Source organism: Variovorax sp. YR752 (genome assembly GCF_943372545.1).
On the sequence record NZ_CALRZC010000041.1, the window covers coordinates 1 to 47309 of the forward strand.

Sequence of the window (47309 nt, forward strand, 5' to 3'; positions counted from 1 at the left end):
ATGCGGTACTCGCCTTCGGCGACCTGCTTGCCCGAGGAGCTGTTGCTGGAGTTCTGGATCGAACCGGAGATGCTGGCCACGCTTTGCGAGCCCGCCGACGATGCCGACGATGCGGACGAGGCCGGGTCAGCCCAGGCGGGCAGGCTCGCGCCGGCGGTGACGAGCGCGGCGAGCGCGATGCGGTGCAGCGGGTGGGCCATCAAGTTGCTCCTGCTTGGACGAGATGCCTGCGATCCTAACGTGTCGATGTTGCTGATGCGTTGCGGCTTGTGTCGTCGCGGCGGTCGCGCCCGCGGCGCAGCCAGCGGTACAGCGTTCTCTCGCTGACGCCGAGGTCCGCCGCCGCGGCGGCGCGGCGGCCGGCGTGGCGCGCGAGCACCTCGTCGAGGTCCAGCGGCGGCGCGCCGGCGCTGCTGGCAGCAGTGGCTGTCGCCGCGACTGCCGCGCTCGCCGACGGCGCCTCGCGCAGCGATTCGAGCAGGGCCACGGAGATCTGCCCGCAGGCTTCCGCGGCCGCGCGCATCACCAGCTGGCGCAGTTCGCGCACGTTGCCCGGGTAGTGCTGACGGGCCAGCCAGTCGAGCGCTCCCGGCCCGAACTGCACGCCTTCGCGCGACTGCTCGCCGAATTCGGCGACGAAGTGCCGGGCCAGCGCCGGGATGTCGTCGCGGCGCTCGCGCAGCGGCGGCAGCCGCACCCGGATGCCGGCGATGCGGTAGTACAGGTCGGCGCGGAAGCGCCCGGCCTCCACCTCGGCCAGCAGGTCGCGCTGCGTCGCGCAGACCACGCGCACGTCGACACGCTTGGGGGTGCCTTCGCCGAGCCGGCGCAGCTCGCCCGACTCGATCACGCGCAGCAGCTTGGCCTGCAACGGCAGTGCGAGTTCGCCGACCTCGTCCAGGAACACCGTGCCGCCGTGGGCCTGCTCGAACAGGCCGGCGCGGCTGCCCATCGCGCCGGTATAGGCGCCGCGCGCGTGGCCGAACAGCTCGTCCTCGGCCAGCGTCGATGTCAGGGTGGTGCAGTCGACGGTGACGTAGGGCGCCGCTGCGCGCGCCGACTGCTCGTGCAGATGGCGTGCGGCCAGCTCCTTGCCGACGCCGGTCTCGCCCAGCAGCAGCACCGGCAGCGTGAAGCGCGAGGCGCGCGACAGCTGGGCCAGCGCCGCGGCAAAGGCCGGGCTGGAGCCGCGCAGTGCGCTCGGCGTGATGCGCGCGGCGCTGGTGGCCCCCAGGGGCTGGATGGATTCGCCGAGCAGGCGGCGTCCGTGCAGGACCACCGGGTAGCCCTGGATGCGCACCACGTCCTGCCGCGAACCGCAGCCGTAGTGCACGTGCACGACCTCGGTCGCCGTGCCGCTGTCCATCACCGATCGATGCGGGCACGCCTCGCCGTGTTCATGGCAGGGCGTCGCCCGGTGGTGCGACACCTCGTGGCAGGTGAAGCCGATCAGCTGCGCGGGGCGCAACCCGTACAGGCTGGCGTAACGCTGGTTGACCGCCACGATGCGGTACGACTCGTCGATGAGCACGAACGGATCCGGACGGGCCTCGATCAGGGTCTGGACGATCGGGTCGGTCATCGCCGGCGGGTGGCGCACGGGGGAATCCATGGCCTGACGGTGTCATGACAAGTACCCGATGTCATGCGCGTTTTCCATGACCGGCGCGGTGGCGGCCGCCACCTGCGAGCGCGGCGCCCGGCGAACCCCGGTGGTACAACCGACCGGCGTCGGCGGCTGTCATCGGACAGCGGCCACCCCCACGAACAAGCCAAGGAGACATCGCCATGAAGCGCAAGACACTGTCGATCGCATTGCTCGCTGCCGCGGCGTTCGCGCTGCCCGTGCAGGCCGACGAAACCTGCAACTCGCCCTACGTCACCAGCCTGATCAAGGGCCAGGAGGACTTCGTCCACGTCTGGACGCTGGGCGTCAAGGGCATGGGCGACGGCAACGACAAGCTCGTCACGATCGACGCCAACCCGAAGAGCAAGCGCTACGGCAAGGTGATCCACAAGATCTCGGTGCCTGGGCGCGGCGAGGCGCACCACATGGGCTTCACCGACGACCGCCGCTACCTCTGGGCCGGCCGCCTGGACGACAACAAGATCTTCGTCTTCGACATGGCCCGGCCCGAGACGCCGAAGCTGGTGAAGACCATCTCCAACATCGCCGCGAAGACCGGCTTCGTCGGCCCGCACACCTTCTACGCGATGCCCGGGCGCATGCTGGTGCAGGCGCTGTCGAACACGAAGGACCATGGCGGCGCGACCGGCCTGGTGATGTTCAACAACAAGGGCGAGATCATCGAGGCGACGCCGATTCCGACGACCGAGATCGGCGGCGTCAAGGGCGACGGCTACGGCTACGACATCGGCATCAACCCGGCCAAGAACGTCATGCTGACCTCCAGCTTCACCGGCTGGAACAACTACATGATGGACCTGGGCAAGCTGGTCAAGGACGGCGAGGCGATGAAGCGCTTCGGCAGCACCATGGTCGCCTGGGACGTGAAGGCGATGAAGCCGCAGCAGATCTTCAGCGTGCCGGGGGCGCCGCTGGAGATCCGCTGGTCGCTCAAGGAAGGCGACAACTGGGCCATCACCGCGACGGCGCTGACCTCGAAGCTGTGGCTGGTCAAGCAGGATGCGCAGGGGCAGTGGCAGGCCAAGGACGTGGCCACCATCGGCGACCCGGCGAAGATCCCGCTGCCGGTGGACATCAGCATCACCGCGGACGGCAAGGGCCTGTGGGTCAACACCTTCATGGACGGCATGACCCGCTACTTCGACCTCAGCAACCCCGAGGCGCCGAAGGAGGTCTACAGCAAGCACACCGGCAAGCAGGTCAACATGGTCTCGCAGAGCTGGGACGGCAAGCGCATCTACATCACCTCCTCGCTGCTGGCCAACTGGGACAAGAAGGGCGATGACAACGAGCAGGTGCTGCGTGTCTTCGACTGGGACGGCAAGGATCTGGTGCAGCGCTTCGAGGTCGATTTCAACAAGCTGAAGCTGGGCCGCGCGCACCACATGAAGTTCACCGCGCGGCCGGCCGGGCGCTCGCTGGCCTCGACGGTGACGAGGGTGGCGCAGCAGTGATCGAGCGCGGCGCGGCACGCCTGTGGCGCCTGCGCGCGCCGCTGGCGCTTCTTGCGCTGCATGCCGGCGCCCGCGCGGCCAGCGACGCCGCCACCGGGCCGGCGCCGCGCGGGCGTGTCGATGTCTCGAAGTTGCCAGCGCCGGGCCGCTACCGACTCGCGCGCATCATGAGAGCCCCCGACGGCACGGTGCTCGAGAGCGACGGCCGCGCCCACCGCCTGCACCGCTTGCTCGCCGGGCGGCTGACCGTGGTGTCCTTCATGTACACCTACTGCCGCGACCCCGAGGGCTGCCCGAAGGCCTGGGCGGCGATGGAGGCGCTGCACGCGGTGCTGCTGGCCCAGCCGGAGCTGGCCGCGGTGTCGCAACTGGTCAGCCTGAGCTTCGACCCGAGCAACGACACGCCGCAGCAGATGCGCCACTACGGCGGCGAGCGCGTGGCCGATGCGCGCGTGCGCTGGCGCTTCCTCACCACCGCCTCCGTGCCGGCGCTGCTGCCGCTGCTCGACGGTTTCGGCCAGGACGTGACGGTGGAGACCGACGCGCGCGGCCGCCCGACACGCACGCTCAACCACATGCTCAAGCTCTTTCTCGTCGACGAGGCGCTGCAGGTGCGCGAGGTCTACAGCGTGGCCACGCTGTCGCACGAGGCGATGGTCAACGACCTGCGCACGCTCGCGATGGAGCGGGCCGCGGCGCGGCCGTGAGGCGAGCCCTCCTCGCGCTCGTGCTGGCCGCGTCGGCGGTGCCGGTGTTCGCGGCCGATGCAACGCTTGGCCTGCCGCCGCTGCCCTCGCCGCCGGCCGCGCAGGTGGCGCTCGGCCGGGAGCTCTTCTTCGACCGCCGGCTGTCGGCCAACGGCACGCTGTCCTGCGCGATGTGCCACGTGCCCGAGCAGGCGTTCACCGTCAACGAGACACGCACCTCGGTGGGCATGAACGGCGTGAGCCTGCGGCGCAATGCGCCGACGCTGCTCAACGTCGCCACGGTCGAGCGCCTGTTCCACGACGGCCGCGCCGCCAGCCTCGAGGAACAGGCGCTGCAACCGCTGGTGCACCCCGACGAGATGGCCAACACCAGCGCCGCGGCGGTGGTCGCCCGCGTGAACGCACTGCCCGACTACCGCGTGCCGCTGCGCCAAGCCTTCGGCAGCGCGCGTGCAACGCCGCAGCGGCTGGCGGGCGCGCTGGCGGCCTACCAGCGCACCCTGCTGGCGGCAGGTTCGCCGTTCGACCGCTGGCACTACGGCGGCGAGGCCCAGGCCATGGACGCGCTGGCGCAGCGCGGCTACGCGGTCTTCCGCGAGCGCGGTTGTGCCGATTGCCACACGGTCGGCGCGCGGCACGCGCTGTTCAGCGACGGCGGCTTCCACAACACCGGCACCCGGGCGCGCAGCGAGAGCCTCGGCGAGCAGCCCGTCGACGTGGTGCTCGCACCCGGCGTCACCACGCAGGTCACGCCCGAGACGCTGCGCATCATCGGCGTGGCCGATGCGCCCGATCGCGGCCGCCACGAAGTGACGGGCCGGGCGAGCGACCTGCGCGCCTTCCGCACGCCCTCGCTGCGCAACATCGCGCTGACCGCGCCCTACATGCACGACGGCTCGCTGGCCACGCTCGACGAGGTGCTCGACCACTACGTGCGCGGCGGCTGGCCGGCCGACCCGGCGCAGGATCCGCGCATCCGGCCGATCGTGCTCGACGCCGGGCAACGGCGTGCCCTGATGGCCTTTCTCGGCGCTCTGACGTCCCCGTCGGCGTTGCCTCCGTCACGGATGGACACCGGGCGCTGAACGCGGCCTGCGGGCGCATCGCATAGCATGCCGCCCGTGCCGACGACTGCGACCCACTGCCGCTCCCCTGCCCACGGCGTCGGGCTGATGGCCGTGCTGCTCGTGTCGCTGCTGGCCGGCTGCGGCAGCCGCGCGCCGCTGTCCGGCCGCGACGGCCCCGAGGCCAACCCGCCGTCGCGCCTGGCCGAGGTGCCCGACGCCGAGCCGCGCATCGAGCCGATCCGCAGTGGCGGGCCGAACCGGCCCTACGAGGTGCTCGGCCGGAACTACGTGCCGATCACGCAGGACCGTGCGTTCAGGGAACGCGGCCTGGCCTCCTGGTACGGCAAGAAGTTCCATGGCCGGCGCACCGCCAACGGCGAGGTCTACGACATGTACGCGATGACGGCGGCGCACCCGACGCTGCCGCTGCCGAGCTACGCGCGCATCCGCAACCCGGCCAACGGCCGCGAGATCATCGTGCGGGTCAACGACCGCGGCCCCTTCCACAAGGGCCGCATCGTCGACCTCAGCTACACCGCCGCGCTCAAGCTCGACCTGCTGCGCGGCGTGGCGCCGGTGGAACTGGAGCGCATCACCTTCGCGGAGATCCGCAGCGGCGCGTGGCGGCGCGATCGCCCGGTGCCGGACCTGCCCGACCCGGCGCCGGCGCCAGCGATCGCCGCCGTGCCGCTGGAGGCACCGCCCCTGCCCGCGGCCGCCGCAGCGCCGGAGCCCGAGGGCCCGGCGCTGCGCCCGCTGGCCAGCGCGCCGCGCGGCTTCTGGATCCAGCTCGGCGCGTTCCGCCAGCGCGATGGCGCGGAGAGCTTCCAGCGCCGCGTGGCCGACGAACTCGACTGGCTGTCGCCGCTGCTCGCGGTGTTCGTCGACACGCCGCTGTTCCGCCTGCAAGCTGGCCCTTACGCCAGCCGTGAGGAAGCCAGCGAAGGCGCCGAGCGCATCCGCGAGGCGCTGCAGCTCGTGCCGGTGATCGTCGAGCGGCGCTGAACGCTACTTCCTGCCGTTGAAGTGCTCGTCGTAGCGGTGCACGAAGTCCTTGTTGGCCACCGGCAGGTGGCAGGCGCGGCAGGTGGCCAGATCGTCGGGGCCCTTGGTGCGCCCGTCGGCGAGGTAGCTCGCATAGACCCAGTTGCCGTTGCGCAGCGGCTCGGGGGCGGCCTGGCCCCAGCCCGCACCCTTGCCCATCACGAACACACGCAGCAGGTCGGCCTTGATCAGCTTGCCGTCGCTGCCGGTGGCCAGCTTGCCGTCGGTGGTCTCGAGCGCCGCGTAGTTCTCCATCACGAACACGGTGCCGTTGCCGAAGCCGCCGGCCGAGGTGGCCGAGGCGGCAGCCGGGTTCATGTAGATCTCGCGCACCTGCTTGGCGTCGGGCCGCTGGATGGCGGAGAGAAACTTGGGCCAGCTCTTGTAGTCGGCGGGAACGGCAATCTCGCCGTCGTTCAGCGGCCTGGGCGAGGTGGCGCAGCCGGCGGCGAGTGCGGCCAGGCCGGCGATTGCGAGCGGTGCGATCAAGCTGCGGACCATCGGGTACTCCTTTCGAGGGGCGCGTCGCCTCGACGCGTGTCAACGAGAGCGTGCAGTCTCGACGCTGTGCGGAGGCGCGACAACCCCTCGCAACGAAGCGGCAAGTTATGCTGCGCGTAAACCATGACACGAGCTGCAACGCCGCCCCCGCCGCGCCAGGTGCTGCTCTTCTCGGGGCACCTCGTCGACACGCCGGAGCGCGCCAGGCCGCGCTTTCCGGCCGACAAGGTCGGTGCCGCGGCACGCCGCATCGCCGCCGAGCTCGACGTTCTCGATGCCGGGCCGGCCGACCTGGCGATCACGCAGGGCGCGGCCGGCGGCGACCTGCTCTTCGCCGAGGCCTGCCTGGCCCGCGGCGTGCCGGTGCAACTGCTGCTGCCGCTGCCCGAGCCGGAGTTCATCGCGCAGTCCATGCTGCCCTGCGTGGACGGCGCCGCGTGGCGTGAACGCTACCGTGCGGTGAAGACACGCCTGACCCTGCCGCCGCTGCAGGCCGACGCGGTACTTGGCCCGCTGCCTGCCGGCGCCGACCCCTTCGAGCGCGCCAACCGCTGGTTGCTCGACAGCGCGCTGGCGCACGGCGCGAAGCGGCTGCGCTTCATCACTCTGTGGGACGGCGCCGGCGGCGACGGCCCCGGCGGCACGCAGCACATGGTCGACGAGGTGCGCCGCCGTCATGGCGAGCTGCGCTGGATCGACACCCGCGCGCTCTGACCCTCTGAACCACTCGCGCGCTGGGGGTTGACCCCGCGCGCGCTTCGGTGCTGTCATCGGCTCCCCGCAAGGAGCGACCATGGCCACCAGCAAGTCGAAGAACAACGCGCCGAGCACGATCACGCTGCGCGCGGTGGAAGAGGGCAGTGCCCAGTCGCTGCACACCTCCGACGATGACGTCATCGTGTCCTCCGCGCGGCGCGTTCGTGTCGGCGGCGCGGCGCGTGATGCCGCCGGCGCCGCGGCGCTGGTCGACGTCGCACCGGACGACGCGGTCTGCGTCGAGTACGAGAACGGCATCAAGCTGTGGATGCGCGCCGACGACCTGCTGCGCGAACGCGGCCGCCAGGCGGCCACGCGCAGCGGCGAGCCGGCCGCCTGGGAGATCGACACCGCGCCGCGGCTGTCGACGCTGCGCGACGACGCCGGCGTGTCGGCCGACCGTGGTGTGGTCGGTCTGGGCATCAAGGTGCTGGAGTTCTTCGGCGTCAAGGTGGCCGCCACCTCGGCGCGAGTCATCGGCGACAAGTTCGAGCTGCGCCAGCTGAAGCTGCCCGAGGGCACGACGCCGGGGCTGTTCCGCGCCTCGCTCGGCGCGGCGCCCGCGCTGGTGCGCATTGCCGACGGCGCCGGCCCGAAGACGGTCGCCGCCGGCAAGCCGGTGCTGGTGTTCCTGCACGGCACCATGTCCAGCGTCAACGGCAGCTTCGCGGCGCTGTGGTCCGGCGCGAACGACGAGGGCGGGCAGGCGGCTGCGGCGCTGCGCGGCGCGATGCAGCGCCGCTACGGTGACCAGGTCTATGCCTTCGAGCACCGCACGCTGACCCAGAGCCCGATCGCCAACGCGCTCGAGCTGGCCAGGCAGCTGCCGGTCGGCGCGCAGCTGCATCTCGTCTCGCACTCGCGCGGCGGCCTGGTCGGCGAGCTGATGTGTCTGGGCGGGCGCAACAAGGCCGACGATCCGCTGCGCGGTGAACTGCTCGGCCAGCTGTTCGCCGCCGACCGCACGGTGGCCGAGCAGCTCGGCCTCGGCGAGCTCGACGGCAAGGAGGCGCAGGAGCGCGACGGCGCCTACGCGAAGGACCGCGAGGCGCTGGCCGCGCTGGTGAAGATCCTCGACGAGCGGCGCATCCAGGTGCAGCGCTTCGTGCGCGTGGCCTGCCCGGCGCGCGGCACCACGCTGGCCTCGGGCCGGCTCGACCGCTGGCTGTCGGTGATCAACTTCCTCACCGGCGACGGGCTGATCGGCGGCACCGCCGACTTCCTGCTCTCGGTGATCAAGCAGCGCACCGACCCGCGCACGCTGCCCGGCATCGAGGCGATGATGCCCGGCTCGGCGCTGACGCGGCTGCTGCACCTGCCGCAGCTGACCACCACCGCGGACCTCAGCGTGATCTGCGGCGACGTGCAGGGCAAGGGCCTGTTCGGGCAGCTGAAGATGCTCGCGCTCGACTGGTTCTACGCCAGCGACCACGACCTCGTCGTCAACACCGGCTCGATGCTCGGCGGCATCGCGCGCGCCGGCGGCGCGGCGCGCTTCCGGCGCGACGAGGGCGACCAGGTCAACCACTTCCGCTACTTCACGAACAAGAAGTCGATCGACTGGCTGGCCGACGCACTGGGCCGCGAGGACGGCAGCGACGCCGGCTTCCTCTCGCTGGCCGAGGCGCCGCACGAGGAGCCGCGCTGGCGTTCGGCGGTACGCGCGAGCCGCTCGGTGAGCACGCCGCGGCCGATCGCGGTGATGGTGCCCGGCACCATGGGCAGCGCCATGTCGGCGCGCGACCGCGGCATCTGGCTCGAGTACTTCGCGCTGATGAAGGGTGGCCTGGGCGACATCGCCATCGACCAGCCCGACGTGCGCCCGACCGACCTGCTCGACGACTTCTACGGCCCGCTGATCGAGCACCTGACGCGCACCCACCGCGTCGAGATCTTCCCCTACGACTGGCGGCGCTCGGTGCGCGAGGCCGCGCAGCAGCTCGCGCTGCGCCTCGAGGGCCTGCTGCCCGAGGCCGAGCGCACGCGCCAGCCGATTCACATCGTCGCGCACTCGATGGGCGGCCTGGTGTCGCGCGCGATGATCGCCGACGGCGGCGCCGGCGCGCAGGCCTGGCGCCGCATGAGCGCGCTGCCCGGCAGCAAGCTGCTGATGCTGGGCACGCCCAACCTCGGCTCGCACGAGGCGGTGCGCTGGCTGACCGGCACCAACCCGACGCAGGCCAAGCTGACGCTGCTGGACTTCACCCGCGGCAGCAACGGCATCGTCGACATCGTGCGCCGCTATCCCGGCCTGGCCGAGCTGCTGCCCTTCGACGAAGAGCGCAGCCCCTGGGGCCAGGTGGCGACCTGGAAGCAGCTCAAGAGTGAACTCGGCGCCGGCTTCCCGCTGATCGAGGACAGCGTGCTGCGCCAGGCCAGCGCGACCTGGAAGCTGCTGCGTGCGGCGCCGGTGGAGAAGGGCCGCATGATCTACGTCGCCGGCTGCCAGCCGGCCACCGTGATCGATCACGAGGTGGTGCAGGAGGAGTTCGGCTCGCCGCGCCGCGAGCTGCGCTTCATCGCCACCCGCGAGGGTGACGGCACCGTCAGCTGGGCCTCCGGCCGCCTGCCCGAGGTGCCGGTCTACTACGCACCCGACACCGGCCACGACCAGCTGTGCAGCAACACCGACGACCGGCGCATCTTCCGCGGCTACGTCGACCTGCTGACCACCGGCAAGACCGACCAGCTGCCGACCACGCCGCCGGGCCGCTCGCGCGCCGCCGGTGCCGCGCCCGACCGTTTCGTCCTGCCGCCGCTGCCGGTGGCCGACGACCTGCCCGACGCCGCCACGGTGCGCAGCCTCGGCTTCGGCGGCGGGCGGCCGCGCAAGCGCGGCGTCGCGGCGGCGCGTTCGGCGCAGCTGCGCGTCAGCATCCGCCACGGCGACCTGCGCTACGCGCGCCATCCGGTGCTGGTCGGCCACTACGCGGGCGACACCATCGTCAGCGCCGAGGACGCGCTGGACCGGCAGATGAAGGGCGAGCAGCCGCAAGGCCCGCTGTCGCGGCGCCGCGACCTCGGCCTCTACCCCGGGCCGCACGGCACGCACGCGGTGTTCTTCAACGATGACCCGCAGCGCAAGCCGATGGGTGCGCTGGTGGTTGGCCTCGGCCAGGTCGGCGACCTCTCGCCCAGCCGGCTGGAAACCGGCGCGCGCGATGCGCTGCTCGAGTACGCGCTGCGCCTGCAGACCCGTGCGGCGACCGAGCGCGGCTCGGCCATCTCCACCGGGCGGCTGAGTGCCGCGGTGAGCTGCCTGCTGGTCGGCACCGGCGCCGGCAGCCTGCAGGTGCGCGACTCGATGGAAGCGCTGCTGCGCGGCGCGCTGGCCGCCAACCGCAAGCTCGAGGACGCCAAGCTCGACCAGCAGGTGCTGATCGACCATGTCGAGTTCATCGAGCTGTACGAAGACCTGGCGATCAGCGCCGCCAAGGAACTGGCCATGCTGGTCGAGGGCGCCGAGCTCGGCTCGCGGCTGCTGTGGAAGGAGTCGACGGTGCTCGAGGGCGAGGGCCGCCGCCAGCGCAGCCGCTTCGACGCCGACCAGTCGTGGTGGCAGCGCATCGAGGTCACCGAGGACCGCAAGGCCGACCGGCTGCGCTTCGTCACCACCGCCGACCGTGCACGCGCCGAGGAGGAACTGGCCGACGGCCAGCTGCGCATGGCCGACCGCTTCATCGCACAGGCCTGCGGCAGCGCGGCGGCGAGCAGCGAGGTGTCGAAGACGCTGTTCGAGATGCTGCTGCCGCACCGGCTCAAGCAGAGCTCGCCGGACCAGCGCGACATCGTCATCCTGCTCGACGAGGCCTCGGCACGCTTCCCCTGGGAGCTGCTGGAGGACCGCTGGAGCCACCTCGGCCGCCCGCCGGCGGTGGTCGGCGGCATCGTGCGCCAGCTCAAGACCAGCGAGTACCGCATCGACCCGCTGCACGCCTTCGAGAACACTGCCTTCGTGGTCGGCAACCCCGACCTGGCCGGCTGGAATGCCTTCTCCGACCTGCCCGGCGCGCGCCGCGAGGCCGAGCGTGTGCGCGAGCTGTTCGCGCGCGCCGGCTACGTGGCCGGCGAGGCGATCGATGCGCAGGCCTCGGAGATCGTCGACGGCCTGCATTCGCGTGCCTGGCGCGTGCTGCACCTGGCGGGCCACGGCGAGCACGAGTTCGACGTGACCGAAACCAGCGAGGCCGATGCGCGCACCGCCGCCACCGCACCGGTCGAGCTGCCCGACGGCCGCCTCGCGCTGCCGCAGCCGCGACGCAAGACCGTTTCCGGCATGGTGATCGGCCGCGACACCTTCCTGACGCCGGGCGACGTCAAGCAGATGCGCCATGTGCCGGAGCTGGTGTTCATCAACTGCTGCCACCTCGGCAAGACCGGCGGCGGCAGCGCGCAGTACAACAAGCTGGCCGCCAACCTCGGCGTCGAGTTCATCCGCATGGGCGTGCGCGCCGTGGTCTGCGCCGGCTGGGCGGTCGACGATGCCGCCGCGCTGACCTTCGCCGAGGCGTTCTACACGCGCATGCTGGCCGGCGCGACCTTCGGCGACGCGGTGCACCGCGCGCGGCTGGCAACCTGGAGCGGCCACCCCGGCGTCAACACCTGGGGTGCCTACCAGTGCTACGGCGACCCGGGCTACCGGCTGGTGCGCGACGACATCGGCGTCGACCGGCCGGCGCCGCCGGCCTTCTTCGCGCCGTCGGAGCTGGTCACCGAACTGCGCAACCTCACCGAGGGCACGCGCATGAGCAGCCAGCGGCCCGACCGCGACGAGGACGCCGCCGCACGCCGGCTGCGCGCCGACATCGAGTCGCTGACCGCGCGCATCCCCGAGGCCGCGCGCAGCGGCGGGCGCGAGGACTGGCTGCAGCGCGCCGACGTCTGCGCCGCGATCGGCTTCGCCTTCGGCGAGGGCCGGCTGTTCGACGAGGCGGTCGACTGGCTGGACCGCGCGCTGCGCGCCGGCAGCGGCGACTGCCCGGTGCGGGCGGCCGAGCAGCACGCCAACTACCAGGTGCGCCTGGCCAGCGCCGAATGGTCGCGTGTGCATGCGCAGGCCGGCGCCGCCGCAGATGCGCTGGCGCTGCAGGCGCGGCGGGCCGGTATCGCCGAGCGCATCGAGGCGGCGCTGTACCAGCTCGACGTCATCAACACCCGAGCGCCGACCTACGAGCGCCTGGTGCTGCTCGGCGGTGCGTGCAAGCGCCTGGCCTGGGTGCAGACGGGCCGGCCGCGCGTCGAGGCGCTGCTCAACATGGCGCAGTACTACCGCCAGGCCTACGACCTGGACGACGACGACGACGTCTACGCCTTCAACAACTGGGCGGTGGCCTGCCTGCTGCTGCGCCGGCTCGACCCCGAGCGTGCGGCAGGCAACTGGCTCGGTGCGCTGGCCGCGCTGTGCGAGCGGCAGATCGCCGCCACCCGCCGCGATGCGGAAGAGTCGCCGCAGCTGTGGCTGGCCACCGGCCAGGGTGACCTGCAGCTGGTGCGCCTGCTGCTCGCGGCCGACGATGCCAAGGCCGGGCACGAGACCATCGGCCGCGGCGCCGCCGAGCTGTACAGCGCCGCCTTCGCACGCGGTGCCAGCCCGCGCGAGATCGCCTCGATCCAGGAGCATCTCGACTTCCTGATCGCGCTGACCGCCGACGAGGCCGCTCCCTGGCCGGCGGCGGTGCGCGATGCGCTCGCTGCGGTGCGGCGTTCGATGTAGCCCAGCGACGCGGAGACCGACCATGACAGGCCGAGACCTTTCCACCACGCCGCTGAACGATCTGCGTATCGCCGAGCTCGATCCGCAGGACCGCATCGCCAGGCACTTCCGGCTCTACGAGTTGACCGTCAGCGAAACGGCCGACCGCCAGCGCATCGACAACCGCATCCCCGACGACCGGGTGCTGCGCAGTGCGGTGCACCTGGCGCGCGCGGTGCTCGACCCGGTGCGCGAGGCCTTTGGCAGCTTCTCGCCGAACAGCGTGTTCCGCTCGCAGGCGCTGGAGCGTTCGCTCAAGGCCAAGCCGTCGAGCTGGATCTCGACCAGCCAGCATGCCGAGGGCCGCGCCTGCGACATCGAGATCGTCGCCAAGCCGACGCTGGAGCTGGCCGCCTGGGCGAGCAGCACGCTGGCCGAGTTCGACCAGATCATCTGCGAGTGCTACGACCCGCGCAAAGGGCCGAACTCCGGCTGGGTGCACATCTCGCTGCTGCCGCCCGGTGCCGGGCGCAACCGGCGCCAGGTGCTCAGCTACGTGCTCGATCCGGGCAGCGGCCGGCTGGTCTACGTCAACGGGCTGCAGGCCAGCCAGGCCTGAGCCCTGGCGGGTTCAGCGCGTTGCGAAGCAATAGAACAGGCCGTTGCCGCCGGTGGCCTTGAGCGCATCGGCGCTGCAGCCGCGCGAGGGGTGCGAGGCGTTCCACGAACGCGATGGCTCGTCGTCGCGCAGGCCGATGCGGTCGTGGTGTCCGACCCAGGCCGAACCCTCTGCGCTCTTCGTCCAGTTGCCGCAGGTGGTGTCGCCGTCGCCGGCGATGGCACGGCCGTCCGGCGTCGAGCCGGTCAGGATGTCGTGCGTGTTCGGCGTGTCGCCGCGGCCGTTGATGAGCGCGCCCTTCTCGGTCAGCGCGCTCTGCTTGGTCAGCTTGTTGTTGCCGTGCAGCTCGGTCACGTCGCTGGCGATCAGCTCGCCCTTGACGTTGCGCCACGGGCCGGCGCCGATGCGCTCGCGCGCGTTCACGCCGGCGGCCCCGGTGGTGCTGAGGTAGGCGCGCCAGCCGCGGTCACCCACGCCGGCCGCGCTGGCCAGCTTCTCGCAATGCGCGTCGGCACCGGCCAGACCGCCGAGGTTCGCGCCCTGGCCCGGGCCGGCGCTGGTGACGAAGAAGGTGGTCGGCGGAGTGCGCGGCGGCAACGCGCAGCCAGCGAGCACAGCAGCGGCAAGGACGGACAGGCCAAGGCGTCGGGTCATGGGGGCTCCTCGTGGTGGTGGCCCGCCCCGGGCGACACGCCGGCGCGGTATACGGGATACGCGCGGCGGGCGCGCTTTCTTCCCGCGCGGCGAGCTTCTCAGCGCCCGCCCGTCACGTCGACGATCGCGCCGGTGGTGTAGCTGGCGGCGTCGGAGAGCAGCCAGACGATCGCCTGCGCCACTTCGTCGGTGCTGCCGGCGCGCTGCATCGGCACCATCGGCGCCATCTGCCGCGCGCGGTCGGGGATGCCGCCGCTGGCGTGGATGTCGGTCTCGATGATGCCGGGGCGCACCGCGTTGACGCGGATGCCTTCGGTCGCCACCTCCTTGGCCAGGCCGATCGTGAAGGTGTCGATCGCCCCCTTGGCGGCCGCGTAGTCGACGTACTGGCCGGGCGAGCCGATGCGCGCCGCCGCCGAGCTGAGGTTGACGATCGCGCCGCCGTGGCCGCCGTGTTTCGTCGACAGCCGCAGCACGGCTTCGCGCGCGCAGAAGAAGCTGCCGAACACGTTGATCGCGAACATGCGCTGCAGCCGCGCCGCGTCCATCTGGTCGACACGTGCCGGCTGGTCGACCACGCCGGCGTTGTTGACCAGGCCCGACAGGCGCGGCAGTTCGGCGTCGATGCGCGCGAACATCGCCGCCACCTGCGCGGCATCGGCCACGTCGGCCTGGATCGCGATGGCGTGGCCGCCACCGGCGCGGATCGGCGCCACCAGCGCCTCGGCGGCGGCTGCGTCGCGCGTGTAGTTCACCACCACGGCATGGCCGAGCGCGGCGAGCTGCCGCACCGCGGCGGCGCCGATGCCGCGGCTGCCGCCAGTCACCAGCACGGTGGTGGATTCACTCTTCATCGACGCTTCCTCCACCGTCACCCGACGGCGCTTCCTTGGCCTTCTTGTCGAGCACCGGCTGCAGTGCGGCCAGGCCGTCGACGAAATCCTCGGCGGGTACCGGCCGCGCCAGGCGCAGCGCCGGTGGGAACAGGTTGCTCAGGTAGAGATCGGAGCCGAGCCGGTCGCTGCGCTGGTGGTTGGACCACAGCGTGATGCCGGTGCCGACCACGAAGGCGGCCACGGCCACGCCGCGCATCAGCCGCGCCCGGTTCGGCTCGACCGCGAGCAGATGGAAGTACAGCGTTGCCGCGGCCACGGCGTGGCCGGCGACGAAGCCGAAGTCGGCCAGGGCCGGCCACGACAGCGAGAACGCGAACAGCCCGGGCAGCGTGCCGCTGACCATCCAGGCCAGCGAGCCGATCAGGAACACCTTGAGGTGCCAGCCGGCGGCGGTCTGCCGCGTGAAGGTCTTGGACAGCAGCGACCACAGCGCGATCCAGATCGCCGCACCCATCACCGCCGTCAACGCCGCGGCACCGAGCGAGCGGGCGAAGGTGTCGGGGTCGCTGTCCAGCCAGGTCACGAAGCCCAGCGCCAGCGCCAGGCCGGTGCCGGCGGCCAGCGTCGGCCCGAAGCGCCGGGTGCGCGTGGCTGCGGCCTCGAGCGGCAGCTCGGGCGCCAGCGACTCGCCGGCGCGGCGCAGGCGCAGCCGCGTGCGGCCGGCCACCAGCTCGAGCGGCCTGCCGTCGTCGGGCAGCGGCGAGCGTTCGCCGCTGCGCACGCGCTGCCGGCCGAGCTGCACGCCATTGGCCGTGTCCAGCGCCTGCAGCACCAGGCCCTGCGCATCCATGTCGAGCAGGCAGTGGTGCGGCGCGACGTGCGGGTCGGGCAGCGTCAGGTCGTTGTCGAGCGCGCGGCCGATGCGCAGCGGCCAGGCCAGCACACGCTGCGACTGCCGCACCTGCCCGTCGCGGTCCAGCACCTCGATCACGGCCAGGGCTGTCATGCGCGCCCCCTATCCTGCATGGCCGAGGCGAGACCCAGCAGTCGCCGCAGATCCGGCTTCGCCGGTCTGCTGGCGGCGCCCCCCTGGGGGGGAGCGCCGAAGGCGCTACGGGGGGGGCTCATTTCACCCAGCTGTAGGCGTCGAGGTAGTGGCGCGTCAGGCGCTGCGCGCTGGCGAAGCTCACGCCCTGCGCGTCGAAGCGGCCCTGCACGCCGGAGGACGGCTGGTCCAGCGTGGCCACCAGCACCGACAGGTCGTACAGCTGCGGCAGCTTCTTGTAGGCGCGCAGGCAGACCACCGCGCGCAGCACCAGCCCGGCGCGGTCGACGAAGTCCTCCTGGCACTGCGGCTTGGTCTGCAACTCGCCGCGCAGCCGTGTGAACGACTCGTTGCGGAAGCTCTGCGCATGCCGCGCCGCGAAGCGCAGCGTGCCGAGCTTGCTGCCGTCGTAGCTCTCGTGGCGCACCGAGATCGCGCCGGTGTTGAACTCGCCGGCGAAGATGTGTGTGTCCATCACGCAGTCGGAGCGTTCCAGGTCCAGCCCGCCGGTGCGCGACACCTCGCTGCCGCCCCAGCAGCGCATGAACTCGTCCGCCGGCACCGGCACGCGGTAGTGCGGGTGGGTCTGCGGCTTCCAGCCCTGGGCGACGAAGCGGTCGGTCAGCTCGGCCTGGTGCGCCGTCAGCTGTGCGGTCAGCTCGGGGTAGGCCGGCGTCTTCAGCGGCGGCGCGTCCTTGCCGCGCAGCAGCAGCGCGCCGACGAAGCTCGCCGGCACCAGGAAGCTGACCTGCTCGCCATCGACCCGCCGCGCCACGTTGACGCCGATCACCTGGCCGTCCTGGTCGAGCGCCGGGCCGCCGCTCATGCCGCCGGACAGCGCGCCGCCGAAGAAGATCTGCGGATAGAAGCTGCGCCGTACCAGGCCGTTGTAGTTGCCTTCCATCACCGCGAAGCCGACGTCCAGCGGGTTGCCCAGCGAGTAGATGCGCTCGCCCTGGGCGAGCGCGCGGCTGGTCGGGCGCAGGGGAAGGGCGTCGAAGCGTCGCGTCGCGGCATCGCCGGCCTTGAGCAGCGCGAGGTCGTGCAGCACGTCGATCTGCAGGATGGTCAGCGGCGCTTCGCGGCCGTCGGCGGTCACGTAGACGAGGTCATGCCGCTCCGGCTTGAGCGCCGCCTGGCTGACGACGTGGAAGTTGGTGACGATGTGGCCGTCGGCGGTGACGAAGAAGCCGGAGCCGACCGAGGTCTGGCTGGCGCGGCCCTTGAGCACGGTGCGGATCTGCACCAGCTGCGAGCGGGCCTGCTCGTAGACCTTGCGCGCCGACAGCGACAGCGTGGTGCCGGTGGCGGCGTCACCGTTGTCGGGCGTGGCCTGCGCCCGGGCGCCGAGCGCGGCGGACAACGCGAGCGCCACCATGCCGACCCGGACGAGGCGGCTGCAGCCGCGGGCTCGGGCGGACTTCATCAAAACCATTCTACGGGGCGGCGTTTGTCCCCGATGCGCCCCCGGTCGGCGCGCGCCAGAATCGGGCCCGCCCTCACTTCGACGATGCCGCCGCCATGCAACGCCGCACCTTGCTGATTGCCTCCGCCTCTGTCCCCACGCTGCTGGCCGCCCCCGCACTGGTGCGCGCCCAGGTGCTCGACAAGCCCAAGGTGACCATCGCGGTGGGCGGCAAGAACCTGCTGTACTACCTGCCGCTGACCATCGCCGAGACACAGGGCTTCTTCAAGGCCGAGGGCCTGGAGGTGACCATCGCCGACTTCGCCGGCGGCTCGCAGGCGCTGCGCGCGGTGGTGGGCGGCAGTGCCGACGTGGTCTCGGGCGCCTTCGAGCACACGCTGAACATGCAGGCCAAGGGCCAGCACTTGCGCGCCTTCGTGCTGCAGGGCCGCGCGCCGCAGATCGTGCTCGGCGTCAACCCGAAGACGATGCCCAATTTCAAGACGGTGGCCGACCTGAAGGGCCGGAAGATCGGCGTGACCGCGCCGGGTTCGTCGACCAACGTGATGGCCAACTTCGTGCTCGCCAAGGCGGGGCTGAAGCCGGGCGACGTGTCCATCGTCGGCGTGGGTGCGGGCAGCGGCGCGGTGGCGGCGATGCGCTCCGGGCAGATCGACGCGATCAGCAACCTCGACCCGGTGATCACGCTGCTGCAGCGTTCGGGCGACCTGAAGGTGATCGCCGACACGCGCATCCTCGCCGAGGCCGACAAGGTGTTCGGCGGGCCGATGCCGGCCGGCTGCCTGTACGCGCCGCAGTCCTTCATCGACAAGAACCCCGGCGCGGTGCAGGCGCTGGCCAATGCGATGGTGCGCGCCGACAAGTGGGTCCAGGCCGCCGGCGCGGCCGACATCATCAAGGCGGTGCCTGAGAACTACCTGCTCGGCGACCGCGCCGTCTACATCGATGCCTTCATGGCCGCCAAGGGCGCCCTGTCGCCCGACGGCCTGTTCCCCGAAGCCGGTGCGGCCACCGCGGTGCGCGCACTGCAGAGCATCGATGCGAGCCTCAAGGACGTGAAGTTCGACCTGACCGGCGCCTACACCAACGAGTTCGTCCGCAAGGCGCTGGCCAAGGTCGCCCGCGGCTGACTACTTCTTCAGCGGGCCGGGGTTGGCGGCGAGGTACTTCTCCATTTCCTCGGGCGAGACGTGGCCGTCACGGTTCGTGTCGATGCGGCTCCAGTCGCGCCCCGCTTCGGCCGGCGCGGCCGCGGCGACTTGTGCGGCGGGTGCGGCGCCCGGCTTGCCTGCATCGGTGGCGGCGCAGCCTGCGCTGGCGAGGGCGGCCAGGCCGAGCACGGCCCAGTGGCTGGCATTCATCATCATGTCTCCTGGGTGAAGTGGGTTTGACGCAGCATGCGCTGTGGCGGCATGGAGCGCTGCAGGCGCCACGAAGTTCCGTGCGCGCCGCAGCATCCCTACACTGAGCAGGCCCTTGGACCCGACACCGATGAAGACTCCAGAACACTCCACGGCACCGCCGGCGCTGGCGCTGCACGATGTCAGCTGCACCTTCGTCGACCGGCACGACCCGGCGCAGCGCTACACCGCCGTGCGCGACGTCACGCTGACCGTCGGCTCCGGCGAGTTCGTCAGCGTGGTGGGGCCGACCGGCTGCGGCAAGAGCACGCTGCTCAACGTCGCCGCCGGTCTGCTGGCGCCCAGCAGTGGCAGCGTGCGCGTGTTCGGTGCGCCGCTGGCGGGCATCAACACCCGCGCCGGCTACATGTTCCAGGCCGACAGCCTGATGCCCTGGCGCACTGCGCTCGGCAACGTGATGGCCGGGCTGGAGTTCCGTGGCGTTGCCGATGCGCAGGAACGTGCGCAGGAGTGGCTCAAGCGCGTCGGCCTCGGCGGCTTCGGCGACCGCTACCCGCACCAGCTCAGCGGCGGCATGCGCAAGCGCAGCTCGCTGGCGCAGACGCTGGCGCTCGACCCCGACATCATCCTGATGGACGAACCCTTCTCCGCGCTGGACATCCAGACGCGCCAGCTGATGGAGAACGAGGTACTGGCCTTGTGGGCTGCCAAGAAGAAGGCCGTCCTGTTCATCACCCACGATCTCGACGAGGCGATCGCGATGAGCGACCGCGTGATCGTGCTCTCCGCCGGCCCGGCATCGCGGCCGATCGGCGAGTTCGTCGTCGACCTGGATCGCCCGCGCGACGTCGCCGAGGTGCGCACCACGCCGCGCTTCATCGAGCTGCACCGGGCCATCTGGGCGGTGCTGCGCGACGAGGTGCTCAAGGGCTACCAGCAGCAGCTCGCCGCCTGATCATGTGGAAGCTGATCAAGCCGAGGCCCGGCAACCTGCGCCTGTGGCAACTCGCCGTGCTGGTGGTGGTGTTCGGCCTCTGGCACGTGCTGACCAGGCCGGGGCTGATCCCGCCGCTGGTGTTCGAGAACGACCGCCAGGCCGCCTTCTTCTTCGGCGAGCCGCTGGTGATCTTCGGCCGCATCTGGGCCTGGTTCGTGACCAACGCGGACATCTACCAGCACCTGTGGGTCACGCTGGTCGAGACGGTGCTGGCCTTCGGCATCGGCACGCTGCTCGGCCTGGCCTGCGGCCTGTGGCTGGCGCTCAGCCCGATGGCCGCGGCGATCTTCGACCCGTACATCAAGGCGCTGAACAGCATGCCGCGGGTGATCCTCGCGCCGATCTTCGCGGTCTGGTTCGGCCTCGGTATCGCCAGCAAGGTGGCGCTGGGCGTCACGCTGGTCTTCTTCATCGTCTTCTTCAACGTCTACCAGGGCGTGAAGGAGGTCAGCCCGGTGGTGCTGGCGAATGCGCGCATGCTCGGCGCGAGCTCCAGGCAGCTGCTGCGCCACGTCTACCTGCCCAGCGCCACCAGCTGGGTGTTCAGCTCGCTGCACACCAGCGTCGGCCTGGCCTTCGTCGGTGCGGTGGTCGGCGAGTACCTCGGTTCGTCGCGCGGCGTGGGCTACCTCATCCTGCAGGCCGAAGGCGCGTTCGACATCAACACCGTGATGGCCGGCATCCTGGTGCTGACCGCCTTCGCGCTGGTGCTCGACGCGGCGGTCGGGCGCATCGAGCGCCGGCTGATGAAGTGGCAGCCGAGGAGCGGCGAGACCGAGAAGCTCTGATCGGCGTGCTCAGGCGATCTCGACCCGGTTGCGCCCCTTGTGCTTGGCGCGGTACATCGCCGCGTCGGCGCGCTCGAACAGCGGCTGCGGCGCATAGGTCGGCGCGTGCGCCAGGCCCAGGCTCAGCGTGACGGTCAGGCCCGGCGCCACCAGGCTCCAGTCATGGGCCGCGACGCGGGCGCGCAGCCGTTCGCAGACCTCCAGCGCATCGGCCGGCGGCGCATCGGGCAGCACGAGCAGGAACTCCTCGCCGCCGATGCGCGCCACCAGGTCGGAGCCGCGCGTGTTCTCGCGCAGCATCTGCGCCAGCGTGACGAGCACGCGGTCGCCCACGGTGTGGCCGAAACGGTCGTTGATCGACTTGAACAGGTCGACGTCGACCAGGGCCAGTGTCAGCGGATGGCCATGCCGCTCGGCGGCTTCGAGCAGAAGCGGCAGCTGGGTGTCGAGGTGGCGGCGATTGGCCAGGCCGGTGAGCTGGTCGCGCAGCGCATGCGCCTCGAACTCCGCGGCGCGGGTGCGCTCGCGTTGCGCCTCCAGCCGGGCGCGATCGGCCTGCAGGCGCGCCTGCTCGGACTCGACGCGCGTCACGAAGTGCCGCGACTGCGCGCGCAGCTGGCTGGTCGAACGCTGGCGCTCGATCTGCAGGTAGGCCTCCAGATGCTCGAGCGCGAGTTCGTGCTCGCCGAGTGCGCGGCAGGCGCGGTGCAGCGCGTGGTGCACGCGGAACAGCGTGGCCAGCGGATCGGCGGCGCGCAGTTCGTCGTGCAGCGCGGTCAGGGCGGCCTTGGCCTCGGCGTGGCGCCCTCGCGCGAGCAGCGCCTCGGCCATCGAGCATCGGATGCGCCAGACCTGCGCCTGTGCGCCCAGCGCCCGGCCGCGATCGAGTGCGCGAGCCAGTCGTTCATCGGCCTCGTCCAGCTCGCCGAGATGCACCAGCGCCTCGCCGAGGTTGCCTTCGACGAACACCGGGAAGGTCGGGTCCGGCAGCTGGTGCGTCAGGCCCAGGGCCTCCTGCGAGACAGCGCGCGCGCGCTGCATCGCCGCCTGCGCCTCGTCGGCGGCATCGCTGTCGCGCAGCAGGTAGAACGCGCCGATGGCGATGGCGCCGAGGTTGTTCAGCGTCACCAGCAGCGGGTAGATCTCGCCCGACGCACGGGCCAGCGGCAGCGCCTCGTTCATCAGCCGCTCGGCCTGCCACGGGTCGCCGATGCGTTCGAGCGCGCCGGCCAGCGTGTTCATGGCCATCGCCTGGTCGGCCGGGCCGAGCCCGCGCGCCAGCGCGCAGGCTTCGTGGGCGTGCTGCAGCGCGGTATCGAAGGCGCCGAGGTCGCAGGCGCCGAAGGTGAGCCAGCGCAACAGCTCGACGCGGTAGGTCGGCGCGTCGTCGTCCGCGATCAGCGCGAGCGTCCGCTCGCCCTGCGCCAGCAGTTCGGGCAGCGCGCCGACGCGGTAGAGGAAGAAGCACAGCAGCCAGCCGGCTTCGACCTGGCGCGCCCGGTCGCCTGCCTCAACGGCCTCGTTCCACGCCCGCTCGGCCGCGGCGCGCCCGCCGAGCAGGTCGCTGCTGCGCCGCGCGCGGCGCGCCTGCTCCAGCGAGGTGTCCGGGGAAGAGTCGTTCGACATCGGGTTCGGCTATGCAGCGTGCACCATATCGCATCACGGCAGCGGCCCGCGTCCGCCTGCGTCTGCCAAACTCTGCACGGATTCACCCGGAGCATGCGATGGCCAAGAATTTCGACACGATGGAAGACAGCAACCGCTCGGCCAACCCGAGCATCCACCAGGTGTCCGACCCGGCGCGGCGTGTCTGGGTGCAGGGTGGCCTGGCGGCGCTGGCTGGTGGTGTGCTCTCGCCGTGGATCGCCGGCTGCGCCAGCGGTGGCGGTGGCGATCCGCTGCTCGGATTCAAGGGCATCCCGGCGAGTGCCGCCGACACGCTGGTGGTGCCCGAAGGCTACCTGGCCGAAGTCATCGCCGCCTGGGGCGAACCGGTCGGCGTGCCCGGTGCGATGCCGGCCTGGCGCGAGGACGCCGGCAACAGCGCTGCCGACCAGGCGCTGCAGATGGGCATGCACCACGACGGCATCCACTTCTACCCGCTCGAGGGCAGCAGTACGCGGGGCCTGCTGGCGATGAACCACGAGTACACCGACGACGGCCTGCTGCACAGCGACGGCTTCAAGACCTGGAGCGCCGAGAAGGTGCGGAAGGCGCAGGCCGCGCACGGTGTCGCGGTGATCGAGGTCGAACTGAAGGAGGGCCGCTGGCAGATGGTGCGGCCCTCGCGCTCCGCGCGCCGCTACACCGCCTACACACCGTTCGCGGTGCAGGGGCCGGCCGCCGGTCACGCGCTGATGAAGACCGCCGCCGACCCCGACGGCCGCACCGTGCTGGGCACGCTGAACAACTGCGCCAGCGGCATGACGCCCTGGGGCACCTACCTTTCCGGCGAGGAGAACTGGGCCTACTACTTCGACGGTGGCGACACGCCCGACGCCGACCAGAAGCGCTGGGGCGCGCGCAAGACCGGGTCCTACCGCTGGGCCGAGCACGACGAGCGCTTCGACCTGCGCCGCCACCCGAACGAGTTCCACCGCTTCGGCTGGGTGGTCGAGATCGATCCGCTGGACCCGACCAGCACGCCCATCAAGCGCACCGCGCTGGGCCGCGCCGCGCACGAGGGCGCCTGGGTGGCGGTGACGAAGGACGGTCGGGCGGTCGTCTACTCCGGCGAGGACGCGCGCTTCGAGTACATCTACAAGTTCGTCAGCCGCGACCGCATCGCGCCCGGCGGCGGGAACCTGACGAAAGCGCAGGCCAACCGCGAACTGCTCGACCACGGCACGCTGTACGTGGCGCGTTTCGATGCCGACGGCACGGGCCGCTGGCTGCCGCTGGTGCACGGCCAGGGGCCGCTGACGGCGGCGAACGGCTTCGCCGACGCCGGCGAGGTGCTCATCAAGTCGCGCCAGGCGAGCGACCGGCTCGGCGCGACGAAGATGGACCGCCCCGAGTGGCTGGCGATCGACCAGAACCGGCGTGAGGTCTATTGCACGCTGACCAACAACAGCGCGCGTGGCGCCAAGGACATGCCCGGCGTCGATGCCGCCAACCCGCGCGCCAACAACGTGATGGGCCAGATCATCCGCTGGACCGAGGACGGCGACTTCGACGCCACGACGATGCGCTGGAGCCACCTGGTGCTCCCCGGCGACCCGGCCAATGCACGGCCCGAGGCGAAGGGCAACATCAACGGCGACATCTTCGCCTGCCCCGACGGGCTGATGCTCGATGCGCGCGGCGTGCTGTGGATCCAGACCGATGCGCACGCCACGCAGATGAACAAGGGCGAGCTGGCGCGCATCGGCAACAACCAGATGCTGGCCTGCGACCGCGCCAGCGGCGAGATCCGCCGCTTCCTCACCGGCCCGGTCAACTGCGAGATCACCGGCGCGACGCTGACGCCGGACCTGCGCACGATGTTCATCAACGTGCAGCACCCGGGCGAGACACCGAGCGACCGCAGCGACCCGGCCGAGCCGAGCAGGTTCTCCAGGTGGCCGTTCGGCGGCCGGCCGCGCTCGGCGACGGTGGTGATCCGCCGCCGCGACGGCGGCGTGATCGGCAGCTGAGCCGACGGGCTCAGCCCAGCCGGTAGACGTCGAGAAGCACGGTGCGCGCTTCGCGCTGCCCCACCGCGATGGCCATCACCTTGTTGAGGTGCAGCCAGGGCAGCGCACCGGTGGTGAAGCGGATCAGCGTGCGGAAGAAGTAGGCGTCACGCGGCACGGCCTCGCCGCGCGCGAGCTGCTGCATCACCTCGGCGGGGCCGTGGCGCAAGCCGTCGCTCTTCACTTCGACCAGCGCGCCGTCGTCGGTGCGGATCACGTAGTGCGCGGCGATCTCGAGCACGCCATCGCTGCGTGCTACCTGCCAGTCGATGCCGCCTTCGACCAGCGTGCCGTTCAGCTCCGGCCCGCGCGCCGTGCCGCCGCCCAGCGGCACGTAGCGGCGCTCGCCGGTGGGCGCGGCGCCGAGGCTGACCAGCGCGCCGACCTCGCAGCGGATCTGCGTCATCGGCACCAGGGTGGGCGGCGGCGGGAAGTCGGGCACGGGCACTCCAGCGGCAGGGCTACTTCGCGGTCGGCATGGCGAACTCGGCGCCCTTGCCGATCGAGCCGGCCCAGCGCTGCATCACGCTCTTCTGCTTGGTGTAGAAGCGCACGCCTTCCTCGCCATAGGCGTGCATGTCGCCGAACAGGCTCTTCTTCCAGCCGCCGAAGCCGTGCCAGGCCATCGGCACCGGGATCGGTACGTTGATGCCGACCATGCCGACCTGCACCCGCCGCGCGAACTCGCGCGCCACGTTGCCGTCGCTGGTGAAGCAGGCCACGCCGTTGCCGTACTCGTGGTCATTGACCAGCGCCAGCGCTTCGCCGAAGTCCTTGGCACGAATGCAGGCCAGCACCGGGCCGAAGATCTCTTCCTGGTAGATGCGCATGTCGCGGGTGACATGGTCGAACAGCGTGCCGCCGGTGAAGAAGCCGCCCTCGAAGCCCGGCACCTTGAAGCCGCGGCCGTCGACGACAAGCTTCGCGCCTTCCTTGACGCCAATGTCGATGTAGCTCTCGATGCGCTCGAGCGCCTGCCGGGTGACGATCGGGCCCATCTCGGCGTCGAGCTCCATGCCGTTCTTCACCTTCAGCGCCTTGGCGCGTTCGGCGAGCATCGGCACGATCTTGTCGCCGACGTCGCCGACCAGCACCGCCACGCTGATCGCCATGCAGCGCTCGCCGGCCGAGCCGTAGGCCGAGCCGATCAGCGCGTCGACCGCCTGGTCGAGGTCGGCGTCGGGCATCACCACCATGTGGTTCTTCGCGCCGCCCAGCGCCTGCACACGCTTGCCGTGGTGCGCGCCGGTCTCGTAGATGTACTGCGCGATCGGCGTCGAGCCGACGAAGGAGAGCGCCTTCACGTCGACGTGGTGGAGCAGCGTGTCGACGGCCACCTTGTCGCCCTGCACGACGCTGAAGATGCCGTCGGGCAGGCCGGCCTGCTTGAGCAGCTCGGCCATGAACAGGCTGGGCGAGGGGTCGCGCTCGCTGGGCTTGAGGATGAAGGCGTTGCCGCAGGCGATCGCCACCGGGAACATCCAGCACGGCACCATGCAGGGGAAGTTGAACGGCGTGATGCCGGCCACCACGCCCAGCGGCTGGCGCAGTGTCCAGTTGTCGATGCCGGTGCTGACCTGGTCGGTGTAGTCGCCCTTGAGCAGCTGCGGGATGCCGCAGGCGAACTCGACGATGTCGATGCCGCGCGTCACTTCGCCCTGCGCGTCGGTGAACACCTTGCCGTGCTCGGCGGTGATCATCGCGGCCAGCGTGTCGCGGTGCTGGTTCATCAGCTCGAGGAACTTGTTCATCACCCGCGCGCGGCGGATCGGCGGCGTGTCGGCCCAGGCCGGGAAGGCGGCCTTCGCGGCGGCCACGGCCGCGTTCACGTCATCGACGCTGGCCAGCGCGACCTGGCGCGCGACCGCGCCGGTGGTGGGGTTGTAGACGGCCTGGCGGCGGCCGCTCGTGCCGGCAACGGTTCGTCCGGCGATGAAGTGGCCCACTTCGGTGGTGGCGGTGAAGGCTTCGGGGGCGCCCATGCATGTCTCCTGTCGATCGAGACCGGCATTGTCGGGCATGGCCAAAAAAAGAGCCCACCTGCGCGAGCAGGTGGGCTGTGTCAAGTCCTTAAGAAAGGACGTCGTTGGGTGCGGTGCCAGTCTCTCGCCCTGTCGGTGAGCTCAGGAGGGGACTCGTGAGCGGCGGGCGTTGCGGACCTTTGAGCGCGCGATCTGTTGAAGATCCCGTGTGACAGCTATGCGGCGCACTCTAGGGTTGCGCCCACTCGTGAGCCATCCCCAATACGAGGGAACGTTGTCAAACAGAAAGTGTGCATGTCGCACATACGAACTTTCGAGGGAGCGTCATCGCACAATCGCGCATGGTCACGCATCGCAAGCCGCGCGCCGCGGCCCCTCGGCAGGCGCCACAGCAAGCACTCACGGAACAGGAGTTGTCTGCCTTGCAGGGGCTGCTCGATACCGTTCCCGCACCGCTCGAGCCACTCGACGTGAGCATGCTCGATGGTTTCCTTTGTGGCGTGTTGTTGCAGCCGCGGCGGGTTCCCGAATCGCAATGGCTGCCCCATGTCACCGACGCTGACGGTCGGGCGCTGCCGGCGAGCATCGATGCGACACGTCTTCACGCGCTGGTGCGCCGGCGCCATGCCGAACTCGAGGCCGCAATCGAGTCGCGCCAGTGGTTCGATCCCTGGGTGTTCGAGCTCGACGATGGCGCCACGCCGAGCGAGGCGGTCTACGGCTGGGTGGCTGGCTTCGCGACGGCGATGGAATTCTTCCCCGCGCTGATGACGCTCGGTGCGCAGCGCGTGCGCGAGCCGCTGGCGCTGCTGTACCGGCACCTCGATGCCGACGACCTCGAGGACGCCGACGACCTGCTCGAGGAGATCGAATCGCTCGAGCCTCCGGCCGACCTGGCCGAAGCGGTGGAGGAACTGGTGCGCGCCACGCTGCTGCTGGCCGACGTGTCACGCCCGAAGCCAGCGGCGCCGAGGCGGCGCTGAGCCGCTCGGCTCAGATCGCCAGTGGGTCGACGTCGATCGCCCAGCGCAGCACTTTGTGGCCGCCGCTGCGTCGCAGCTCATGCAGCGCAGGCACCCAGGCGGCGAGGAAACGCTGAAGCGCCGGCCGTGAAACCGACTCGACCAGCATCTGCATGCGCTCCACGCCCGCCACCCGCGCGACCGGCAGCGGCACCGGCGCGTAGACGCTGACCATGCCGCTCGCGTCGATGCCGCCGGCCAGCGCGGCGGCGGCATCGAGGAAGGCCTGCGCGGCATCGACCTGCCTGGCGTCTGCGCGCAGCATCGCGAGGTGCGCGTAGGGCGGCAGGCCGGCCGATTCGCGCTCCTTGAGCTGGTCGGCGGCGAAGGCGGCGAAGTCATGCCGGCGCAAGGCCGCGTAGAGCGGGTGCTGCGGGTGCCAGGTCTGCACCCACATCTCCGCGCCCTGCGCATGCTCGGCGGAGCGGCCGGCGCGCCCGCCGGCCTGCATCAGCAGCGCGAACAGGCGCTCGGGCGCGCGGAAGTCGCTGCTGAACAGCGCACTGTCGGGGTTCACCGCCGCCACCAGGGTGATGCGGCGGAAGTCGTGGCCCTTGGTGACCATCTGCGTGCCCACCAGCACGTCGACCTCGCCGGCGTGCACCGCGCCGAGCTGCGCCTCCAGCGAGCCCTTCAGCCGTGTGCTGTCGGCATCGATGCGCGCGACGCGCACGCTCGAGCCACCGTCGCTCGCCAGCAGCATGCCGATCTGCTCCTCGAGGCGCTCGGTGCCGCGGCCGATCGGCGCGATGTCGAGGTTGCCGCACTCCGGGCAGGCGCGCGGCACGCGCTCGGTGAAGCCGCAGTGGTGGCAGCGCAGCGTGCGGTCGAGCTTGTGGAAGACACGCCAGGCGCTGCAGTGCGGGCAGCCGCTCTTCCAGCCGCAGTCGGCGCAGTGCAGCACCGGCGCGTAGCCGCGGCGGTTGAGGAACACCAGGCTCTGCTCGCCGCGTGCGATGCGCGCGCGGATGGCCTCGACCAGCGGCGGCGACAGTGCAGTGCCGGCGCCGCGGTCCTTGGGCTGCTGGTTCATGTCGACCAGGCGTACCCGCGGCAGCAGCGCCCCGCCGATGCGCGAGGGCAGCGTCAGGCGCAGGTAGCGCCCCTCGTTGGCGCGCTGCCAGCTCTCCAGCGACGGCGTGGCCGAGCCCAGCAGTACCTGCGCACCCTGCAGCCGGGCGCGGTAGACGGCGAGGTCGCGCGCCGAATAGCGTGCACCCTCCTGCTGCTTGTACGAGGGGTCGTGCTCCTCGTCGACCACGATCAGCCCGAGCCGCGGCATCGGCGTGAAGATCGCCAGCCGCGTGCCCAGCACCAGATCGGCCAGGCCGAGATGTGCCGCCAGCCAGCCGCGCAGGCGCTGCGCCGGTGTCATGCCGCTGTGCAGCGAGACGATGCGCCGGCCGGCGAAGCGCGCCGTGAAGCGGGCCTCGAGCTGCGGCGTCAGGTTGATCTCGGGCACCAGCACCAGCGCCTGCCGGCCCGCCGCCAGCGTGCGGGCCGCGGCGTGAAGGTAGACCTCGGTCTTGCCGCTGCCGGTCACGCCGTGCAGCAGCACCGGCGTGGCGTCGGTGACGGCGTCCAGCCGCGCCAGCACCTCGGCCTGCTCGGCGCTCGGCTCGGGCGGCTGGTCGGGGCGGGCTTCGATCGGCTGCGCCATCGCCTTGTGCAGCTTGCGCAGGCGCAGCGCGATCTGGCTGCCGTCGAGCTTGTGCAACTCCGGCGGCAGCACCGACAGGGCCAGTTCGCCGAGGCCGCGCTGATAGTAACCAGATGCAAAAGTGACCAGTTCGCGCCAGGCAGCGTCCAGCGGCGGCAGGTCGCCGAGCACGGCCGTCAGCGGCTTGAGCGCACTGTCCGCCAGCTCACCGGCACCATCGCTCCAGGCGATGCCGAGCAGCTCGCGGCGGCCCAACGGCACACGTACCAGCGTTCCAGGTGAGAGCGGTTGCTCACTCAAGTAGTCGAGAACGTCGCCCAGGCCGGCATGCTGCGGGGTGTCGACGGCGACCTGCAGTCGCACGCTGGCCGTCATGCCGCCACCACCGTTTCACTTAGCCGGCAATGTTCAGTCGGTCGTGAAGGAGTACCGCCAAGTTGCTGATTTGACGAGACTTTTGCAGCTTTCCCCGCGCTCTGTGGATAACTTTGTGCAGAACCTGCCCAAAGATGCGCTAAATGCTTGATCCAGCGAGGATCCGGGTTCGCTGCCCACTTTCGGGGCAGCAAAGAACCATGAATGAAATCAATGACTTGCGTCATTCCCCGTGAAAGGTGATGACGCGCCGCAGCAGTGCGGCGTCCAACCAGGCGCGAAGCCATATTTGGGGATAAGTCAAGCCCTGAGCGCTCACTCACCCGGCGAACACCGCCCGAGCGAGGCAGTGCTCAGCCAGCCGCGCGGATGCGCCGCGAGACCGCGTGCACGGTGTCGACCAGCACCGACACCGCCTCCGGCGGCGTGTGCTGGCTGATGCCGTGGCCGAGGTTGAAGACATGGCCGCCATACGTGCCCTGCGCGCTGCGCGGGGCGCCGAAGCTCTCCAGCACCTTGGTGGCCTCGGCGCGGATCTGGTCAGGCTCGGCGAACAGCACGTTGGGGTCGAGGTTGCCTTGCAGGGCCACGCGGTCGCCGGTGCGCTGGCGCGCATGGGCCAGGTTCATCGTCCAGTCCAGGCCGACCACGTCCGGGCCAACGCCGTCGACGGCAGCGGCGATCTCCTCGAGCCACAACCCGCCGCCCTTGGTGAAGACGATGTGCGGGATGCGTGCGCCCGCGTGTTCGCGCTTGAGCTGCTTCAGCACGCGGCGGGTGTAGGCGAGGCTGAATTCCTGGAAGGCGCCATCGGCGAGCACGCCGCCCCAACTGTCGAAAACCATCACCGCCTGCGCGCCGGCTTCGATCTGGGTGTTCAGGTACAGCGCCACCGCATCGGCGTTGATCGCCAGGATGCGGTGCATCAGGTCGGGCCGGCGGTACATCATCGTCTTGACCAGCCGGTAGTCGTCCGAGCCGGCGCCTTCGACCATGTAGCAGGCCAGCGTCCACGGGCTGCCCGAGAAGCCGATCAGCGGCACGCGGCCGTTCAGTGCCTGGCGGATCGAAGTGACGGCGTCGAACACGTAGCGCAGCTTGTCCATGTCCGGCACGGCGAGCTTCATCACGTCGGCCTCCTCACGCAAGGGATGCGCGAAGCGCGGGCCTTCGCCGAGCGCGAAGCTCAGGCCCAGGCCCATCGCATCGGGCACGGTGAGGATGTCGCTGAACAGGATGGCCGCGTCGAGCGCATAGCGGTCCAGCGGCTGCAGCGTCACGTCGGTGGCGTACTGCGTGTTCGTGGCCAGGCCCATGAAGCTGCCGGCCTTCGCGCGCGTCTCGCGGTACTCGGCGAGGTAGCGGCCGGCCTGACGCATCAGCCACACGGGGGTGTGTTCAGTGGGCTGGCGCAGGCAGGCGCGCAGGAAGCTGTCGTTCTGGAGTGGCGCGTACATCAGTTGATTATCACGCCCATAATCTGCGCCACTTCCGAGGAGATTCCCATGCGCGCCAGCACCGTCTTGCAGACCATCGGCAGCACGCCGCACATCCGCGTCAACCGCTTGTTCGGTGCCACGCACGAGGTCTGGATCAAGAGCGAGCGCGCCAACCCCGGCGGTTCGATCAAGGACCGCATCGCGCTGGCCATGATCGAGGCGGCCGAGGCCAGCGGTGCGCTCAGACCCGGCGCCACCATCATCGAGCCGACCTCGGGCAACACCGGTGTCGGGCTGGCGATGGTCGCCGCGGTCAAGGGCTACAAGCTGGTGCTGGTGATGCCCGACAGCATGAGCGTCGAGCGGCGCCGCCTGATGCTCGCCTACGGCGCGAGCTTCGAGCTGACGCCACGCGAGAAGGGCATGAACGGCTCGATCGCGCGAGCGAAGGAACTGCTCGCCGCCACGCCCGGCGCGTGGATGCCGCAGCAGTTCGAGAACCCGGCCAACATCGACGTGCACGTGCGCACCACGGCGCAGGAGATTGCTGCCGACTTCCCCGAAGGCCTGGACGTGCTGATCACCGGCGTGGGCACCGGCGGCCACCTCAGCGGCTGCGCGCAGGTGCTGAAGGCGAAATGGCCGAAGCTGAAGGTGTACGCGGTCGAGCCCTCGGCTTCGCCGGTGATCAGCGGCGGCAAGCCCAGCCCGCACCCGATCCAGGGCATCGGTGCCGGCTTCATCCCGGCCAACCTGAAGACCGAGCTGCTCGACGGCACGATCCAGGTCGAAGCCGAGGCGGCGCGCGAGATGGCACGCCGCAGCGCGCGCGAGGAAGGGCTGCTGGTGGGCATCTCGTCGGGTGCGACGCTGGCCGCGATCGCGCAGAAGCTGCCGGAGCTGCCGGCCGGCAGCCGCGTTCTCGGCTTCAACTACGACACCGGCGAGCGCTACCTGTCCATCGAAGGCTTCCTGCCCACCGAGTGATCAAGCCCGCCATCCTCATCGTCGAGGACGAGCCCGGCATCGCCGACACGCTGCAGTACGCGCTGCGCACCGACGGCTTCGAGCCGCACTGGGCAGCCACCGGCGAGGCAGCACTGCAGCGCCAGCGCGAGGCACCCGCGGCACTGGTCATCCTCGACGTCGGCCTGCCCGACCTGAGCGGCTTCGAGGTCTTCAAGCGGCTGCGCGCCTTCAGCGATGTGCCGGTGGTCTTCCTCACCGCGCGCGCCGACGAGATCGACCGCGTGGTCGGCCTCGAGCTCGGCGCCGACGACTACGTCGCCAAGCCGTTTTCGCCGCGTGAGCTGGTGGCGCGCGTGCGCACCATCCTGCGCCGCGCGGCCAGGGCGGGTGCGGCCCCGGTGCCGGCGCGGCCCTTCCAGGTCGACGAAGGGCGGCGGCAGATCCGCTTCTACGGCCAGCCGCTGGAGCTGTCGCGCTACGAGTACGGGCTGCTGAAGACGCTGGTCGAGCGCCCCGGCCACGTCTACAGCCGCGACGTGCTGCTCGACAAGGTCTGGGACACCCACAGCGACAGCCTCGACCGCACCGTCGATGCCCACGTGAAGACCTTGCGCGCCAAGCTGAAGGTGGTGGCGCCCGGCCTCGAACCGATCCGCACGCACCGCGGCAGCGGCTACGCGCTGGCCGAGGACCTGCCGGGCACGCTGTGAGCCGCCGGACGGTCGTCTTCGTCGGCATCCTGCTCGTCTACGCCCTCGGCGTGGGCGTGCTGATGTACCGGCTGCTGGCCGATATCGACCCGCGCTACCGCGAGTCGGCCGAGGAATCGCTGGTCGAGACGGCACACCTGCTGGCCGCGCAGGTCGAGCAGCACAGCGTCGACGGCACCCTCGACGCCGAGGCGCTGCGCCCGGTGTTCCGCAGCCTGTACGCGCGCAGCTTCTCGGCGCGCATCTTCGGCTTCGAGAAGACCGGCGTGGAACTGCAGGCGCTGGTCATCGGCCGCGACGGCATCGTCGTGTTCGACTCGCTCGGCCAGCGCGAGGGCGAGGACTTCTCGCAGTGGCGCGACGTGCGCGGTGCACTTGCCGGCGAGTACCGCGCCCGCACCACGCCGAAGATCCCGGGCGACGAGCTCAGCTCGGTGATGTACGTCTCGGCGCCGGTGCGTTCCGCGGGCGAGATCGTCGGCGTGGTCAGCGTCGGCAAGCCGGTGCAGAGCCTGAACCAGTTCGTCGCCGCGGCGCGGCGCAAGACCATGGTGGTCGGTGCCACCTCGGTGGCGGCGGTGCTGCTGCTGGCGCTGATCCTGTCGCTGTGGCTGGTGCGGCCGTTCGGCCTGATCGCCGACTACGCGCGCTACGTGCGCTCGCAGCGCAGCTTCAGCCTGCCGCGGCTGGGGCGGCGCGCGCTGGGCACGCTGGGTGCGGCCTACGACGAGATGCGCGATGCGCTGGCCGGTCGCCACTACGTGGCCGACTATGTGCAGACGCTGACGCACGAGCTGAAGGGCCCGCTGTCGGCGATCCGCGGCGCCGCCGAGCTGATCCAGGAGCCCGGCATGCCCGAAGCGGACCGGCAGCGCTTTTCCGCCAACATCGGCCGCGAGACGCAGCGCATCCAGGAACTGGTCGACCGCATGATGGAGCTGGCCGCGCTGGAGCAGCGGCGGCGGCTGCCGAAGGTCGAGCCGGTTGCGCTTCGGCCGCTGCTGGAGGAACTGGCGGCCAGCGCCGAAGCGAGCGGCGCGGCACGCGGCCTGCACATCGAACTCGCCGCCGGCGAGGCCACCTGGGTCGAAGGCGAGGCCTTCCTGCTGCGCCGCGCGGTGGGCAACCTGGTGGCCAACGCGATCGAGTTCTCGCCAGAAGGAGCCAGCGTCCGCATCGAACTCGCGCCGCGCGGGCGCAGCGTCGACATCGTTGTGCGCGACCGCGGCCCCGGCATTCCCGACTACGCCGACCAGCGGGTGTTCGAGAAGTTCTATTCGCTGGCCCGGCCGGGCACGAACAAGCGGAGCACCGGCCTCGGCCTGCCCTTCGTGAAGGAAATTGCCGAGCTGCACCACGGCCGCGTGACGCTGCGCAATCACGAGGGCGGCGGCGCGGTGGCGACGCTGTCGCTGCCGATGATCGAGCCGCCACCCGCCTGAGCACCTCCCAAGCTCTCCGACCGCGCCCGGCTATGCTGCGCGCTGATGGCCGTTCGGGAGGGGCCGCACGCGTGGATCCGAAGACGATCGCCTGGGTAGTGCCGCACGAGGCTTACGACGACGAGACCGTGATCGCGCCGCTGCGCGAGCAGGGCTTTCGCGTGCTCGCCTGCCTGGCCGGCGTGCCGCTGCCGGCCGAGGCCGAACTGCGCGTGCTGCAGGCCGACCTGTTCGCCGACACGCGCCGGCTGCGCCGCGAGTACGTGATGGACGGGCGGCCGACGTTGATCGTCGCCAGCAGCGCCGAGCAGGAGGCCGACGCGCTGGAGTTCATCAAGCCGCGCGACGACGTGGTGCGCGGCACCCGCCCGGTCGAGCTGCTGGTGTTGCGCCTGGCGCGGCTGCTCAAGCATGCCGGCGGCGAGGCGCTGCTGCAGTCGCTCGAATTCACCGACGAGCTGACCGGCCTGGCCAACCGCAAGCGCTGGCAGTCGCAGCTGGCGCAGGAGCTGGGCAACACGCTGTCGCCGGACTGCCGCGCCGTGGTGCTGTTCGACCTCGATCACTTCAAGCAGATCAACGACCGCTTCGGCCACCAGGCCGGCGACCAGGTGCTGCGCGAAGCCGCCGCGCTGCTGCGTGAGGAGATCGCGCCGGGCGACCGGCTGGCGCGCTGGGGCGGCGAGGAGTTCGTCGCGCTGATCTCGCGCTACGACCGCCAGACCGTCGTGGCCGACGTGCAGCGCATGCTGCAGCGCCTGGCCGAGCACGCCTTCCACGCGCCGGCCGCCGCCACCGCCGCCGGCGCCGCCTTCGAGCGCCTGGTCAACCGCTTCGACGAGACTGCACCGGCGCCGCTGGAAGGCGAGGCGACGCAGCGCATGGCCGTTACCGCCAGCGCGGGGATGGCCTTCCTCGGCGAGCGCTCGACCTTCGCCGACGTGATGAACCAGGCCGACGTGGCGCTCTACGAGGCCAAGGGCCGCGGCCGCAACCGGCTGGTGTCCTACGAGTCGCTGCAGGAGTCCTCCGGCGGCGAGGACCGCGACCTCTACGTGCGCCACTTCGAGAACGTCACCCGCGTGATGACCGAGCGCATGACCACGCTGGTCACCCACATGGGCCGCAGCCTGGTCGAGGCGGCGCGGCGCGAGGCCAACCAGGACGCGCTGACGCAGCTGCACAACCGCCGCTACTTCGATGCCCGGCTGTCGCGCGAGTTCGAGACCGCGCGCAAGCATGGCCGCGCGCTGACCATCGCGCTGATCGACCTCGACCACTTCCACGATGTCAACGCCACGCATGGCTACCCGACCGGCGACCATGTGCTGCGCCGCTTCGCCGAGATCGCGCGGCACAGCGTGCGACTGACCGACTGGCTGGCGCGCTACGGCGGCGAGGAGTTCTGCCTGGTGATGCCAGACACCGATCTCGAGACCGGCGCGCGGGTGGCCGAGCGGGTGCGCCGGCAGGTGGCTGGGGCCGAGATCCGCAGCATCGAGCAGCGCAGCGTGCCGCTGACCGCCAGCGTCGGCGTGGCGCAGCTCGACGCCGGCGTCGACAACCCGCTGTCGCTGGTCCAGCGAGCCAGTGCGGCGGTGCTGGCGGCCAAACAGGCCGGGCGCAACCGGCTTGTCATCGGCAGCTGAAGCGCTGCGCCTGAACGTTCCGCCCTAGGGCGATCCCACTACTTTGCTGCGTTGCAGCATAAACCGCTTGCATTCGCGGCCGGGCGCTCTATAGTGGAGTCATGCTGCAGTGCAGCAATGCTGATTCCCAACCCACTTGTCCACGGAGCACACCATGCTGACCCAAGAACAGTTCGCCGCCGCCCAGAAGGCCCAGTTCGACACCCTGGTGGGCCTGACCGCCACCAGCCTCGCAGCGACCGAGAAGCTCGTCGCGCTGAACCTCGAGGCCGCCAAGGCCGCCCTGGCCGACGCCAGCGCCCAGGCGCAGACCATGCTGTCCGCCAAGGACGTGCAGTCGCTGTTCGCGCTGCAGGCCGAGATGTTCCAGCCGTCGCCCGAGAAGGCCAGCGCCTACGGCCGCAAGCTGTACGACATCGTCGCCGGCGTGCAGGGCGAGTTCGGCAAGGTCGCCGAAGCCGGCGCCGCCGACACACAGAAGAAGTTCGTCGCGCTGGTCGAGGCGGCTTCGAAGAACGCCCCGGCTGGCACCGAGAACGCCGTGTCGCTGGCCAAGGCCGCTGTCTCGGCCGCGAACGACGCGTTCGACAGCATGCAGAAGGCCACCAAGCAGGCGGTCGGCGCTGCCGAAGCCAACTTCGCGACGCTGAGCGCTGCGGCCAAGCCGGTCGCCGGCAAGAGCCGCCGCGCCGCCTGAGGCGCGTCTGCACGGGGAGCCATCCATGAGCTCCCTGTCACCTCCGGAGCATGACGGCTCCGGCGCCACGGCCACCCCGCCGTGGCGCAGCCGTTCGTCCGACGTCCACGATGGATGGATCGGCACGCGCGAACTGCCCGGCTACCGCGCCGGCGCAGTGATCGTCCGGCTGGCCGACCTGCCGGGGGTCGACCCGACGCATCTCTACCTCGACGTGCTGCTCCTCGGTGAGGACGGCCGCATCGAGGAGACCCATTCCGGACCGTGCCGCGGCCTGCGCCGCGAGCTGCCGCTCGAGGCGCGCTCGCGCTTCGTGCGCGTGGTCGCCGAGCTGCTGCGCCATGCGCCCGATCGGCAGCGCGGCCTGGCCGGCCTCGGCCCGGCGTTGACTGCCTTGCGCGAGAACGGCATCGAAGGCGCGCAGCTCAGCCTGGCCGTGCAGCAGCTCGACGCGGCCTGCAGCGAACCCGCCCTGGTGGCGAGCCTGGTGCACGTGCTGGTGCTCAGCATGGGCGAAGAAGACGCGATCGTCTCGCTCGACACCCTGCTCGCGCGGCTCGCCCCGCAGGCCCGCGCCGGCGACGCGCTGGCCGACCGGGTCGGCCTGCTGGTGCGCTGCGTCGGCCGGGCGCAGGCCCGGCGGCGGCTGCGCGAGGCCACCGACTTCGATCTGCTGCTCACGCCCGAGTTGCTCGGCTTCTGAGCCCGCGGGGCGGCGTGGAATAGGCCGGCGCGGCGCGCGTACACCCGGGAAGCCGGCGCGGCTTCGTCGCCGGCAACGCGCGGGAGGAGACCCCATGCCCTGGTTCGTGGCCAAACGGGCGATCGTCGCCGAGGGTGGGGTGAACGATCGCCACGAGTACCGCGTATTCAGCGAGGCCGAGATCGAGTCGATCGATCCCGGCTGGGACTGGGCCTCGTTCGCGTTTGCCTCCCGCGAGGAGGCGCAGGCCCACGCCGACGACCAGTTCTGGGACGAACTCGACGACTGACCCGGCGCCGCCCGCTCAGCGTGTGCCGAACTTGGTCTCGAAGCGGATGCCGATCTGGCGCAGCAGCGGCGTCGGCAACTCGCCGCCGGCGCAGACGATCACTGCCTCGTTCGGCAGGTGCTTCGTCCGGCCCTCGTGCTCGATGTCCACGCTGCGCTGCTCGATGCGCCGGACCTTCGACGACAGCATCACCGTGAGGTGGCCGGCGTCGCGCAGCAGTTCGAGCCGTTCGCGGTTCTTCGCCTTGACGCGCGAGAAGGCTTCGCTGCGGTACGACAGCGTGACCGTCGTGTTCGGCTCTTCGGCCAGCGCGATGGCCGCCTCCAGTGCGCTGTCGCCGCCGCCGACCACCAGCACGTGCTGGCCGCGGTACTGCTGCGCGTCGACCAGCCGGTAGACCACCTTCGAGGCCTCCTCGCCCGGCACGTCGAGCTTGCGCGGCGTACCGCGGCGGCCCATTGCCAGCAACACCGAACGCGCCGAGATGCGGCCCTGGTCGGTCTGCACCACGAAGCCGGTGCCGTGGCGCTCGATGCCCGTCAGCCGCTCGCGGAACGACACCTGCAGCCCGGTGCGCTGCACCACGCCCTGCCAGAACTCGAGCAGCTGTTCCTTGCTGACCTCGCCGAACTTCACCTTGCCGACCAGCGCGAGCTGCACCGGCGCAGTCATCGCGATCTTGTTGCGCGGGTAGTGGTAGACGGCGCCGCCGAGCGAGTCTTCCTGCTCGATGATGCGGTAGCGCAGCTTGTGCTGGATCGCGGCGAGGCCGGCCGACAGCCCGGCCGGGCCGCAGCCGACGATCAGCACGTCGATGTCGTGCGAGCCGTCGGCGCGCTTGCGGATCGCGTCCATCGCCTGCCGGCCCTGCTCGGCCGCCTTGCGGATCAGCCCCATGCCGCCGAGTTCGCCGGCGATGTAGATGCCCGGCACGTTGGTCTCGAACTCGGGGCTGACGTGCGGGATGTCGATGCCGCGCTTCTCGCTGCCGAACACCAGCGAGATGCCTTCCACCGGGCAGGCCGACAGGCAGGCGCCGTGGCCGATGCAGGCCGAGCCGTTGATCAGCACCGCCTTGCCGCCGACGATGCCCAGCGCCTCTTCCGGACAGGCCCGCACGCACGAGCCTGAGCCGATGCAGCGCGACGGGTTGATCACCGGGTGCAGCGACGCCGGCTCGGCCAGGCCCGCCTCGAGCGACTGCTTCAGCTCAAGCGCATGCTGCTGCGCAAGGCGGCGCTGGCGGCGCAGGTAGAGCGCGACCGCGATGACGATCGCGGCCAGATAGAGGTACGAGTAGTTCATCCTGCGGCGCGGCGCCGGAGATCCTCAGAAGTCGTAGCGCCCGCCCAGATAGTAGAAGAGCCGGTTGGCCGTCTCGTTGCGGTTCGGCCCGCTGCTCTTGCCGTACTCGCCGCTCAGCTCCGACTCGATCGCCACCTGCTTGAGCACGCGGTAGGTCAGGCGCAGCCCCGGGCTCCAGCGTGTCAGCTTGACGCCGGTGTTGTCGGTCTGCCGGTAGAAGCGCAGCGAGGGCTCGAGCAACAGTTCCTCCGTGACCTGCGAGGAGTTGTTGTAGCTGATCAACTGCCCGCTGTAGCTCAGCGAGCCGGTGCCGGTGAGGCTGTAGCTGGTGCCACGCTGCCAGGAGGCGCTGATCACGTGGGTGTCGCGCGACGAGTACAGGTTGGTGCCGATCAACTGGCCGCCGAGCGCGTAGTTGCGGTTGCGGCCCTGGCCCGAGGGCAGGATGTCGGCCACCGGCTGGATCTCGCCGACGTCGGTCAGGCGGATGTCCGCGCCGACCTGCCAGTTGGCGTTGAACGGCGTCGTCGCGCCGAGCAGGCCCTGGATGGTGTTCGAGGTGGTCGAGCGAACACGCTGGCGCAGCGCGTCGAGCGTGGAGGTCTGCAGCAGCTCCTTCAGGCTCGTCGCCGGCGTCGTCAGGGTCGGGTCCTGGAAGAACAGCGCATTGCCCAGCGACAGCAGCGGCGTCTTGCGGCGGTCGAACAGCACGTTGACCACCGAGTTGTCCTCCATCTGCCAGGTACCCTGCAGCGAGGCGATGTTCACGCCCCGGATCGCCTCGTCGTAGTCGAGGATGCCGTTGGCCGACACGCCGCCGCTGAAGAAGCGCAGCTCGGTGCCGATGGCGCTGCGGTCGGTCTCGCTGTCGATCAGCTGCTTGTTGTAGTACAGGCTGCCGCTGATCTGCGAGGTCAGCGCGTCGGCGTCGATCCACACGCCGTAGAAGCTGCGCTTGCTGTCCAGCAGCTTCTCGGCCGGCACGCCGCCCGCGACGTTGATGCGCCACTTCGGCACGACCGTGTAGGCGGCCTGCACGCCGTCGTAGCGGTTGAGCACGCCGCCGCCGGTGGGCGACTGCCGCCCGAGCCGCACGCTGGTGCCGGCCGACAGCGAGCGGTGCTCGTAGTACAGCGCCGACAGGCGGTTCTTGCTGTCGCTGCTGTCGCGCAGGTCGGCCGAGTAGGCGTCGCGGAACACGAAGCGCATGTCGGTGTCGGCGTCGCGGTAGCGCCAGTTCACGTCGACGTTGGTCAGCAGCAGGCTCTGATCGGTGCCGGACAGCGTGTTGTCGCTGGCCAGCTCGGGCAGGCCGCTGATCGGCGAGTCCTGGAACTCCTGCGTGCGCACCTTCGACGCACCGCCGTAGTAGAACGCGCCCACCGAACCGGCCAGCGTCGACGTCGGCTCGACGCCCGCGGCCGGCTTCGCGGCAGCCACCGGTGCGGCTGCCGCGGCCGGCAGCCGAGCGAGGGCCGCGCGCACGCGCTCGGCGTCGGGCCCGCTCGGGTAGAGCTGCAGGAAGGTCTCGTACTCGGCGCGGGCGCGCACCACGTCGCCGGTCTTCGCGCGGATGTCTCCGGCCAGCGCCTGCGCTTCGCGCGTCGAGGGGTTGGACGGCAGGTTGAGCAGCACGTTGAGCTTGTCCAGCGCCGTCGTGCTGTCCTGCGCGGCATCGGCAGCCTTCGCCGCGGCCAGCAGCGCGGCAGCCTGCGTGGCCACCTCGGCGGCATTGGCCGGGGGCGGCGTGGCGCTGGTGTCGGCGGCCGGGGGGGCGGATGCAGCGGGTGGCGCCGCCACGGCGGCCGCGGGCACGGGCGCCGGCGGGGCGGGCGGCGGCGGTGGCGCCAGGGCGACCAGCGCCGCGTTCGGGAAGCGCTTGAGTAGCAGTTGCCGCGCCGCCTCGGCCTCGACCAGCGTCTCGAAGTAGCCGAGGTTCACCTCGTGCACCGTGCGGCCGTCGACCTGGCGCGCAGCGGTGAACACCTGGTAGCGCTGCAGCGCCGCCGGGATCGGCGTGTCCAGTTGCAGGTTGGCTGAATCCGACTGCTGCAGCGTGATCTGGAAGCCGCTGGTCGGCGCTGCGGCACCCGCCTTGCTCCGCACCGTGGTCGGGATCGCCGTGCCAAGGCCGGCCAGCACCACCTCGATGGTGCGATCGCCGCGCCCTGCGCGCGCCTTGAACGGCACCGCCTTGCTCAGCCGGATCGTCAGCTTGCGGTTGATGTTGTCGCGCGCCGGGCTTTCGTCGCTGACGATGAAGTCCGGCATCGCACCGCCGCCGGCCAGACGCCGTTCGGAGGGCACGAGGTTGGTGTTCTCGCGCCGGTTGACGAGGTCGTAGATCACCTGCACGGAGTCGCCGCTGCGCGCGACCAGCGCGCGGCGGTACTGCACCGGCGCCACGAAGCGCACCTGCAGCACCGCATCGTCGCCGTCGCGGCGGAAGTCGACGTCGTCGATCAGCTGGGCATGGACCGCGGCCGGGGCCACGAGAGCGAAGGGCAGCGCCAGGCGCCGTAGCGAGAGAGTCACGTCAGTCCCATTCCCTGTAGGTGGAGCCCTTGCTGCCCAGCGGCCGGTGGCAGCCCGATTCGGAGCAGTCGATCGCCGGCGGCGTCTTGCGCTCATGCGTGAGCGACTTCTTCTCCATGCTGCCCAGGTAGCTGACGCCGCTCTGGTGGCAGCCCTTGCACCAGCCGGCGCCACCGCCCTGGCTGCCGTTGTGGTTCATCGTCATCGAGCCCCAGCTGGCGGTGCTCGTGTGGCAGGCCCTGCAGTCCATGCTGGCGCCGCCCAGCAGCTGGGTGGCCTCGGGAATGTGGTTGGTCGGCTTGGCCAGCGCGCCGGTGGCGCCCTGCGAGGTGTAGGCGCCGTTGTGGCAGGTCTTGCAGGTGGTGGCGGTGACGACGGCGTGGTTCATCGTCACCGAACTCGCGAAGCTGGTCTGCGAGCGGTGGCAGTTGTCGCACTTGGTCGCTGCGCTGCTGACCGGGATGTGGCCGCTCTGCTTGCCCTTGGCCGCGCTGCCGTTGTGGCAGCTGTCGCAGGTGCCGGTGCCCACCGCGTTGGCGGCGCTGTGGGCGAAGGTCACCGTGCTCCAGGAGGCGGTCGACTTGTGGCAGCCCTCGCAGCTCGTCACGCCGGCGTGGGTGGTGTTGTTCGGCTTGGTGCCCACCGCGTCCGGGTAGCTGCCCGTGTGGCAGGTGGCGCACTGCGTGCTCACCGTGACCGAGCTGTGGAAGCGCGCGCCGCTCCAGGCCGTGTAGCCCTGCCGGTGGCAGCTGTCGCAGTTGGCGATCGCCACGCCGGTCAGGGTCTGGTAGGGGATGTGCGTCGCCGTGCGGCCGTCGGCAGGCGGGTAGGCGCCGCTGTGGCAGCTCGCGCACTGGTTGGTGACGACCACCTGCGTGTGGTTGAACCTGGTCGGCTTCCAGGTGGTGACGCTGTGGCAGTTGATGCAGTTGGTCGCGCCCACCGGCACATGCCGGGCCGATTTGCCTGTTGCCGCACTGCCGTTGTGGCAGCTGCCGCAGTTGGTGGCCGCGGTGAAGGTGGCGTGGTCGACCTTCGCCGAGCTCCACGTCGTCGTGCTCTTGTGGCAGCTCTCGCAGACCGTCACGCCGGCGTGGGTGGCGTTGTTCGGCTTGCCGGTGGCCGGCTGGTAGCTGCCGGTGTGACAGGCGGCGCACTGCGTGCTCACCGACACCGAGCCGTGGAACCTCGCGCCGCTCCAGGCGGTGTAGCCCTGCTTGTGGCAGCTGTCGCAGTTGCTGATCGCGACACCGGACAGCGTCTGGTAGGGGATGTGCGTCGCCGTGCGACCGTCGGCCGGCGGGAATGCGCCGCTGTGGCAGCTCGCGCACTGGTTGGCCACCGTCACCTGCGTGTGGCTGAAGCTCGAGGGGCTCCAGGTCGAGGTGCTGTGGCAGCGCACGCAGTTGGTCGCCCCCACCGGCACGTGGGAGGCGGACTTGCCGGTCGCGGCGCTGCCGTTGTGGCAGCTCGTGCAGTTGGTGGCCGAGGTGAACGTGGCGTGGTCGACCTGGGCCGAGCTCCAGCTCGAGGTCGACTTGTGGCAGTTCTCGCACACCGTCTGGCCAGCGTGGATCGGCGTGTTGGGCTTGCCTTCCGCGCCCGGGTAGCTGCCGGTGTGGCAGGTGCTGCACTGCGCGCGGACCGTCACCGACGCATGCAGCTTGGCACCTCCCCAGCTCGCGAAGCCGCCCTTGTGGCAGCTGTCGCAGTTGCTGATCGCGACACCGGACAGCGTCTGGTAGGGAATGTGCGTGGCCGTGCGGCCATCCGCGGGCGGGAACGCGCCGCTGTGGCAGCTCGCGCACTGGTTGGCCACCGTCACCTGCGTGTGGCTGAAGCTCGAGGGGTTCCAGGTCGAGGTGCTGTGGCAACTCACGCAGTTGGTTGCGCCCACCGGCACGTGCGAGGCGGACTTGCCGGTCGCGGCACTGCCGTTGTGGCAGCTCGTGCAGTTGGTGGCCGAGGTGAACGTGGCGTGGTCGACCTTTGCCGAGTTCCAGTTCGAGGTCGACTTGTGGCAGTTCTCGCACACCGTCTGGCCGGCGTGGATCGGCGTGTTGGGCTTGCCCTCCGCGCCCGGGTAGCTGCCGGTGTGGCAGGTGCTGCACTGCGCGCGGACGGTCACCGACGCGTGCAGCTTGGCACCACCCCAGCTGGCGAAGCCGCCCTTGTGGCAGCTGTCGCAGTTGGTGATCGCCACGCCCGAGAGCGCCTGGTACGGGATGTGGGTCGCGCCGCGCCCGTCGGCCGGCGGGAAGCCGCCGCTGTGGCAGCTCGCGCACTGGTTGGCCACCACCATCTGCGTGTGGTTGAAGCTCGACGGGCGCCACGAGCCACCCGTGCGGTGGCAGGCGTCGCAACTCTGCGCGCCGACCGGCACGTGCGTGGCATTCTTGCCGGTGGCGCGCGAGCCGTTGTGGCAGCTCGCGCAGCTGCCTGGCGTCACGCCGCTGTGGTCGAAGCCCGAGGCCGGCGTCCACGCGCTGGTCCGGTGGCAGCTGTCGCACGAGCCGGTGGTCGCGATGTGGTTGCTGCTCTTGCCCGGCGCTGTCGAGCCGTTGTGGCAACTGCTGCAGCTGCCAGGCGCCACGCCGGTGTGGCTGAACTTCGCGCCGGCATAGGTGCGGGTGTTGTGGCAGGCGTCGCAGGCGAGCTGCGTCGGCACGTGGTTCTGCGTCTTGACGACATTGTTGCGCGACCACAGCGTGCCCGCGGTGTGGCAGCTCGCGCAGTCGCGCGGCGTGCCCTTGAAGATGCCGTTGACGTGGCAGGACTCGCAGCGCTCGTTGGCATGCTGCCCGGTCAGCGCAAAGCCAGTCTTGATGTGCTCGAAGCTGCGCGTCGCCGGCGCGCCCTGCGCCAGGACCGCATCGGCGCAGGCCAGCAGCATCAGCACCAGCCACAGGCGCATCAGTGCCGCCGGCAGCCATCGAAAAGGTGTGCGGTGTGTCATTGCAGCCATCCCATCCATCGCGGCCTGTCGGGCGGCGCGGAACCGCGCAACGTCCGGTTGGAGACCTTCTTCCAGTTGTCGCTCACGTGGCACTGGTCGCAGCGCGCACCGAAGCCGCCGTCGTGAACGTCGTCCTTGCGGTGGCAGGATAGGCAGTCGCTGCCCAGCGCAGCGAAGTCGCGTCCGGCCGGCGCCGGCCGGGTGTGGCAGGCCTCGCAGGCCACCTTGCGGTGCGCGCCGTCGAGCTTGTATTCGCTGCGGCGGTCGTGGTCGAAGTCCCAGATCGCCCAGCTGCGCGCGTTGTGGCAGCTCTCGCACTTCGTGCCGAACACGAGCTTGTGCTTGTCTTCCTTCTTGTGGCAGGCGTAGCACTCGCGCGCCGCATCCTTGTAGCGCGGCGTCAGGTGGCAGTCCTTGCAGGTCACCTTCATGTGCTTGCCGACCAGCGGGTAGCGCGTCTTGTTGTGGTCGTAGCCCGGCACCTTCCAGTCGCGGTCGGTGTGGCAGGACTCGCATTGCCGGCCGAGCTGCGCCTCGTGCTTGTCGTCCTTGCGGTGGCAGGCGTAGCACTCGATCGCCGTCTTGCGGAAGCTCTTCAGGTCCTTGTGGCAGGCGTCGCACTTGAGCTTGGCCGGGGCGTGCGCGTTGCGCAGCTGGAACTTCGTCTTGTCGTGGTCGAAGCGGCCCTTGGTGGTCTTCCAGTCACGCTCGCCATGGCAGTCGCCGCACTTCTCGCCCAGCGTGCCTTCGTGCTTGTCTTCCTTCTTGTGGCAGCCGATGCACTGCTTGGGCGCTTCCTTGAACATCTGGCTCTTGTGGCAGGCGTCGCACTTCGCGTCGGCGTGCTTGCCCAGCAACGGGAAGTCGGTCTTGTCGTGGTCGAACTTGGCCTTCTCCTTCCAGTCGCGCTCGGTGTGGCACGCGCCGCAGTCCTTGCCCAGCGTCTCCTTGTGCTTGTCGTCCTTCTTGTGGCAGCTGTAGCAGTCGGTCGGCGTCTTGACCTTGTAGAGGTGGCCGCTGTGGCAGTCGGCACACTTGGTCTTCACGTGCCTGCCGCGCAGCACGTACTTGGTGTCGGTGTCGTGGTTGAAGGTCGACGGTTTCCACGCCTTCGCGTTGTGGCAGCTGTCGCACTTCTCGCCGTACAGGCCCTTGTGGCCCTTGTTGCCGTCGTCGTCCTTCTTGTGGCAGCCGATGCAGGTGCGCGGCGCGTCCTTGTAGTCGGCCTTGTTCTTGTGACAGTCGCCGCACTTGGTGTCCACGTGCTTGCCCTCGAGGGCGAAGCGCGTCTTCGAGTGGTCGAACTTGGCTTCCTTCCAGTCGTTCTCGGTGTGGCAGTCGGCGCACTTCGGGCCCAGCGACCCCTTGTGCACGTCGTCCTTGCGGTGGCAGGCGTTGCAGTCGCTCGGCGCCGCGCGCCACTTCTTGGCCGGCTCGTGGCACTTGTCGCATTCCGTCTTGACGTGCTTGCCGCGCAGCACGTAGTCGGTCTGCGCGTGGTCGAAGCGCTGCTTGTCGAGCTCGATGATCTTCGCGCCGCGGCCCTTGTGGTCGGTGTGGCACTCGTTGCAGGCCTGCGGCTTGAGCCGGCCGTGGAAGCCGGCCTTGGCCCGCACGTCCTGGCCGACGTCCTTATGGCAGTCCATGCAGAGCCGATCCTGTGCGGCGCGGTCGAAGCGCACGTGGCAGGCCTTGCAGTCGTCCTCGACCTTCACATGGCCCTCGATCACCTTGCCCGGCGACAGCACCGATTCGATCGACTGCGCGGGCGCGATCGCCGGCATCGCGACCGCGGCCCACACCAGCACGAGGCGGGCGAGTCGATCGAGTGCGCCGGTCCATGAGGTCATCCCGCACTCAGTCAGTACATGTGCACCGCGATCACGTGCACCACGGCGCTGATCACGAGGATGTAGACGAAGGGCGTGTGCAGCACGTGCCACAGCGCGAACAGGCGCTCCCATGCGGTGAACTGGGCGACGCTGACCACGCTGGTCAGGTAGCGCCGCACCAGCTTGCGCGCCAGGTAGCGCCGGCGCGCCAGGTCGCTGCGGCTCCAGCCGCGCTGGCGCGCGAGCTGGCGCAGCGGGTGGCGCAACTCGGCGGCACAGCGGAAGTAGACGACCCACATCTGCGCCGGCAGCACGAACACCTGGCGCAGCCAGGTGCTCCAGCCGGGCCGGGCGCCGAGCTGATTCGCAGCGAAGGCCAGCAGCCGCGCCTCGACCTCGGGCGCGAAGTGCAGCCGCGAGCGGGCCTCCGACTCGTCGAGCCCGGCTCGCGACTGAAGCTGCTGCAGACTGTTCTTCTGACCCGACAGGCTGCGGTGCACGCGCAGGTAGATGAAGCGGCCGATCACGCCGCTGCCGGCCACCACCAGCATGCTGTACATCGCCACCGCGGCATTGAGCGAGCCGATGTGGAAGGTGGAGTGCACCAGGATCAGCAGCGGCCCGCCGATGCCCAGCACCATGTGGGCGAGGAACCACCACTTCACCTTGCCGAGCCGGTGCAGCGGGCGCACGTACTTGCGCAGCGGGTAGCTGAACAGCAGCAGCATCAGCGTGCCGCCGGCCACGCCGAGCCAGTAGCCGAGGTCGTCGCCGGCCTTGAACCAGCCCTGGCGCGAGATCCACCAGGCGCCCAACACCAGTGCCGTGATCACCAGATAGACCCAGACGTCGCCCGAGGGCCGTCGCCGCGCGGGCGCTGCGGTGGGAGGGACGGCGGGCGCCGTGGCGTCCAGGGTGCTGCTCATGGGATATGAAATGGCCGGGATCAGGTCAAGGTCATCCTATGGGAATGTTTCCCACATCTTTGCAACATTTCGTGAGGTCGAACCCGAATCCCGGGCCTGCGCGTTGTGGGTGATTGCGCCGTGGGATAGGATCCCATTCAATGTCAGGCAGCGACTCATGAGCCGGCCCCAGCCGGAGCACCGACCGGCCGCGGCGCCGAACGCGGAGACCGCGGCGCTCGCCCTGCGCGAGGCGGCGGTGCTGCTCGCGCCGGTGGCACGCTGGCTGCTGCGCAGCGGCATCTCCTACGGCGCCTTCGCGGGCATGCTCAAGACGGTGTTCGTCGATGCGGCGCGCGCCGAGCTCGAGCGCGGCGGAGTGCAGCCGACCTACTCGGCGCTGAGCGTGCTGTCGGGCGTGCACCGCAAGGACGTGCGCGCGATCGAGGAGGCGCCGCGCAGTCCGGCGTCCGTGCCGCCGCGCGGCGTGCCGCTGTCCTCGCAGGTCTACACGCGCTGGCTGACGGCGCGCCGCTACCGCAGCCGCGACGGCCAGCCGCGCGCGCTGCC

General features: G+C 70.8%; 39 protein-coding genes. 20 read left to right on the top strand and 19 right to left on the bottom strand.

Translation table 11 applies throughout. The features are described 5' to 3' along the window. Both AAG801_RS12360 and AAG801_RS12365 read right to left on the bottom strand, forming a co-directional pair. Nucleotides 1–200, bottom strand: a 200-nt coding sequence (locus tag AAG801_RS12360; RefSeq protein WP_341888637.1) for a hypothetical protein, incomplete at its 3' end; no start/stop codon positions are given. A 35-nt stretch (nucleotides 201–235) separates the two neighbouring features. After that, a complete protein-coding gene (locus AAG801_RS12365) occupies nucleotides 236–1612 on the bottom strand; it encodes a sigma 54-interacting transcriptional regulator (protein ID WP_341888638.1) in 1377 nt (458 codons plus the stop codon). Between the two features lie 176 nt (nucleotides 1613–1788). Between AAG801_RS12365 and AAG801_RS12370 the strand changes: the two genes are divergently transcribed. The 4 genes from AAG801_RS12370 to AAG801_RS12385 all read left to right on the top strand — a co-directional run bounded on the left by AAG801_RS12370 (nucleotide 1789) and on the right by AAG801_RS12385 (nucleotide 5881). Then, complete coding sequence (locus AAG801_RS12370) at nucleotides 1789–3102, top strand: selenium-binding protein SBP56-related protein (protein WP_341888639.1); 1314 nt, start codon at nucleotides 1789–1791, stop codon at nucleotides 3100–3102. Beyond that, a complete protein-coding gene (locus AAG801_RS12375; protein ID WP_341888640.1) occupies nucleotides 3099–3809 on the top strand; it encodes an SCO family protein in 711 nt (236 codons plus the stop codon). Before AAG801_RS12370 ends, AAG801_RS12375 begins: the two co-directional genes overlap by 4 nt. Continuing rightward, nucleotides 3806–4894, top strand: a complete 1089-nt coding sequence (locus AAG801_RS12380; protein WP_341888641.1) for a cytochrome c peroxidase — start codon at nucleotides 3806–3808, stop codon at nucleotides 4892–4894. Before AAG801_RS12375 ends, AAG801_RS12380 begins: the two co-directional genes overlap by 4 nt. Before the next feature lie 87 nt (nucleotides 4895–4981). Next, nucleotides 4982–5881 carry a septal ring lytic transglycosylase RlpA family protein gene (locus AAG801_RS12385; RefSeq protein WP_341888675.1) on the top strand — a complete coding sequence of 300 codons (900 nt, stop codon included), beginning with the start codon at nucleotides 4982–4984 and terminating at the stop codon, nucleotides 5879–5881. Between the two features lie 3 nt (nucleotides 5882–5884). Here the strand turns inward: AAG801_RS12385 and AAG801_RS12390 are convergent, their stop codons facing one another. After that, nucleotides 5885–6421, bottom strand: a complete 537-nt coding sequence (locus tag AAG801_RS12390; RefSeq protein ID WP_341888642.1) for a cytochrome P460 family protein — start codon at nucleotides 6419–6421, stop codon at nucleotides 5885–5887. Nucleotides 6422–6544: 123 nt separating this feature from the next. Here AAG801_RS12390 and AAG801_RS12395 point away from each other — a divergent pair, with 123 nt between their 5' ends. From AAG801_RS12395 to AAG801_RS12405, 3 genes are all read left to right on the top strand, one after another. After that, on the top strand, nucleotides 6545–7135 hold the full coding sequence (locus tag AAG801_RS12395) for a hypothetical protein (RefSeq protein WP_341888643.1): 591 nt from the start codon (nucleotides 6545–6547) through the stop codon (nucleotides 7133–7135). A gap of 79 nt (nucleotides 7136–7214) precedes the next feature. After that, nucleotides 7215–12890 (top strand): CHAT domain-containing protein, encoded by a 5676-nt coding sequence (locus AAG801_RS12400; RefSeq protein WP_341888644.1) that lies wholly within the window; start codon nucleotides 7215–7217, stop codon nucleotides 12888–12890. 22 nt (nucleotides 12891–12912) lie between these two features. Continuing rightward, on the top strand, nucleotides 12913–13488 hold the full coding sequence (locus AAG801_RS12405) for a D-Ala-D-Ala carboxypeptidase family metallohydrolase (protein WP_341888645.1): 576 nt from the start codon (nucleotides 12913–12915) through the stop codon (nucleotides 13486–13488). Between the two features lie 12 nt (nucleotides 13489–13500). On the opposite strand, the gene AAG801_RS12410 is transcribed toward AAG801_RS12405, so the two are convergent. The 4 genes from AAG801_RS12410 to AAG801_RS12425 form a co-directional block, all read right to left on the bottom strand. Continuing rightward, on the bottom strand, nucleotides 13501–14142 hold the full coding sequence (locus AAG801_RS12410; protein WP_341888646.1) for a hypothetical protein: 642 nt from the start codon (nucleotides 14140–14142) through the stop codon (nucleotides 13501–13503). A gap of 98 nt (nucleotides 14143–14240) precedes the next feature. After that, nucleotides 14241–14996 carry an SDR family oxidoreductase gene (locus AAG801_RS12415; RefSeq protein ID WP_341888647.1) on the bottom strand — a complete coding sequence of 252 codons (756 nt, stop codon included), beginning with the start codon at nucleotides 14994–14996 and terminating at the stop codon, nucleotides 14241–14243. Next, entirely contained in the window at nucleotides 14986–15984 is a 999-nt protein-coding gene (locus AAG801_RS12420; RefSeq protein ID WP_341888648.1) for an FHA domain-containing protein, read from the bottom strand. The genes AAG801_RS12415 and AAG801_RS12420 overlap by 11 nt, the downstream gene beginning before the upstream one ends. A gap of 118 nt (nucleotides 15985–16102) precedes the next feature. Continuing rightward, nucleotides 16103–17449, bottom strand: a complete 1347-nt coding sequence (locus AAG801_RS12425) for a serine protease (protein WP_341888649.1) — start codon at nucleotides 17447–17449, stop codon at nucleotides 16103–16105. A 95-nt stretch (nucleotides 17450–17544) separates the two neighbouring features. Between AAG801_RS12425 and AAG801_RS12430 the strand changes: the two genes are divergently transcribed. Then, on the top strand, nucleotides 17545–18579 hold the full coding sequence (locus AAG801_RS12430) for an ABC transporter substrate-binding protein (RefSeq protein WP_341888650.1): 1035 nt from the start codon (nucleotides 17545–17547) through the stop codon (nucleotides 18577–18579). On the opposite strand, the gene AAG801_RS12435 is transcribed toward AAG801_RS12430, so the two are convergent. Continuing rightward, nucleotides 18580–18810 carry a hypothetical protein gene (locus AAG801_RS12435; RefSeq protein WP_341888651.1) on the bottom strand — a complete coding sequence of 77 codons (231 nt, stop codon included), beginning with the start codon at nucleotides 18808–18810 and terminating at the stop codon, nucleotides 18580–18582. Nucleotides 18811–18940: 130 nt separating this feature from the next. Here AAG801_RS12435 and AAG801_RS12440 point away from each other — a divergent pair, with 130 nt between their 5' ends. Together AAG801_RS12440 and AAG801_RS12445 are read left to right on the top strand one after the other, a co-directional pair. Then, on the top strand, nucleotides 18941–19765 hold the full coding sequence (locus AAG801_RS12440; RefSeq protein WP_341888652.1) for an ABC transporter ATP-binding protein: 825 nt from the start codon (nucleotides 18941–18943) through the stop codon (nucleotides 19763–19765). A 2-nt stretch (nucleotides 19766–19767) separates the two neighbouring features. Continuing rightward, entirely contained in the window at nucleotides 19768–20595 is an 828-nt protein-coding gene (locus tag AAG801_RS12445) for an ABC transporter permease (RefSeq protein WP_341888653.1), read from the top strand. Nucleotides 20596–20604: 9 nt separating this feature from the next. Here AAG801_RS12445 and AAG801_RS12450 read toward each other — a convergent pair whose 3' ends face one another. Continuing rightward, nucleotides 20605–22221, bottom strand: a complete 1617-nt coding sequence (locus AAG801_RS12450; protein WP_341888654.1) for a GGDEF domain-containing protein — start codon at nucleotides 22219–22221, stop codon at nucleotides 20605–20607. Between the two features lie 98 nt (nucleotides 22222–22319). On the opposite strand from AAG801_RS12450, the gene AAG801_RS12455 reads away from it, so the two are divergent. Next, a complete protein-coding gene (locus AAG801_RS12455; RefSeq protein WP_341888655.1) occupies nucleotides 22320–24230 on the top strand; it encodes a PhoX family phosphatase in 1911 nt (636 codons plus the stop codon). 10 nt (nucleotides 24231–24240) lie between these two features. Here the strand turns inward: AAG801_RS12455 and AAG801_RS12460 are convergent, their stop codons facing one another. Both AAG801_RS12460 and AAG801_RS12465 read right to left on the bottom strand, forming a co-directional pair. Further along, complete coding sequence (locus AAG801_RS12460; RefSeq protein WP_341888656.1) at nucleotides 24241–24711, bottom strand: DUF3237 domain-containing protein; 471 nt, start codon at nucleotides 24709–24711, stop codon at nucleotides 24241–24243. A 19-nt stretch (nucleotides 24712–24730) separates the two neighbouring features. Next, on the bottom strand, nucleotides 24731–26251 hold the full coding sequence (locus AAG801_RS12465; RefSeq protein WP_341888657.1) for a CoA-acylating methylmalonate-semialdehyde dehydrogenase: 1521 nt from the start codon (nucleotides 26249–26251) through the stop codon (nucleotides 24731–24733). A gap of 413 nt (nucleotides 26252–26664) precedes the next feature. Here AAG801_RS12465 and AAG801_RS12470 point away from each other — a divergent pair, with 413 nt between their 5' ends. Continuing rightward, on the top strand, nucleotides 26665–27234 hold the full coding sequence (locus AAG801_RS12470) for a YecA family protein (RefSeq protein ID WP_341888658.1): 570 nt from the start codon (nucleotides 26665–26667) through the stop codon (nucleotides 27232–27234). 10 nt (nucleotides 27235–27244) lie between these two features. Here the strand turns inward: AAG801_RS12470 and AAG801_RS12475 are convergent, their stop codons facing one another. The 3 genes from AAG801_RS12475 to hemE all read right to left on the bottom strand — a co-directional run bounded on the left by AAG801_RS12475 (nucleotide 27245) and on the right by hemE (nucleotide 30765). After that, on the bottom strand, nucleotides 27245–29308 hold the full coding sequence (locus AAG801_RS12475; protein WP_341888659.1) for a primosomal protein N': 2064 nt from the start codon (nucleotides 29306–29308) through the stop codon (nucleotides 27245–27247). Beyond that, nucleotides 29305–29535 (bottom strand): hypothetical protein, encoded by a 231-nt coding sequence (locus AAG801_RS12480; RefSeq protein WP_341888660.1) that lies wholly within the window; start codon nucleotides 29533–29535, stop codon nucleotides 29305–29307. The genes AAG801_RS12475 and AAG801_RS12480 overlap by 4 nt, the downstream gene beginning before the upstream one ends. A 126-nt stretch (nucleotides 29536–29661) precedes the next feature. Further along, entirely contained in the window at nucleotides 29662–30765 is a 1104-nt protein-coding gene (hemE, locus tag AAG801_RS12485; RefSeq protein ID WP_341888661.1) for a uroporphyrinogen decarboxylase, read from the bottom strand. A gap of 48 nt (nucleotides 30766–30813) precedes the next feature. Between hemE and cysK the strand changes: the two genes are divergently transcribed. From cysK to AAG801_RS12520, 7 genes are all read left to right on the top strand, one after another. Continuing rightward, nucleotides 30814–31734: a cysteine synthase A gene (gene cysK / locus AAG801_RS12490; protein ID WP_341888662.1), complete on the top strand. Its 921-nt coding sequence runs from the start codon at nucleotides 30814–30816 to the stop codon at nucleotides 31732–31734. Next, nucleotides 31731–32426: a two-component system response regulator CreB gene (gene creB, locus AAG801_RS12495; protein ID WP_341888663.1), complete on the top strand. Its 696-nt coding sequence runs from the start codon at nucleotides 31731–31733 to the stop codon at nucleotides 32424–32426. The genes cysK and creB overlap by 4 nt, the downstream gene beginning before the upstream one ends. Further along, entirely contained in the window at nucleotides 32423–33868 is a 1446-nt protein-coding gene (gene creC, locus AAG801_RS12500; protein WP_341888664.1) for a two-component system sensor histidine kinase CreC, read from the top strand. The genes creB and creC overlap by 4 nt, the downstream gene beginning before the upstream one ends. A 71-nt stretch (nucleotides 33869–33939) precedes the next feature. Next, on the top strand, nucleotides 33940–35517 hold the full coding sequence (locus tag AAG801_RS12505; protein WP_341888665.1) for a GGDEF domain-containing protein: 1578 nt from the start codon (nucleotides 33940–33942) through the stop codon (nucleotides 35515–35517). 154 nt (nucleotides 35518–35671) lie between these two features. Beyond that, nucleotides 35672–36214, top strand: coding sequence for a phasin family protein (locus AAG801_RS12510; protein WP_341888666.1), 543 nt, complete (start codon nucleotides 35672–35674; stop codon nucleotides 36212–36214). 25 nt (nucleotides 36215–36239) lie between these two features. Beyond that, complete coding sequence (locus tag AAG801_RS12515; protein WP_341888667.1) at nucleotides 36240–36917, top strand: hypothetical protein; 678 nt, start codon at nucleotides 36240–36242, stop codon at nucleotides 36915–36917. Nucleotides 36918–37011: 94 nt separating this feature from the next. After that, nucleotides 37012–37206, top strand: a complete 195-nt coding sequence (locus AAG801_RS12520; RefSeq protein WP_341888668.1) for a hypothetical protein — start codon at nucleotides 37012–37014, stop codon at nucleotides 37204–37206. A 15-nt stretch (nucleotides 37207–37221) separates the two neighbouring features. Here the strand turns inward: AAG801_RS12520 and AAG801_RS12525 are convergent, their stop codons facing one another. From AAG801_RS12525 to AAG801_RS12545, 5 genes are read right to left on the bottom strand one after another with little or no spacing between them, the layout of a single operon-like run. Further along, a complete protein-coding gene (locus AAG801_RS12525) occupies nucleotides 37222–38511 on the bottom strand; it encodes an NAD(P)-binding domain-containing protein (protein ID WP_341888669.1) in 1290 nt (429 codons plus the stop codon). Nucleotides 38512–38535: 24 nt separating this feature from the next. Beyond that, nucleotides 38536–41046, bottom strand: a complete 2511-nt coding sequence (locus tag AAG801_RS12530) for a hypothetical protein (RefSeq protein ID WP_341888670.1) — start codon at nucleotides 41044–41046, stop codon at nucleotides 38536–38538. A 1-nt stretch (nucleotide 41047) separates the two neighbouring features. Then, entirely contained in the window at nucleotides 41048–44002 is a 2955-nt protein-coding gene (locus tag AAG801_RS12535) for a cytochrome c3 family protein (RefSeq protein WP_341888671.1), read from the bottom strand. Continuing rightward, complete coding sequence (locus AAG801_RS12540; protein WP_341888672.1) at nucleotides 43999–45852, bottom strand: cytochrome C; 1854 nt, start codon at nucleotides 45850–45852, stop codon at nucleotides 43999–44001. The genes AAG801_RS12535 and AAG801_RS12540 overlap by 4 nt, the downstream gene beginning before the upstream one ends. A gap of 11 nt (nucleotides 45853–45863) precedes the next feature. Next, nucleotides 45864–46760 (bottom strand): hypothetical protein, encoded by an 897-nt coding sequence (locus AAG801_RS12545; protein WP_341888673.1) that lies wholly within the window; start codon nucleotides 46758–46760, stop codon nucleotides 45864–45866. A 157-nt stretch (nucleotides 46761–46917) separates the two neighbouring features. On the opposite strand from AAG801_RS12545, the gene AAG801_RS12550 reads away from it, so the two are divergent. After that, a partial coding sequence (locus AAG801_RS12550; protein WP_341888674.1) for a DUF6502 family protein occupies nucleotides 46918–47309 on the top strand: 392 nt, incomplete at its 3' end.

Excerpts from the sequence above, each read along its gene's own strand:
- AAG801_RS12365 (WP_341888638.1), bottom strand. The coding sequence starts at position 1,612 with ATGGATTCCCCCGTGCGCCACCCGCCGGCGATGACCGACCCGATCGTC.
- AAG801_RS12370 (WP_341888639.1), top strand. The coding sequence starts at position 1,789 with ATGAAGCGCAAGACACTGTCGATCGCATTGCTCGCTGCCGCGGCGTTC.
- AAG801_RS12385 (WP_341888675.1), top strand. The coding sequence starts at position 4,982 with ATGGCCGTGCTGCTCGTGTCGCTGCTGGCCGGCTGCGGCAGCCGCGCG.
- AAG801_RS12390 (WP_341888642.1), bottom strand. The coding sequence starts at position 6,421 with ATGGTCCGCAGCTTGATCGCACCGCTCGCAATCGCCGGCCTGGCCGCA.
- AAG801_RS12395 (WP_341888643.1), top strand. The coding sequence starts at position 6,545 with ATGACACGAGCTGCAACGCCGCCCCCGCCGCGCCAGGTGCTGCTCTTC.
- AAG801_RS12400 (WP_341888644.1), top strand. The coding sequence starts at position 7,215 with ATGGCCACCAGCAAGTCGAAGAACAACGCGCCGAGCACGATCACGCTG.
- AAG801_RS12405 (WP_341888645.1), top strand. The coding sequence starts at position 12,913 with ATGACAGGCCGAGACCTTTCCACCACGCCGCTGAACGATCTGCGTATC.
- AAG801_RS12410 (WP_341888646.1), bottom strand. The coding sequence starts at position 14,142 with ATGACCCGACGCCTTGGCCTGTCCGTCCTTGCCGCTGCTGTGCTCGCT.
- AAG801_RS12415 (WP_341888647.1), bottom strand. The coding sequence starts at position 14,996 with ATGAAGAGTGAATCCACCACCGTGCTGGTGACTGGCGGCAGCCGCGGC.
- AAG801_RS12420 (WP_341888648.1), bottom strand. The coding sequence starts at position 15,984 with ATGACAGCCCTGGCCGTGATCGAGGTGCTGGACCGCGACGGGCAGGTG.
- AAG801_RS12425 (WP_341888649.1), bottom strand. The coding sequence starts at position 17,449 with ATGAAGTCCGCCCGAGCCCGCGGCTGCAGCCGCCTCGTCCGGGTCGGC.
- AAG801_RS12430 (WP_341888650.1), top strand. The coding sequence starts at position 17,545 with ATGCAACGCCGCACCTTGCTGATTGCCTCCGCCTCTGTCCCCACGCTG.
- AAG801_RS12435 (WP_341888651.1), bottom strand. The coding sequence starts at position 18,810 with ATGAATGCCAGCCACTGGGCCGTGCTCGGCCTGGCCGCCCTCGCCAGC.
- AAG801_RS12440 (WP_341888652.1), top strand. The coding sequence starts at position 18,941 with ATGAAGACTCCAGAACACTCCACGGCACCGCCGGCGCTGGCGCTGCAC.
- AAG801_RS12445 (WP_341888653.1), top strand. The coding sequence starts at position 19,768 with ATGTGGAAGCTGATCAAGCCGAGGCCCGGCAACCTGCGCCTGTGGCAA.
- AAG801_RS12450 (WP_341888654.1), bottom strand. The coding sequence starts at position 22,221 with ATGTCGAACGACTCTTCCCCGGACACCTCGCTGGAGCAGGCGCGCCGC.
- AAG801_RS12455 (WP_341888655.1), top strand. The coding sequence starts at position 22,320 with ATGGCCAAGAATTTCGACACGATGGAAGACAGCAACCGCTCGGCCAAC.
- AAG801_RS12465 (WP_341888657.1), bottom strand. The coding sequence starts at position 26,251 with ATGGGCGCCCCCGAAGCCTTCACCGCCACCACCGAAGTGGGCCACTTC.
- AAG801_RS12475 (WP_341888659.1), bottom strand. The coding sequence starts at position 29,308 with ATGACGGCCAGCGTGCGACTGCAGGTCGCCGTCGACACCCCGCAGCAT.
- AAG801_RS12480 (WP_341888660.1), bottom strand. The coding sequence starts at position 29,535 with ATGACGCAAGTCATTGATTTCATTCATGGTTCTTTGCTGCCCCGAAAG.
- hemE (WP_341888661.1), bottom strand. The coding sequence starts at position 30,765 with ATGTACGCGCCACTCCAGAACGACAGCTTCCTGCGCGCCTGCCTGCGC.
- cysK (WP_341888662.1), top strand. The coding sequence starts at position 30,814 with ATGCGCGCCAGCACCGTCTTGCAGACCATCGGCAGCACGCCGCACATC.
- AAG801_RS12510 (WP_341888666.1), top strand. The coding sequence starts at position 35,672 with ATGCTGACCCAAGAACAGTTCGCCGCCGCCCAGAAGGCCCAGTTCGAC.
- AAG801_RS12515 (WP_341888667.1), top strand. The coding sequence starts at position 36,240 with ATGAGCTCCCTGTCACCTCCGGAGCATGACGGCTCCGGCGCCACGGCC.
- AAG801_RS12520 (WP_341888668.1), top strand. The coding sequence starts at position 37,012 with ATGCCCTGGTTCGTGGCCAAACGGGCGATCGTCGCCGAGGGTGGGGTG.
- AAG801_RS12525 (WP_341888669.1), bottom strand. The coding sequence starts at position 38,511 with ATGAACTACTCGTACCTCTATCTGGCCGCGATCGTCATCGCGGTCGCG.
- AAG801_RS12535 (WP_341888671.1), bottom strand. The coding sequence starts at position 44,002 with ATGACACACCGCACACCTTTTCGATGGCTGCCGGCGGCACTGATGCGC.
- AAG801_RS12540 (WP_341888672.1), bottom strand. The coding sequence starts at position 45,852 with ATGACCTCATGGACCGGCGCACTCGATCGACTCGCCCGCCTCGTGCTG.
- AAG801_RS12545 (WP_341888673.1), bottom strand. The coding sequence starts at position 46,760 with ATGAGCAGCACCCTGGACGCCACGGCGCCCGCCGTCCCTCCCACCGCA.